Origin of the sequence: Bacillus proteolyticus (assembly GCF_001884065.1) — a bacterium.
Classification (GTDB): Bacteria; Bacillota; Bacilli; order Bacillales; family Bacillaceae_G; genus Bacillus_A; species Bacillus_A proteolyticus.
This window is the reverse complement of record NZ_MACH01000111.1, coordinates 1-45,793: the sequence shown is the minus strand read 5'-3', so window position 1 is coordinate 45,793 and position 45,793 is coordinate 1. Positions and strand designations below refer to the sequence as shown.

The window sequence follows — 45,793 nt, the reverse complement described above, 5'->3', positions numbered from 1 at the left end:
TTCGTCCGTTGTGCTGTAGGAGGTTAAACAGACGAAGGAGAACCTTTGATAGCTCTTGGGTGTTTTTGTGTAGTGCTTGATGAAACAGTAAAAAATAGTCCTTAATTATGTACATCGCTTTATATTCACTTAGCTCTTTCTGTTTCTTACGTAACAGGAGTTCTCTCATTTTAAACATAGTAGAAGAACATAATAAGATACTAATGAGTTGACCATAAAGATGACATTCTAACCGCTCTTGTTTAATAGATTTGCAACGATGAATTTGAAACCAAGATTTCCATATTTTAAATAACAGCTCAATTTGCCAACGTAGTGAATATAAATCATAGATTTTCTCTTTTGGTACCCATTCCGTAGGAATATTTGTCATATATACCGTAATTCCTTGTAAAAGTTTCGTACGCTCTGTATATGTAATCCCTTTTTTCTTTTCGCGAATCGCTCGATCGCGTAGGCGTTTCTGTTTTTGCTCCTCGGTACATCTATAAACCACAATGCGAATAGGCAGTTTGTCTTTACTCCCTACATATACATCATGTAATTCATACACTTGGCCAGGTTGTAATTGTTTCATGATGTCTTCCAAATGAATTTGTATATATACCGGTCTTAATTGAGCGGGTTTTGTTTTAAATACCACTGTTTCGAATTCTTTTCTATATATTTTAGTTGGTAACTTAAGACGTGATAAATAATATCCTTGCTTATCTTGAATAGACTTAAAGTCTTGTAAACGAAAATATCCTAAGTCACGAATATACAGTTCATTCTTTTGTGCCATGCCTGTTCGAGTCGCACTATATGCCTGATCACTTCGTTTTCCGGGTTCAATTGCCACATCAGAAAATTCTCCACTCAACAAGTCATACTCTAGTTGGATTTTCACACCAGCTGTATGACTACATCCTCCGGCACCAGGATAAGTAGCTGCGAATCGATCTGGAACTTGGAAGGTTGTAGAATCAAGGATGCGAATCCGCTCAAAATAAGCAGAAAGAGAATGAGAAATCTTAGATACTCCTCCAATTTTAGCTTGTAGAAGTGTAGTAAATACAGTTCGAAAGAAGGCTACAGAAGCCGAGTTAAATCGTCGATTAAGTCCCTCCGGACTTAATAAAACTCCTGTTGAAGTTTCTAATTGACTACAAAGTTGAGTAAGAGAGGTAGTAGCGACTTGTTGATTTAACCATACACACAAAGATAAGAAATGGTGCCCGTGGCACTTACGTTTTCGTTTCATCCCGCCTGCTTTTATAGCTAATTGATTAAGTGTAGCGGGAGACATATATCGATATAACTCTTCGGCAAATAAAGATAATTCTTGTTTTTGGTTCATATTCATAAAAAGCACGTCACCCTTTCTCATTAACATAAGAGAATAGTAACGTGCTTTTAACTTCAAAAATAGTCTAAATCCTTAAGTTGATGGATGTGTGGCGGTACCCCTACTTCAAAAGGTGCACCCTTTGATACGCAAATAATTCACATGAAATTATTTTAATTTTATATAAATTATTTAAAATATAACATTTACATATTAATGATACTCAATTAATTTTAAAGTATCCACAATGGTGATATTCAGTCTTTGTACAATTGGATTATTAAGTAATGTAGTGAAAATAATGAATGACACTGTGAAAATATATAACTATGTATTATTTGTATTTATCTTACCAGCAATAATTTATTATTTATAAGCTTCTTATCAAGAAAGAAAAAACACTGCTTAATGACAGTGTTTTTTCCTTTATAATCATATGGGGCAATATATTTTATTTAAACATAAAAGAGGCTATTATGATTAAAAAAATAGAATAGGCACAATTATATCGATTATAGTACCTGTTTTATCCATTGTGAATGTTGCATACAAAATTATTTTAACTGAATTTTTTGGATTCTCTATACTTTTACCTGTATCTCTTTGTCCAATTGGATTTATCCTAGCTATTTTTTCCTATCAAGTAGATAAAAATATCGGAGCGAAAATCGGGATAATATTAAATGTGGTAGGATTTTTGATTCCTTTTATTTGGGTGATTGGAAGAATTATGTAGTTGAAATGTATTCCGGACATATCTCCTATATCACTAAATCTATGAAAAAATAAAAAAGGAAGAGAATTTTTATAATTCTCTTCCTTTTTTATTTACGAGAAATTTCGTTTTCAATTGTTGTTTAGTATTTCGAAAAATGCTGTAGAATTTTTCTCTTTCATTATAACAGTATAAAAGTTGGTTTTAAGATGCAATATTGCATATAGAAATGTATTAATATCAATGTAAATGTTTACTAAAATGAAAACATAAAGCTACACCACATCTTAACGCATAAGTAGAGGAGGAACTAATATGGAAATGGAAATCGCAATGGCAATTTTGAAATTTGTAAGCGGGGTTTTATCATTCGTAACAGAACTTTTAAAAACAGTAATGTAAGTTCATTATTACGCTATTATTAGGAATAACTTTTCATACAAATGATCTGTATATCAAAGATGAATTGATGTGCAGATCATTTGTGTGAGCAAACTTTAAATAAGAAAAAGAATTCCAGAATCTTAAGGAATTCTTTTTTTATGCGTAATTATAAATTTAATACTTTTTACAAATGATCTTAATTTTATTAACTAAACAACAAAAACATACTACATATGCCTTATTGTTTAGTTCAATATTGTTTGAACAGTAAGTAACCTTTCTCTTAACTATTTTTTAAAAAATAGCATGACTTAATCATTTTCATTAAGAGGTACCGCCACATATCAATCAACTTAAAATATTTCTTTATATAAAGGTAACGTTTTTTAAGTAGTTTTTCATTACCTTTTACGGATATTTTAAATTAAATTCCACAGATGTAGATAATGTTATTTTTTCTAAAAAATGTTATCATTCTATTTGTCATAAAAAACTCACATTTAATGTGATTAAAAAATTGAGGGGTTGGACTAACATGATCAGTGACTTAAAAAAAGCTGCCTTATCTTCAATAAGGGGCCATTGGGGATTAGGAGTAGGAGTAACGCTTCTTTATTATGGAATTCCTGCAATTGGTATGTTTATGATTGGAGGTTCAATATTTATGCTGTTTAGCTTAATTATTGGAATGATAGATCCCGATAGTTTTGTAGAGTACTCGGTAACAGGAGAAGCAATAGTTGACTCATCAGCCGTCTTTTTTCTAGGACTTGCTACAGTAATGATGTGGACTATTATATTTATTATTTATATTGCTACACAAAGCATTATGGGTTACGGCTATAATAATTTCACTTTGCGTTTAGCAAAAAAAGAATCTACTACAATTAGTGATTTATTTGAAGGATTTAAGAAAAATAATTTATTTAGATCTTTGAAGTTAGGTATCTTGCAGACTATACTTATCCTTTTGTGGAGTTTATTATTAATTGTTCCAGGTATTATAAAATTTTTCTCTTATTCTATGGCGTACTATATTTTAATAGAAAATCCAGAATATACAGCAAGTGAAGCGATTAAAAAAAGTAAAGAAATGATGCAAGGACATAAATTAGATTTATTCATAACATGGTTGAGTTTTATCGGCTGGTTTATTTTAGGTTCTTTGGTAGGAATATTTACACTAAATATCCCATACCTTTGGATTAATCCGTATTACACTACAACAATATCGCACTTCTACTTAAATTTATCTAAAAGGGAAAATAATATGGAAGAACTAAGAGTTAACTAGAAGCATCTGTTAGTTTGAATTAATTTAGAATTAATAATAGCTTACATATCTTCTCTAATGGAGTAGCACCACATATCCATCAACTTAAGCATTTTGGTTATTCTTAAAGTTAAAGGCAAGTTAATGTTCTCTTATATTAATAAGAATATTAACTTGCTTTTTAGATTTCAGTATAAATTATTTATTGACATAAATTATTGTAGTTTAAAGATTAACCCTCCTTATGCAATATTACATATAAAAATCTTTATTGGGTCTGTTATAATTTTAAGAGTAAATTATTCATCCATTAATTTACTCTATCCATATCTATAGTTATGGAAACCCTAATTACATATAAAAAGAGAGAAGAACATTGGTGAGTTCTTCTCTCTTTTTATTTACTAAAGGTTACTATTCAAAGTGCTTATTGCAATTGCTTTAAGCTGAATTTTAAATTATAAATTCTGATTTTCATACTTCTTCACGAGTCGATAAAAAGAAAAAAGTATCTGCTCCTTCAAAAATAAGTTATAAAAGAGTTTTGTTTTCCTGTAACACATTATCTATCCTGCTATTCGCAATCAGTACGCTCCCGTACTGATTAAAGTTTCACTTTATAACCTGTTTACAATATTTACACGTACCACGCCTCCGATAATAGTAAGCAATCGTAGCACCAAACAGAGCCACTCCCCAAATTGGCCATAATAACTCTGGACCTTCCAATGCCCATCCCCTAAGATCTAGACCCCCTTTATTAATAAACCCCCGGATGTACATCAAACCTGCTGAAGTAATCATAATGGAAACCAGTGAAGCAGGAATAATCGCTAATGAAAGAGGTACACGCCTGCCAGCAATAAATGGAAACCAACGTGGAAAAATTTCTCCCCAAGGCTGAATAAGACCCAGCGTAAGAATCGCCCCTCCGAGCGCTACGGTAGCCAAAGACGCGCCCATTAACCAAATTCCGGGTGAATCACGTTCAAAGGAATCAAGTAATTCTTTGGTAGTTCCCAGTGGAATGCCTAGCGCCCAACACCATCTTGTTATGGAATAACAGATAGGAATTATAATGGCAATGCAAGTGCACCATTTCCCCCAAGATGCTGCTGAGGATTGTGATTCCCATTTAGAGGGATTACTATTTCGGCCACAATAAGGACAAGCATCTCGCGTTTGACGTTGATAGACTAAAGCAGTCGCACTCCATAGAAATGCGCCTAACATACTAATATATTGATTTACAATCGTCCAGTACATCATCTGTTCAAAAAATTTCACTCCATGTGGAAAATCAAATGGTGCTCCAATCAAAAAAATAAATCCATATGCTGCTGACGCCAAGACACGGTAGTCAATAACTGCAAATAATAGAATTGCTACTAACATATACACAAACATAAGTAATACTATTCGTAAAAGTCCCTTGCCCCAGCCACAAATCATCATGACAGCTACAATGACTCCCATTAATCCAAATCCAACCATTATAGGTGCACCAGTTTCAGGCCTCAGACCAGCTAGCATTGAGTATTCAGATTGTGGATCTCCGATTCCAAATGGAAAACCCTTTCCTTCCAAGGTCCAATACTGACCTAATATCAAATACATCAACGACCAAACAACCGCCGTATATCCAATCCATTTGGGCCAAAATGATAACCATCTAAAAGTATGAATTCCGGTTTCGCTTTTTTTCTCAGTATTTGACATCGCGAATGAACAACTCCTTTTAATAAAAAGTAATAATGCTAAAGCCTTCTACAATATTTACACTGTCCTCGCCTTCTTTGATAGTAAGCGATAGTCGCTAGCCCAAATGCTACTCCCCATGGAAGCCAAAATAGTAAAGCCCCTAATTCTCCCCATTTTTGGATAAGTGCCAATGTCAGAATGGCACCGCATATAGGTAATTCACTGATACTAATTTGATAGCAAAAAATCTCGCTTTTCATTCCTATCTTTCAATGCACCTTGTGAATAGTGATCATTCGGCCGTCGTATATGATTTAATTAAAAAAACATATTCTTCAACTCCCCAGTGTATATTGATGAATAAGTTCATATTATGATAAGAAAGTTAATTTGAAACGGACCTCCAGAACTGTTTATAAACAGTTCTGGAGGTCCATTTAGAAAAGAAATTCCATAATCACAGTTGTAAGGTAACAAACTGGAAATATTGAGCAATAAAAACACCAATTCCACATAATGGAATTGGTACGAAAAATCTTCTAATCTATATTAATTACTTTCTTTCTCTATAGAATTATACTTGTGTTACACAAACTCACTATTATGTTCATATTTATTTTTTAAAATAAACAGCACCAAAATTTTCATTAAATCTCTTACACCAAATAGAAACTGAACCATATACACTTACATCTACCCCTTCAGGAATTTCGTAGTTTTGGTCTCCTTTATTTCCCTTTAATTTTCCCAATTCAATATACTGATAGTTTTTCACGTCTTCATTATTTTTCAAACGATTCGTAGGAACTAATACGACTCGCACATCCGGCCCATTAGATGTTGCAAAATTAGAAAGCCTTAAAACACGTTTTCCATCTGCTAATTGATGAATTTTTGCCGTTCCAGTTGTTTCATGGACACCGTTTTGAAACTGTCCTTCACTTATTACTCGATCACTTTGTTGCTTTGCTTCAGTTGATTGTACCTCTGTTTGTGGCAATGCTTCATTCACGTGCTTATCAATAAATAATTTCTCTGGCCTGAACAATGACCATAAAATCCCCAATATAATTATCAAACAACCTATAAACCATACATATTTTCTTTTCATAAAGTAAAAAACCTCCTGTAACATACTGTGTAGTAGTATGTTAACAAGAAGGTCTTTCATTTTTCTAACGTAAATGTTACAAAAGTCTTTCAGCCGTCTTATTTTTTTCTGATGTGATGGGAAGAGTAAACCAAAATTCACTTCCCTGCTTACCATCTGCGCGATTCCTCACACCAATTTCCCCTTTATGCATTTCAATCAATGATTTTGCTATAGCTAATCCAAGACCGGATCCTCCAGATTGCGAACTTCTTGATCTATCTGTTCTAAAAAAACGTTCAAATACGCGTAATTGATCATTTGGAGAAATTCCCATCCCTTCATCTCGCAAAGTGAATTGGACCTGCTGAGTTTGTTTATTTTCCTCTACAGTCAATTCAATTGTTCCAGATACAGGAGAATATCGAATTGCATTATGTAATAAATTACCTATGACCCTTTCTATTTTACAAGGCATAATCAAAAGTCGAGGTAATGTATCTGGAACATCCAATTGCACATGGATTTGTTTGTCTCCTAATAAGACAGAATGTGACTCTAATACATCTAATAGGACTTTATCTAAATGTGTGAAACTTGGATGAAAATCTACTTGCTCAAACTCTAACTTTGAAAGATCAAATAAGTCGTTAATTAATCCACTTAACCTTTCTATTTCTTTTAATATCGTCGCTAAGTATTGCTTTCTCATTTCAGGATCTTCAATCAGGTTATCTTGTAATGCTTCTATCATCAATTGCATGCTAGCCATAGGAGTTCGTAAGTCGTGTGAGATATTGGTAATTAGCTCCTTACGGGATTTTTCCTGTTCCTCTAATTTAGTAAACCCTTCTTCTAATTTTTTTGCCATCTGTTGAAAGGCAGTTGCTAATTCTTTAAACTCCCGTGGTTCTTGCCCAATTATATACATCGTTTCAAAGTGTCTATCACTAAATTGTTTCGTCAATTTTATTAAATTTTGTATAGATCTCATGATAGGACGTGTCATTAACCAATAAATAAACGTTGAAATAATAAATGCCACAAATGCAATTACTGTTAATAGCCGCGTTTGTTCCGGTTCAAGTAACATTTTCGTCTCACTATACCATATAGCAATTACCATAATACTGGTACTTAATAAATTCATGAGTAACAATTGAATACGTAATCTCATGCTTCATTTCCCCCATTTGGCTCAAAGCGATATCCTATACCCCAAACCGTATGAATCCAGCGATTCTTTATTGTATGCTTCTCGAGCTTTTCACGTAAACGACTCACTAGCACGGTAACTGTGTTTGATGCCCCTTCATGCCCAAAATCCCAAATTAGTTCAAGAAGCTGCGAGCGAGAAAATACTTGTTTTGGATGCTTTGCCATGAGATAAAGTACCTCAAACTCTTTCACCGTTAACTCCACTTCCTTATCACAAACAAGTACATATCTTGTCTTTGGATATATTTTTAAATCTGGAAATTCTATTACTTCCAATAGAGATTCTTTTGCTTGTATCGGTACCTGGCTTCCTCTTCTAAGTATAATTTGGATCCTTAATACTAATTCACGAGGAGAAAATGGCTTTGTTAAATAATCATCTGCCCCCATTGTTAAGCCTAAAATTCGATCCCTTTCCTCTCCCTTAGCAGTTAACATAATAATAGGGACATTTGATTGTTGACGAATTTCCTCGCATAATTCCCATCCATCTTTTTTCGGCATCATCAAATCTAATATAATTAAATCTGGTTGCTGCGTAAGAAATACATCCCAACCTTCTTTGCCATTTACAGCGGTATATACTTCATATTCTTCTCTTTCTAAATACCGTTTGCAGACTTCTCGAATATTTGCTTCATCTTCTACGATTAAAATTCTTTTTTTCATTTACTATCCTCACTTCTTTTTCACCAATAACAAAAAAATTTATTTTTTCTATTATCCTATAAATATATCTTTATAGGTAAAGATGTAAAAACTGATCGCATCAATAAATCAGAATTCCAGATTTCGGCCTCTAAACGAACGAAAATCCAGAATAATATTTATGTAATTCAGATAGTAATCTTAACATTTGATTACTTATATGACTAGATAAGTAATTAAAATAGTAGTATCTAAATCATATAAATTAAAAGGAATGAGTCCGATTCAATATCGAACTCATTCCCTATTAGTAGCCTAAATTTTTGTATCTGACTTTTCGGATTCAGTTTATTACCGGTTCTTTTTTCAAACTTAGCAACAGAACTGTTACCTATTACTGAGCTCTTGATAGATTCCATGCTATAGTATCAGTTCCATTCTCTCCATTACCATATTTCATATAATCGATTAAATATCCCACCTTTAACTTGTTACCATTAGATAGTATGTTCCATTGCTTATGGTGTCCAGTGAAGTTCTTTGGATATGCATGATTAAATTTAAAAGTACTTGCGTTCTGTTTTTGATCTAAATGGATATAACTATCTTGAAGTTTTAAATATGCATAATCTGAATAAATAGGACTTTGGAATTTAATTAATACCTCTTCATCCTTTTTAATTGGTTTTCCAGGTTTAGGTTGACCTACTCTTTCAATAATTACATTCACTTTTTCATCGCTAGATTTCTCAGCCCAAAGATACTCCCATTTATTCCCGGCGTAATGACTTCCCCAATAAGCTGTATTTCCATATGAAGCTACAGTATAAGGAACTCCTTCTGTAACAAATTCACCTGAATTATCTACTACATAATCTTCGAATTCTTTATTAGCTTTAATCTCTGCATCAATCTTTTGTGTAGGCGTTAGATTGTGTGCGTCATTAATTTCAAATGTAACTTCTCTGTGCGCTGCAATTTCAGATTTAATAGGGTGTATATTTTCTCTAGACTCATATGTATATCCATTCTCACGTTTAACTAGTGTTACTGTTTTTGAGGGACCACTCCATTTTGTCCTATAAGTAGTAGAGATCTCGTTGCTCACCCCAAATAAACCAGGTAAGATTGATGCCCGAATCTTTTGCGTAACAGGATCATAACTACTTTCTACTAATGTTGGTTGCTGTAATTTTGCAAAAGCACCGTATACAGAGTCTTTATGTAAATAACTGCGATCTCCCTGCCCCGCTTTTAAAGCGTTCAATGCATCAGTTCCATTATTATCTGAAACCACTGATACTTGATTATTACTTTTAGCCTTGTTTACAATATGCTTTACTTTATTCGTATCTATATTAATATGTTGAAAAACTTCGTTATAGGATAAGGCTGGCTTATCAGCAAGGGATTTATCTTTAGGAGTATATATCCTAAACTTTGGTATATTTCCTATATCTGTTTCTAATTGTTCTGTAGCTGCATTTACTCTAGATTCATATCTCCCTGAATCTCCTAAATGCATTACTTCTTCACCTTTTTCGATGGATAAATCCATTGTACTTGTAGGTAAAACTTCAATCGAAAGAAGTTCCCCTTGTTCAACAGCTTTCAATTCATCCAATGATAAGACAATATTCGCATCTGCTTGTCCCTCTAAACTGTCAATTACTACTTCTGTTTTATTCCGTCCACCTTTTTCTGTACTTAAATAGTTTGCCTTATAACGATCTTGTGTTGCCTTTACAGTATTAATAATTTTGTTTCCTAAACGAATATTAAAATGAGGCGAAACATTTTCAGCGGATGCTGTGCCTACATTCTTATATTCCAAATGTACCCGTAATTTTGCTGCGTTCGCTGTATCCACAGTTGTTGCGGTAGACCAATCAAAATTATTTGTATAACTCTCCGTTTCAGTAGTTGTTTTTGAATATCCGTATCCCACGTTTGCTGAAACACTTCCGGAAGGAACAGGACCGGCTGCTGAGCCTTCTACACCACCTGATCCACTTAGACCTACATTAAATGAATGTTGTGTAGATACGCTTTTTTCCCATCCTCTGCTAACAGATCCGCCATTATTATCCGTAATGGTTGCAATAGGAATTACTTCAATTCTTTTGACACCAATTCGTAAATTTGGCATATTGGCAACTATCGGATTGAAATTAGTATCAGAATCATTATTATAATTCTCAACCTCATACATATCAGTAAAAGGATCACCATCCGTATTTGCATTCATAGGATTCGATATAAATTTTGGTTTCCCTTTATCCTTCTGGGGATCCCATGCTTTCGCTTCATTTTTTCCAGTTTGTGAATTGAATTCAATTTTATATCCATTAATCTCTAAGTCGTTAGAAATACCATCTTTGTCCCAATCGTTGTTTGCCATTTCAATGTTTTGTGTAATGAGCGAACCTATTTCCCCATCAGATCCGAGCGTGAAATTCTTATCTTCCTTTTTTGCATTTGTATTCTCTTTGAATATTTCAACTGTACTTCCTGGATTCGGTTGTTTCACATCTGCTAAAGCAGGAGATGCTAAAGTCAGTGCCATCGATACACTACCTAATACACTAAGTGCTGGCTTCAATTTTTTCATTGTTATTTCTCCTCCTTGGTTTCTAAGTGAGTTAGAACACCTACTAGTAAGATTAATTTCATCATATATAACAAATCTTTCATTTCTCTCTCATAACTGTTAAAAAAGTCTCTCGTAAATATTACAAAACACTTACAGAGCTTTGTAAGGCTATATAATCTGTATATAAAACATCAAAAAAGCAGTAAAATGAACAATCGATTACACTATATACAAAAATTAAGAAGTATAAAAAAGACACTCTTATGAGTGCCCTTTTTAGCAACTAAATTCGCTGCAGCTAGCTCCAACTATGATTAATAAGATAAAGGGCACAACCAGTAATGCGAATCCGCCACATGAACATTAAAGGAAAGGAACAGCTAGTATTGGAGATTGAACGAAAAGCAGTAGCGTGGTATCGAAGTTCAAAAGCGTAGATTAGATTATTTCACTCATACGGGCTTTAGTTAAAGAACAAATCATAATAAAAAGGCTGTTTGACGTATTAGTCATGTATAATATGTCAAACAGCTTATGTTCTTTTGTTTTTCTAAATTTATGTCTTGATAATGAGTTAAAGAACTTTTTTATTTGTGATCATTATGTTTTGTGAATTATAAAAGTAATCCTGTATCTTTTGCCTTTTGCACGGCTTCATCTCGATTTTTGACTCCTAGCTTCTCATAGAGATTAGAGGCGTAGTTTCTTACTGTTCCGTTTGACAAGTATAGCTTCGAAGCTATTGTTTTATAACGGCTGCCTTGTGATAATAGTTTCAGAACCTCTAGTTCGCGTTTCGTTAAACCAAACTCTTTGCAATCTGATTTTGATTGAAATGATTCTGTTTCTTCATTTTCTTCCCACATTCTATTAAACAAGTCATGGTTAATCATCGCGCCTCCCCGATAGACTAAACGAATTGATTCAGTTAATTCACGCGAATCTATGGATTTCAACAAATATCCATCTGCACCATTTCGTATGATTTCCTTTGCCTTTTCTGTATCCTGAAAGGTAGACAGAATGAGTACACGAATGTGCGGCCATTTTTCCTTAATCATTTTAGTCGCATGAATTCCATCCAGATTGGGCATCTCTAAATCCATTAATACAACATCTGGTTTTAGTCTTTCACACAATTCCACAGCCCGTTCTCCATCTTCAGCCATTCCCACTACTTGTAAATCCTCCTGTACATCCAAAATTGTATGAAGACTTTCTCGAATAAAAGAATGATCATCGACAATACACAGGCGGATTTGTTCATTAGACGGTTGTACTTGTTTCGGTAATACACATGAAATTAACGTCCCTTCCCCTTTTTGGGAGTAAACAACAACTCTTCCTTGTGACTGACTCACACGCTCCTTCATTGCAGTTAATCCAAAGCCATCCTTCCACTCCTCTACCCCACAGCCATTATCCTGTACATCCAATCTTATTTGTTGTGGTTCAAAGTGAAGTGACACAATAATTTCTGTAGAATGCCCATGGCGAACAGCATTTGTTAGTGATTCCTGCAAGCTTCGATATAGTGTCATTTTTGATTGCTTGGAGACCATACACTCTTCCCCTATTATTCGAGTACGTACATTTACTTTTGCATGTTTCTTAAATTCCTCTGTCAATTGTTGTAATGTGACAGCTAAGGGAAGCGATTCTTGTGATAAATCCATTTGATGCAAATACAGTCTTACTTCTTCCATGCTGTTACGGGCTAATTGTAATAATGAATCGAGCTGTTGCTCGCCTTCTTTAGACTTTAATTCCGTACGTAATGTTTCCATCCCCATCATAATTGAGGTATAGGAATGCCCCATCGTATCGTGTAAGTCTTTTGAGAGCCTATCACGTTCCTCAAGTAATGTTATTCGCTCGACTTGGGATATGTATTGTTCCAATACATGTTTCTGGTTCCGAATAGTTTCACTTTGACGGTAATTAATAACCAGTAAACGAAAAAAAGAACCCATAGCATAGGCTAAACCAATTTGTAGGATAATTCCCCATAAATCTGTTAATTTGGAAAATAACGCAATGAGCAACGGGAACAAAATAATTGTGATAGGACCTGACCAGCGGTAAGATTTATGAACACTATTTGCCGCAATCATAAAAGTTGGCATTAAAAAAGCAAGATACGCTGACGGAAATAATAAAGTTAAATAGAAACACACTCCGCCAAATAATATTATTTCAGTAAATAAATAATAGCGATAACTGAACATTAAACAGATCCAAGGTACTGAAAATGAAACGACTTCCCAAAGAATGATGATCCAAAGTGTTACTGTTAAATGGTCATGGTGTTGGATAGTCGTTAATATCAATGATAACCAAATGATAAAACGTATACAAAGTAATGCCCAATCATACCAGAACCATATTTTCAAAGTCTTAAACAAATTATCACTCCCTTATAGCTTTAAACATAGTACTTGTGTACATTCCAATAATTCGAACTAAACAGTTTCCAATACATATACGTACCCAGATGAGAATGCATCCGACAATCATGACTAAAAAAACTTTCGTCCATGAATTCATAGTAATTCCAAATAAGTATATATTAAAGTATCGAAAAAGTAAGGGTGTAACAATACATACTAGCGGCGTTACATACAGTAAAACAGCACATATAAGACTCATTATTCCAACAAAAAATTTTTGCATGAGCCAAAAAATAGCCCTCCAGTTGCTACTATTAAGAATTATTTCTTTCGCTTTAATCCATCTATCTCCTCCTCTTTTTCCCCTTAGTGGTAATGACTCTATTGATATATTCGTATAAACTTTCGTCTGAATACGTTCATACTGGACAAGTGTGTGAGTTGTTTGCAACACCCTCGCCAACAAAGGAATACCTACGAAGAAAACTGTCATTACAAGTGCAAATGTAATGCTGACCAGATAGAAGCAAAAGTAAAACAATCCGGATGCAAAGGTAAATAACAAGAAATAGAAATCTTGCAAAGTTTTTTGAGCTGATGCTTTCATCATTAAAATCGTTCCTCCTCATTCATCGCTAATACGTTAGTCGCCCTTTGATTCTACGTAGTTTACTGTCACATACGGTAGTGTCAAAGTGTCATAGTTTGTATGACATGACTATCATTATAGCCGTAACCTCCTCTACTTTTTCGCTCCATACATAAATATGACAGATAATCACTATCTACTATGACTTGCCGCTTGCTACACTCTGTTCATACGCTAACGAGCCACTAACTCGTTGTGCTAACAAAAAATTCCAATTAAATAAAGGAGCGTACAAAAATGAAACAAGCAATTAACAAACTGGGGATCGTTACAATTCTTCTTTCTTCTTCAACCATGATTTCTGCATGTTCCCAACTATCATTAGAAGTAGAAAAATCAAAACCAGCAGCATCCACGACTGATATCCAAATGACGAAAGGACCCAATAATAAAAAAGAAATAGAATCTTTTGCTGATCCGTTATTTGAGGAAAAAATGAAGAAGTATAATGTGAATGGTTCTAGTTTTGTCGTCGTTCATGATGGAAAGGTCGTTGTCAATAAAGGGTATGGATATGCTGATAAAGAAAAAAAAATCCCCGTTACTAAGGACACGGTCTTTCAAATCGCTTCAGTCTCGAAAACTTTTACTGCTTTGGCTGTGATGCAGCAAGTCGATAAAGGAAAGCTTAAACTAGATCAAGACGTACAAAAATATCTTGGTGGATTACAAATACCTAATAAGACAGGAAAACCCCTTACCTTGTTTGATATGCTCACTTATACCAGCGGGGTAGATTCTCCCAATCTCACAACGATAACTGGACCTGAATACGTTAATAATAGTATACCGATGAAAGAATTCTTCTCTAAACATATGCCAACGGTGGTGCGGACACCAGGTGAAGTTTATACGTATGACAACGTCGCATTTGCGCTCGCAGGGTTTGCAATAGAGAATGTTACTAGTACCCCCTTCACGAAGTATATGGAAAAGAATATTTTCAAACCATTAGATATGAAATCTACAAGTATGAGCTTAACTCCTGATCTTCTCAAAAGAATGGCTACACATTATGGTCCCACTGGCGATCCGATTCCAACAAGTAGGAACATAACGGATGCACCAGAAGGAGGCATTTTATCTACTGCGGAAGACATGTCAAAATACATGATTATGCAACTACAGAAAGGAAAGTTTAAAGACAAAGAAATTGTAAGTGAAAAAAGCATGGATATGATGCATGCCTATCAAGTTTTTGATGATAAGACGGTTCCTGTTGCGACAATTGGATTTGAAACGCCTTTCAATGAATTTGCTAACGGTCAACACGTTGTAATAAAAGGGGGAAGTATGCCTGGACATCAATCACTGATGATTTTAATGCCTGAACAAAAAACAGCATTCTTCATGTCTTACAATAATGATTCACCCATGAGCATAGACGTGTATGAAGCTCTCATGGATCATTATTTCCCTGCTAAGAAAGCGGAAAAAACTAAATATCTTTCGTTAGAGGAGAAAGAATCCCAGAAATATTTGGGTTTGTACCAAAACACACGTTTCGCTTCAATTCGCACCCACTTTACCTATGAAGATGGAAATTTGGTCATGGAAGGGGGATTATCCGGAAAACAAGTTCTCAAAATGATTCATCCGTTGTTATTTGAAGATTCGGAAGGCTACAAGGTTGCTTTCAAAAAAAATGCAGCTGGAGAAATCACATATTTTCACTACAGCTCTCCTAAAAGCCTAGATTTTATGGCTGATGCACAAAAAATTAACAACAAACCGTCCTTAGCGGATGTCCCGCAAATGAGTAACTATAGCAGTCATATCGATAATCTTTATGCTTTAAACATCATGGATGCTAAAGAAGGTAATTTATTCGATCCAATGGGTACTATGACACAAGGAGAGTTTGCGGATACGTTGTTACTTGCTCATGGATTTAACGGTTTTCCAGACGAATCCAAGGAGGCAAGGGAAAAAATTATGAATGGAATTCCAGAGTATAACCGTGCTACTCCGATTACCCGACAGGTCGCAGCAACCATGATTCAAAACGTTAAGCAAATTATAGACTTGAAACCGATTCAACCTGATAGAGCTATTAAAGTTAAATTACTTGATGCCGCAGATGACTGGGCAGTCCAATCGATTCAGGCACTTGCCTCCCAAGGAATTCTAGACCCTGATACTTCCATCAATGCTGACGGATCCTTTATGTTCCGTCCGAAAGATCTGTTACTGCGTCAAGAAGCAAGTGCCTTGCTTGATTTTGCCTTTGGCTATTATGCCCTACCTATTATTCTGAAGTAGGCATTCATACAAACATAAATTATGGCAAACGTTTAGGATGGGTGTTCCATCTGCATCAAGGTAAAGCTAAAAATAAATTTCGTTAATATAAAACCATTATGGGACAATAACTCATAAAAAAGCAGTAAAATAAAAAGCCGGTTTCTTAAGGTACAGGGAACCGGCTATTTTTTGTCTAAACATAAACTCTTCTTTTTGATATGGTTACCACACATACATCAACTTAGGAGTTTTGACTATCCCTTTTAAGAACCTAATATCTTCATGAAGTTCTTGAAAATCTCAAATCTAACTACCTTAAAGTCTTCGTTTCATCAAAAATTGCAAAGTTTATTACAAGCGGACCGAAAAATAACGAATTCTTGCGGTACTTCTGGTGGATCTCACCTAATCGAATTATAAATACGCCGTCGTAATGGTACTCTTACTTCTTATCTATTTAAATGTGATTTTATTCTGAATGCAGAAAGCAAGTGTTTCTCTCTTACACAAAAAATGGAAATCGCAGCAAAAAAAGCCGACACCCCCTTAAATAAAGGGCACGATGTCGACTTTAAACTTAACGGCCAAATTCTTTATTGAAAATTTTATCCCGACCCACCATAACTTCTGAACCTACTGTGTTTATGGAAGTTACTAAAATATGCTCCCCTCCAAGAGAGCCACCAACTCTCGATTCAAACCCAAAAGTACCGCCGGCATGCCCCCAATATGATTGCCCATCCGGTGTCTTTTCTTCATAAATTCCTAGTCCGACTTTACCAATAGGTGAATCTACTGTTGTGAGCATTTGGTCCATCATCTCTTGATTTAGAAGCTTTCCGCCCAACAGCGCACTGAAGAAAGTAGTTAAATCTTTGACAGATGAAACCATATTTCCCGCTGCATTTGCCCATGATTGATTTATTTCTGTCAAATCATACAAATGACCCGATCTGTCCATATTATATCCTGTAGCATGCTCCCCTGGTATATGAGGATTTGCTTCCATTACAAATGTCTCCTTTAGCCCAAGTGGTTCGATGAAGCGTTTTCTGATTTGTTCTGCATATGAATCTCCCGTTACTTTTTGAATAATTTGACCAGCTAGCACCGTATTGGTATTTGAATAGTCCCAGCCCTCTCCTGGTGTAAATACAGGCTGCTTGGCAAGTCCCAATCCGATTAGTTCATCAGCTGTATAGTAACGATATGGATTTTGAGGCAAGGTAATATCTCGCATATCCAAATCTGTATAGGATGCTATCCCGCTTGTATGATTTAGTAACTGACGAATCGTAATTTTGTTACCGTCATAACCATTACCCTTTACGACCCCCGGTAGCCATTTTTCAACAGAATCATCAAGGTTTAATTGTTTCTCCTCCGCCAACTGTAGTATAACTGAAGCTGTGAACGTCTTCGTGATGCTTCCGATACGAAATGAAAAGTTCGGTTCCACTGCGCGTGGTACCTCGTAACTCGCTACCCCTGTAGCATAAGACCAGTGCTTGCCGTCTTTTAATCCACCTGCTATGACACTTGGAATTTTTTTATTAGTTACTACCTGATCGATTACGTATTTGACTTCTTCTCGATGGTTCCTTTTCTTTTCTTTATCCGTAAGTCCCTTCTTAATTTTCCCTGTAAATTCTGACACTAAAATATTATTGATATGTTTTTCAGCTCCTAGTACATTGATGTTTATTGAAATGACATGTTGACCATCTTCCGTTCCACCTGCAAAGTTAGTAAATCCGGGAATGCCACCACCATGCCCCCATACTTCGGTACCGTCCGGCAATTTTGTTGCATGTACGCCAAGCCCATACTTTCCTAATGGTGAATCAGCTGTACTAGTCATCATTTCCTTTTTCATCTCTGGTGTCAACAACTTTCCACCTAATAATGCGCGGAAAAACGTCGTCAAGTCTTCTCCTGTCGAGATCATTTCACCGCCTGCATTAGCAAATGAAGGATTAAGCACTGTAATATCTACTAATTTATCACCCGTATTCAAGTAGCCTCGAGCATTTTTTTTCGGGATATCCATCGAGCTTCCAGGAAGGACTGTATCTTTAAGTCCGAGTGGCTCTATAATTCGTTTCTTAATCTGTTCGGCATATGTCTCCCCAGTAACCTTCTGGATAATAAGCCCCACAATAACTGTATTTGTGCTCGAGTATGCCCACCCCTTTACTGGCTCTAATTCCAAAGCGCGAGCAATTAACTGCTCAGGTGTATAATTTTCACTTGGATTTTCAAGTAATTTATTCTTAAGCTCTGGAGTCAAGAAGTCCGGAATTCCGCTCGTGTGATTTAGTAATTGTCGGATTGTAATTTTGTTTCCATCATATCCGTTCTCCTTTAAGAGTCCCGGCATCCATTTCTCTACCGTATCATCGAGACTTAGCTTCTTCTCTTCAACAAGCTGTAATATAACTGTCGCGACAAACGTCTTCGTTGTACTTCCGATCCTGAAGGCAGAGTCAGCATCCACCTTATGATTTCTCTCAATGTTTGCTTCACCAGAAGCATATGACCAATTTACATCTCCATTTTTCACGGCAACAATAACACCTGGAGTATTATCAGTATTAGCCGCTTTATCAACGGTCTGCTGGGTGTGAGTCTTTTTATACACTGCGTTTACATTTCCATTAGTAGGTAATACTAACGTTCCAGTCAGTATAGTCGCTGTTAAAGCAATTGTTGTTCCTTTTTTAGTGATGAATGACTTCATAGCACATCTCTCCTATTATTTTAAAATTTTCTGTTGCTTCACTCCCTCACCTTAACTTCAAATTTGTTAAATAACATAGTGATAAAACAACTAAATGTTTCATGACACCATGCGTAAATATGTCATATAAATCGTATGATAATCTGTCACCTATATCATGTGACAGATTTAACAGCTATTCTCTGACTTTCCTTCCTCTTTTTATTGACGTATTTAAAGTTATGTTACATGATAAATCTGAATCCTTAGTAAATTAACCTCAAAATAATATAAGTAGGTGTGCATAATCTATGTTCTCAGTAATAAAAAAATGGTTTTGGTATGATTGGATATTTGTAACCGTTCGAACATTTTGGCTGTTCGTAATTATAAGTGCTGATTTTATATATCCATCATTAATCAATGCGTCATTTTGGATTGTACTTTCTCTTGCTATAGTTGTTTACCTTGCTCCATTAATCGTCCGATATAAGAAAGAAGATTGGTATCTTGCAATCGATGTCACAGCAGCAGGCTTATTTTATCTTTATTTAGCTTATGTAGCACCGGGAATGCTCTGGTCTTTCGTTTTACTCGTAATGATTATTGGTTTAGCAAACATTCATAAAAACTATGTGTGGACAGGTATCCTCTGTGGAATCGTATTCCCGGCATTAAACAGTTGGATCGCTAATCAGCTCCCATATGAGTCTATCTTTAGCTGCAGCCTTGGTTTTCTCATTGGGATGGCATTTAATATTTTAATTCAGTACCATAAGCAAGCCCAAATTATACAAGAGCAGAAGCTGCTACTGGAGCAACATATTAAGCGGATTGAGGAACTTACGCTAATAGAAGAACGCAACCGACTGTCACATGAGCTGCATGACACAATCGGCCATACTCTTACCTCCCTCATCGTGGGTGTCGAATCACTGCGAACCTCAGTGCCAGATTCGCAGTTTGAGAGGATTGATTCACTCGTCGGTATTGCCCAAAACAGTCTGGATGATATTCGAAAACATCTTCATCAGCTCTCGCATAATCCATTACATCATTTGTTAAGTGAATCATTGAGAGAATTAACCGAGCAATTTATGAGATCGACAGGTACAACGATTACATTCCGTGTGATTGGCAATGAAACCCTAGTAATACAAAAAATAAACTTTTGCCTATACCGTTGTCTTCAAGAGTCACTTACAAACGCGGTTCGACACGGCAAGGCGAGCTCGATAGCCGTTCAACTCCACTTTGATAGGAAACAGCTTCGGTTACAGATTGAAGATAACGGCATCGGAATGAAAGAAATTCAATTTGGATTTGGTCTCAATGGTATAAAGGAACGGCTTGAATACTATCACGGCACATTGTCAGTCTATTCTGAAGCTGAGCAAGGAACATTTGTCATATGTAATATTCCGTTGCAGACAGAGCCTACACATGATAAAATCCGCCTGTTAATCGTTGATGATCAGGCACTTATTACCGACAGTTTGGAGCAATTTGTAGATCAGCATGCTGATTTTACCATCGTTGGTAAGGCAAATAACGGGCGCGAAGCATTAGAATATTGTGAGCAGTTCCCTCCTGATATCGTACTAATGGATATTCACATGCCGGGAATGGACGGACTTGAGGCTTTAGTTGAGATGAAACAGAGCTGGCCTGATATTAGGATTGTGCTCATGACAACGTTTGAGGATTCCTTGCAGGCAGCAACTGCATTGGAGCATGGAGCCGAAGGCTACGTGCTAAAGTCAATTCATCCACGTGAAATGATAGAGATTTTGAAACTTATTTATAATGGAGGAACCTGGATTAATCAATCTGTCGCTACACGAGTCTTCGAAGAAATGAAGCGTCAACGCGAGCAACTGGAAAAGGTCAGCTCAAGTAAGGAAAACTACCCGTATGGACTTACGAAACGCGAGATGGAAATTTTAGGACATCTGTCGGACGGGCTTCGCTACAAAACAATTGCTTCTAAGCTGTTTTTATCGGAGGGAACGATACGCAATTACTGCTCGAATCTTTACTCGAAGCTCGGCGTCAACAATCGCGAAGAAGCAATCAAAATGGCGCGAACAAAGAATATATTATAGAAGCTGTAGGATTTTCCAATGGTACTCAAGTTGTATATTCTTTTGATATATTTACGCCTGCTTCGCCAATTAATGAGCCTATCTTCCCGAAGAAAAAACTTATGGAAGTTCGGGCGGAAGACGATAATATTTCATTAAGCAGTACAAATCCCCTTACATTATCTGTAAGGGGATTTGTACGATAGCTATTAGTAATTGGAGTGTTACTATATGCAAACCATGAATATTTACCTTTATGTTTTTAATACAATGTCAGACTAGGAATATGGATATTAAAATGCTGATTGAAACTCGAGAAGAGATTAAATACTTACTTTCACATATGAAATCAGGCTCGATACTCCCGCATGTAGAATGTATTTATTTTAAAAATAATGTAAAGCCATTAACTTTTCACTCAGATTATGAATGTAAACAGAAATTAGTTAAAATAGCTCCAGACGCTTATATGAGACAAGAAGAACTTTTATTGATGTAGTTGAGATGGACTCACTTTTTGAATTTGAACAAGTATATCAAACGATTTACCTAATGATATATCAACTGTTTTTGGTATTTCTGGGCCTTCGGTAGTTATTCCAGGGAAAATTGGATGTTGTTCGTTTAACCAGGTTTTTGTCACTCCGTTTGCCTTACGTAAATCAATAAAAAATTGATCATTTTTGACTTGTCCAAAGATGTAATTATAACTGTTTGGATCATCTGATTTTAATTTTCCATATGGACCAAATTCGCGGTTACTATTATATACATTATATCGTCCTTCATAAACAGATGTTCCAATAGATACATACCGTTTCCCATAATATTCTGCCAAATGCTGCCCAGCTACTTTAGGGTATATAAAAGGAATCATATTTGTTTTCGAAACGTGTCCATTATGTCCCCATACAATGGTTTTTCCTAAATGTTCTTCTGTCCACTTCGCATTTTCATACATTGCAATATCATGTTTCAAAAATATATCTGATGGTTTATCAGGAGGTGACGCTAACATTGTAGTAAACTGCTCAATAATACGGGCATTTTGTTTTATCCATGCGAACTCTTTGGATTTTCCATTTAGATTACTTTTATTTTGTTCTAATAAAGCACTAATTTGTTTAGCATCTGAAATAAACTTTTCTTTCTTTTCTTTCGTAAGGCCGCCAAAGGTATCCATATCCTTTGTTACAGGAATAAGGCCTTTTATCTTCTCTTCTAAACTAGGCACAAGCTCTGAATTGTTTCTTTTTACATATTCTATTATATTGTTATAAACATTTTCGTTTACTGATTGTATATCCATCCCAATGACACGCACTTTAGATTTATGTTTTGGATTAGCGTTATATTCCTTGATCCAATTAAGCAGATTTAATATTTCTTTCGTGTTAAATTCAGGTGTTAAATGTTGGCTTGGGTTTCCTTTACCAGTAAGAACATATCGATCAAGTTCCAAAGCCCTGTCCCATCCCTCTTCTAATACTAAGTTGATAAAACCCTTTTCAGATACTAAATAATTAACAATGCGGTGTTTCATTGTAAAAACCTCATGAGCCCCATGCGTAGCTTCACCTAAACCTACGATTGAAGCTGATCCTACCATATCCTTAAGTGGTTTCAAATCATTAAGAGGTGCAGTTGGATTAGTTGTTATTAAAGGCTTTGCATGTGCTTCTAACCATTCTACTATTTGATTTGTATTATAAGGAGCTGTAACAGAAACTTCTGTTTTCAAGTCTGCAAAAGTACTTCCTACAAAATTTGTCAGTGATATAGCAAAAGCACCAATTGCAATAATCATTTTCTTTTTCATAAAAACCTCCTAAAATACTTATTTATTAGTTTCTTGACATGCTCTACGAACTTCCATTTAAATCATTAACTCTCTTCTTACTGGTAAGATAAATTTATTCTAGCTCCTAAAACTCACTTATTTCTTAATAGATTCTTAAGAAACCCTTAATTCACTCATACCAATATAAAAAACCAAATAACCTTCCATCAAAAAATAAAAGAAGCAGGTTATTTGGTTATTCATTTTGCAAGTTTATAAAAATTGCAACGCGACCTCTTGAAAGAAATGAACTGCGTTGCAGTAGGAGTTATATCCACAGCTGTAATTTTACAAGTTGAAATAGCGAATCTTTATAATTTTTGTGTCCGTTAAACTATACTGATGAGATGATCCAAGCTTCCTTCTGATAACTTGGCTTGCATATGCGGTTTGATTTGCACTATTGGATGCCAGCTTTAAATATATATACCTCATACGCCCAGTTGGTACACCCAGGTCAATCATGGCATACCACAAATTAATCCATGTATATCCGTTATTTTCACTTGTGCTATTGAACCTGAATCAATTGCAAGATGCTAAACGTACTATTGTATCAGCCCAGGAAGAAATGGCGGCAGCGAGGTTAAAAAAGAATTATTGTTGGATGTTTTGGAAATGCATATCATTTTTAATTAATACAAGTAAAAGAGACCTTATGAGGTCTCTTTTGTTATAGAGTATTCGACTCAGTATTTTCATTCTACTGATACATACAAAAGAAGATGTATAAAGGATTATTAATTTCCTTTATAATTATAACAAACAAAAATTAGATTATTTAAGGATGGCTGATAATTTGAAAACAAAAGCTAACTATCGAACTTGGATACGAATATACAAACTACTTATTTTTTGGTTTTTTTCACTCATTCTTCTTTCGGTAATATTATTACCAATTAATTTATATCTGCGAGTCCTATCAGGGATTTTAGCATTGCCTTTTATTTATATAGCGTTTATACTTTCCTATTCTGTTTACCAATTCTCGGCATTTGGAGGGAATTATCAGTCAAAGATACATGATTTAATTGTTGCGAAGGTAAATTGGGATGGAAAAGGAAAAATACTAGATATAGGGACAGGTAGTGGTTCACTGATTATTAAACTGGCAAGGACTTTTCCTGAATCCTTTTTAACTGGAATTGATTATTGGGGTGGGAATTGGGAATATTCGAAAGCTCAATGCCAACAGAATGCTAAAATAGAAGGAGTCTCTGATAGAATTGATTTTCTGAAAGCAAGTGCTGCAGAACTCCCTTTTACCGATGATGAATTTGATATAATTGTAAGTTGCCTAACATTTCATGAAGTACAAGATAAAGAAAATAAAACTGAAGTAATTAAAGAGGCATTAAGAGTGCTAAAACCTGGTGGTAAATTTATCTTCTTAGATTTGTTTATGGATGAAAAAATATTTGAGGATGAAAGAGGCCTCTTAAATGAATTAAAGAAACATGGTGTATCTGAATTGAATAGCTACAAGCTTGCTGAAAAAATAAAGTTGCCAAAGCTTTTATTGAACAAAAAAGTACTAGGAAATGCAATGATTTTAAATGGAAGGAAATAAGCGTATACTAATTTATCCTTATAATCTCGCATTTACTCACATACCCAGAAGTAAATCAAGATTTAGCTGAAAGAGTAAGTAGCTTAGGGATTATTTATTCATCAATGTATAACAAAGAAAGGCATCATTGATAGGGAAAAGATAATAACATGAATATTGATTCGCACACAAAGGTAATTGTAGAAGAAATACAAGATTCCAAGTTAAAAAATATAGATGCCGTTTTAATTCGATCTGATGGCCACATATCTTGTATTGAATATACCAATAGAGGTAACTGTAAAGATTCCGAAACAAATAATCATTAATTGTACTAGTGAAACAAAATAATTAAAATTTAATAGGGTTACCGCCATATTGCTATCAACTAAAAAAAACAAAATTCCCCCTAAAATGAAAAATGAGCTGCCTTCTCAAAATAACTAACTATAGAGAAAGAAAATTTTCATTTAGGGGGTACTTTAGAATCTTAGCTTAATAGCGATGTATAGTGATCACTATAAGGGAATATCTTACTTTTGAAATGTACAAATTGGGAGAGTAACTTCAACTGTTGTTCCTTTATTTACTTCACTATCAATAAATACTTTTCCCTGATGCGTTTCGATAATTTTATAACAGACCATTAATCCTAAGCCAATCCCCTCTTCTTTAATACTGTAAAAAGGTTCTCCTAGATATGGTATACGTTCTTTTGGAATCCCACATCCTTGATCGATAAAGCGAATGCTTATTTGATCATTATCAAGTTTATCAATTTGAATCAATATTTCTCCCCCTGTTGACATGGATTCAATTGCATTTTTTAAAACATTAACAAATACTTGTTTTAATTGATTTTCCTCACATGGAATCAATGGAATACCAGGTGTAAAATCGATTCTAATTTGTATATTATTCATCATTGCTTGAGGTTGCATTAGCATTAAAACTTGATTCATTAGCACACTAATATCATTAGGTTGTATCTTTACCACCTGTGGTTTGGCTACCGCCATAAATTCATTTGTAATACTTTCTATACGCTCAATCTCTGATGATACTATATTTATATACCCCTGATTATTCTCATTTTCCGTTGATTTTAGTAATTGCATAAACCCTTTCACTGCTGTTAACGGATTATTGATTTCATGAGCCATTGCAGTCGCTAATTGTCCTACGATAGCAAGTTTTTCAGATTTTCGTAGTAATTCTTCTGTTTTTAGCCGTTCAGTGATATCACGAGAAATACTTAGGAAAACTTCTTTACCATTTAAGTTAAAAACACGGACACTAAACTCAGTTGTTATTATTTTTCCTGTTGGAAAAGCATATTCATCTTGCAAAATGAAGGAAGTTTGTCCCTCTCTAATTTTATCTAACAACCTTACAATCATTGGTGAATCTTGTGGTACAGCATTTGGAAACGGTAACGAGAGCAGTTCTTCTCTACTATATCCAAACCTTTTACAACCAACAGGGTTTACCTCAATAAATCGACTTGGAACACGATCCTCATTCAGCTCTACTACATATACTGCGTCAGTTGCTTGTTCGATTAGTGCACGGTACTTCATTTCACTATCTCTTAATTGTTGGTGTAATCGATGCCGTTCTCTTTCTGCTTGTTTTCTTTCAGAGATGTCTCTACATATTGCTGATAAAGCTATCACATTTCCTCTTACATCTAGTATAGGAGAAACCGTCAGACTGACATCAAGAAGACTTCCATCGTTACGTTGTCTAACAGTTTCTAATCTAGTAACTACGGATTCCTTTGTTAGAATTTTCTGAATGTTTCTGAGTGATTCATCCATTAAGAAATCTGGTACACAAGGTAATCTCTTACCTATAATTTCTTGTGATGACCACCCAAATATATTTTCATAAGCTTTATTGGCTTGTAAAATATGCCCTTCTCGATCAGATATGGTAATAGCATCTACATTATGCTTTATAAATGATTCTAGTAATTCTTTGGTAGCTCTTAATTCTGATTCTACCTTTTTCCTTTCGGTTATATCGACTGTAGAACCAACAACTTCAATAACTTGTCCATTCCGTTTAATCGGCCTAAGCGCAATAAGAATAATTGTTTTATCATTTGGCCAGGGTAATTCAAATATAATTTCTTTCCCTTCCCATGCCTGAAGATAATACTTCATCAATTGTGGAACTAAATGTGGAGGAACAATAGAAGCATCAATAGTGCGTAGGCTTTTTCCTACCACCTGTTCAGAATAGAATCCGTTTTGATAATAGAACTGTCCATCACATAAAGTGTGTATAAAGTGCTTACCCACTTTTTTAAATTTAAAAATCCCCCCTTGAAGCTCATGTACGGTATCTGTGAGTTCTTGCTTCGATTTTTTTAATTCCCGATTCATTTTAGATAAGTCCTGTGTTAAATAATACAATTTCTGGTAAGCTTCCATAAGAAATAGCCCAATTAAAAGTCCTAAAGATATATATAATAAGCCTTCAGTGTAAAGCAATGTAGTATTAAAGAATACACCAACTAACCACTTTATTCCGGCAAAAACAGAAAAATATAAAGATGCACTTTTAAAAGGATGAAGGTTTTTAAAATATGTTTTAAAAGTAGTAAATAGGATACCCATACCTAAATAAGCGATCACAGGTGGTTCCCAATACCCACCAATGTAAAAGATACGCATTATAATAATGCAACTTAACGTAATCCAACCAGCAGTACGACCAAAGTAAATAAAAGATAGAATAAGAGGAACAACTCGAAGATCGTAGGAAAATCCCATGTACGGAAAAGAAAAGAACATCAAAGTAATTGCGATAATCCCTCCATAGAATTTTTCGAAATACCGCCTGGAATGAATTGTAAATACTTGAATAAATATTGCTGCGCTAACTAATAAAGAAAAAATAGATAGATTGATGAAATAGTCTTTAATAATCATGTAATGTCCCTCCTTGCATTAAGTGTATTCGACAAAAAAGCAAAAATTCCTACAAAAAATATAAACGGTTCAGGTGCAAAAAATTCAAAATACATGTAAGTAATCTCTAAATCTTGGACATACTGATACTGTTACTCTAAAAAGATGCGCAATCGGCATAAATATTAAAGAATTTGTACTTCTTACAAAGATATTCTTCTTAAAGGATATCGACATGAGATTAACATTTCACAAAAAGTATCAAAATGCAGACCCAAACTGAGATTGATATATCAACAGACATTAACATGTTAACCTTCGAAAGAATAAAAATGTTAACTTTATGTCAACTCCCCTTGATAATAAGGATAATAAGAAACTAATACTACATGGATAAACCATAAGTTTATTAGAACAAGAATTGAAATATATAATTTATAGCGGTTAAAAACATCAATAAATACAATGATTCCCTATTAAAATAGAAAGAATGTTTCCCTATATTTTAATAAAGTAATATATTTAGCGTAAATAGTTTTTTGTAACATGTAACTTAGAGATTCTCAATCCACTATTAGATATCCAATTAAAGATTTAATACTTCTTACAAAGATATTCTTCCCGCAGATTATTGATATGAGATTGACATTTCGTGAAGCTGGATTAAAATACATAGCAGGAATGAGATTGACATATCAATAGGTATTAACATGTTAGCTAACAATAAATAAGAATGTTAATCTCATGTTGACTATACTTAGCAATAATGATTACTTTGTAATATACGGCTTAGAGGCCTCAAATCTATTCTTGGGCGAATAATTAAAGGGTCATTATTTTAAATGTAGAAATCCTTTCTGTAAGTATTAACATGAGATTGACATTGTGCATAATTGGATCAAAATACTCGCCGTTAATGAGGTTAACTTGTCAATAAACATTAACATGTTAATCCTCAGAACGATAATATTGTTAATCTCATATCAACTATTCTTGATTATTGTGATAACAAGACATTGACAAAACATCGATAGGTATATGTCCTTATTAATAAAAGCGTTAATAAACCAAGATTCACATCAGTCTTTATTGCTTATAATTAGAGACTGAATAGATCCTTCTATAAAAACTTTTTTCTTTATCGCAAACACTTAGAAATTAAGCATTACAGCTATTCAACAACAAAGCGAATGGGACCTTGTAGTGTTTTAAACTTCTAATAGCCAATAACTCGTCTAACTATTAGAATTTAACGCTTATATGAACCTATAATAGTTGTTATCTAAAATTACTTTACTAGTCTTGGAATCAGTTAAAAAGAGATACTGCACTCTATTAGTCAAACAGGTATCTGTTATATATTCTCAAGTGTTATCTATGGAAAAGGCTCATACTACAATTATTAATAATATGGACCCTTTTAATCATATTTATACCTATTTTTTTGAAAGTTTGATGCTATATCCTCATAATTTATTTACAAATCGGTTATATTTACTTATCATTAATGTTATGTGAATAAAACTGTCAATCTCATAGCAACCATTTATAAGGATATGGGTGACAAAGGTACCTCATTAATCCTATATAACATTGATGCATTTCAAGTCCCGGTTAACAAAACATCGATATTTGGTGAGGATAGATAGCGATCTGTTAATGTTCTGTTAACACTTTGAGGATAACATGTTAATCTTATCTTTCATGTTAATTTCAGATAAGAAAGGGATTCCTATTAGTACCGTCGAAAAACACTTAACATATCAATCTCATATTTCATGTTAATGTCATTTATCAGCGAAATTATATACTGCTAAGGAGGTAATACTATGATTAAGCAGGAAAATCACTCAGAACAAACCATGGTAGATGATGAGAACTCATTACACGAAGACGCTTTTGAAAAGGCCTGGCGAATAACAGAGTTTTCTAAGTTAGTAGGTAGACACCATAATACTGTTTATAATTGGTTTAATACGTTAGAAGAGAAGGGATTGCACGGGACTCTTAGAACCAATAATACAAATGAAAAGCTCTATAATTCATTAGATTTAAATATAGCTCTTTTCATAAAGCAGAAAAGGGATGAAAAGTGGTCTTTAGATGCCATAATCGAACTTTTACCGCATCAATTCGAACTAAGGCCCGTATCTCCTGAAAACCACTCTAACGAAATATTATCTCAATTTGATTTTCAGGACGCAGCTGAGACAATCGAAAAATTGGTGGAACAAAAGGTTCAAGCACATTTACAAAACATCGAAATACAATTTCAAGAGAAATTTGAAAATGTATTAAAAGCATTACCCCAGCCTGAAGATCCAATTGCTATGAAAGAACGTCAAAGACAAGAAAGACTGGATAACATAATAATTGAACATAGAGCTCGTAAAGAATTAAGAAGACAAGCTGAAAAACTCTGGAATGAAAAACCTGAGGAAGAGCGCATGAAAAAAGTTGGTTGGTTTAAAAAAGAGGAAGATTTAGCAAAAAAACACCTATTTATAGAGAATTATTTAAACGAAAATATGATAGAGTATATGAAATCTATTATGACATCCGAATAAAAAAGAGGCCCGGGATATTTCCAGGCCTCTTTTTTATTATTTTGATGTACCAAACATTTTGTCTGGATCCATAAATGCAGCTAATTCTTCATCATTCTCAGCATCTGCTGATGGTTCCTCATCACTTGTTCCCATATCGATGTAATCACCGAAATTAATACTGAAATCATCGTCTTGATCTTGCATTTCAATTGTACTAATTTGGGATTTTTTAAACTGAATTTGATTTTGCTTCTCTTTAAATTCATTGAATTCTTCAACTAAACCCTTAGACAAACGGGACGGTAATGCATCAGTTTTATAGAAGGTATACACACTGCCCATAAAATCATTTTTACTAATTAAATACCCATTAAATACCGTACCGTTGATTGGTAATGTATTCGTAACTTCTACTTTTGCATCATCCATAAATGAATCATCAATATTCTTTTGTTCGTCTAGAATTGCAAGCATTCCAAAATGATGCACCTTAGAGGCCTCCAACTCACCATCATCGTTCTTTTTCACTAATTCTATAGGATGGTGGAAAGAGCTTCCTTTCAACGATTCTGAGAACATATCTACTATTTCTTTACTATTTTCAATTTGATTCATATTGCGAGAAATTTTATTAATAACTAGACAACCAGTTTTCTCTAATAAAATACGTTTAAAGTCCTGTGAATCTAAAATAACAGATGTTCCTGCGCCATTAGAAGCTGTATTTAATTCATGGATGATTTCACCAATGCGCTGATTTGCATAGTCTCGAGAATTAGCAATACCTTTTTTCTCATTTTCGTTTAATCCCTTAAATTCATCATAGAAATGTTGGTTATCTGCGAAAACAACGAATGCAACACCTTTTGCTGGGTCATTTGCTAACTTCCAAATCTCTTGAGAGAATTTATTTACCTGTCTTAGTACATCAGGCCCATCAGCTCTTACAGGAAGTGTTACAACAATACCCATTTTAATAAAATCTTTACGTTCAATTGCATTATTGAATGCAATTTTTGCATACCTTTGTTGATTTGCTATTAATTCCTCTCTAGGAATTTTCATTGCCATACTTTTAAGTTCTTCAGCGATTATAGGTTTATTATGAAAAGCCGAGAATTCTTCAATTGCTTTAATGATTGTAGAAGTACCTGTTCCACCGCCTAAACCAGCAAAAAATAATACCAATTCATCTGTTGGTCTTACACGCTCTGTGATGAATTCTTTTAACTTTTCTTTCGCTTCATCATTTGATTCTAGTACTTTTACAGCACGTTCTGGATTCTTCCCTAGTCCGCCTAATTTGAGTGATACTTGATTACTTGTAGGCACATTTTTTAATTCGGCTAAATCACCATCGTTACTATTTAGGGCAAGGCAGTTGTACACAGATGTTCCATCCGTATGCTTATATTCAGCAAATTTATCTACCATTCTAGTTCCAGCCTGACCAAAACCAACCATTGTCATTTTTACTGCTACTTCGTTTTTCAGAAAGTTCTTCGCCATTATTTTATCTCTCCTTTTTCTTATCAATTGGTTTGTTTACGTCTTCCTAGTTCAATTAACACCTGTTGTCCTCTAATTGTTGAGATTAAAAATTTATAAGGATGCATAATCTTTTCAGTTATTAATGACATTGAAGATAATGTACTAACACTTACTTCAGCTGATCTTCTTGATATATTGGTTCGTTCAACCTCTAATGAGTACGATTTTCCCTTTAATTTCTTAACTCTCCTATCAATTACAACATTGCCTACTATTTCATTTATTGAGATGCCTCTCATATATTTCGTCTCTTGGTATTGTTTATTTACCTCAGATCCTATGTAATGAAATACATTATAAAGTATTTCGTCCTCTTCAAGAATGTCTGCAAACATATTCACAACTTCATCAGGAAATTTAATTACTTTATACTTTTCGCTCAATACCTCGTTCAAGTTGCCTCCCCCTTAAAACGTTGGTTAATTATTCCTACGAATATATTACATTAATATAAGACGTATATCAAGTGATTATATATAGAACTTACATATAAAGCGTATAAGTATTAAAGTTAGTTGAAATGTTGATATATAAACATGAATATATACGACGTGCATACACGCTGTATATAATATATATCAATTTCTGGTTTCATGTAATTAACAACACCTTCTATAAAACTATAAATTTAATATTTAATTTGACATTCTTCTGAATAATCCTTTATAAAAAATATCAAATTACAAACATTTCATGTTAAAACACTTCACAAAGCATCCATACGCTCTATGCATAGACTTTATATATACACTGTATATATAAACCCTTTAAAATAAAGGTTTTGTGGCTGCTATATCAATTTCATATCAACATATTTAACATACTTCTTTTCTATACACCTTATATGTAAAACCTATATATAAGGCGTATATATACAGTGTGTATAAAACATACAAAAATCATTGCTCTTTTCATATCATTTGGTTTGATATGAACATTTTAGTTTAATAAAGAGACCTTCGTATTCAACTAGATTTATTAACGATTTTTCTTCTATTTAAAACCATTGATAAAGGAGATCTGTCAATGTCATGTTATAAATTCTCCTCTCAGTTATTAACTCACATAATTGCAAGTTCAATATCTCAAGTATTAGGCTCTACACATTCACTTGTTAATCTCATATGTACACCATCTTTATAATTAACATATAGAGTCAATGTTAATAAATTTAACTAAATTTATTATATTTTTGTGTAAGTATAGATTTACTAATTGAATTATACATATTACTGTAAGCTACCAACTTAACAAAGCAATAGATACATTAAATGACGATTAGTTCTGTTCAAGAAATTGGACCTGTTGTATATTCTGGCAAGAAAGGGGAAGGGGGGATTGCTGACAAGGTGGAAAGTGACTCAGGATACATCAGAAAGTGAAGAAATGTTAAATGGACTAATTTTGCACATTGGAACCTGTGAATCTAGCAATGATTATTAAGTTTTAGTTTGAAGAGTTAAAAGTGGATTTTATCCAATTTTCAGTTAACGTAGAGAGTATACGTTCTCAAAAAGCTGTTGAACGAATAGGAGCAACAAAAGAGGGAACTTTTCGTAAACATAGAGTAAAGGCAGACGGAACCATTCAAGACAATATATTTTACAGTATTATTAGTGATGAATGGGAGTCAGTAAAAGAAAGATTTATTTATTAGAGAAAGCATACTGTTAGTCTCACCTCTTCTTTTTTAACGAATTCTGTCATTGTACAAGGGAAAGATGATAAAGAAAGGGATGTGTTGCACCATTTGGTTAAAAAGGTATCTAGATGAAAGAGATGATGAGGGGCTGTATTCGTCGTGCTTTCACGCCTGAATATTCCGAGTTTCTCCGCAATAACATTGTCAGGTGCCATAGCTTTACGCGGAAATTTTCTTTTGGTACAAAGATTCTCCTGGAACGAGTCGCTAAAGAAATCACTGGGGCAAACACGATACAGATTGTAGATAGCATCGGCGAAACACTTCGTGAAAAATGAAGCAATGCTAAGAGAAATAGAGAAAAAAGCGGGTGCATTTTTCGGTAAGGAAAACTTTCAAACAAGCCTTATCCAATCTATTACCATACTTACTGCTCAATAGGAAAAAATGCCTGTCACTCCCTGAGAAATGTCGAAGCTGTAAAATTCATTCGACATTTCCAGGATGATGACAATGGATTATTTTTTATAATTCTATTTTCTGGTCAACACGTTTTTCTAGATTTTTAGCAGTTTTACTTTGGGCAACATCCTTTTGGTCTTTAAAGGTGCCCATGAGAAAATCATAGGCTGGGTTCGTGACACCATACCAGTAATTTTCATTTTTGAAGTGATGCCATAAATGAACCTTTTTCATCCATCGCCCCCATGGTGATATTGGTTGAAGGGGGCGATGCGCGATATAATGCTTCCACTCATAAAATAATAAAAAGAGCATAATACCTGCAATAAATGCGTCTGTCATGACAAAGCTGGATGAAAGAAAATAAAAAATTGCTCCTGAAATTGCAATGTTTGGCACACTATACCATAAGGGTAAAAATAATAAATGTAATTCATTCGGATTTGTATGGTGGTCATAATGTAGGCGCTTAAGCATTTTTAATAAAAATGCATTCTTTGGTGGCTTTAGATGAAAAATAAACCTGTGAGTAGCGTACTCAGCTAAAGAATACATAATCATTCCCAAAATAAAAGCACCCCAAATTCTGATAGAGGTTAAATGTAAAATCATAAATCCAAAGCTAGTGAGGAAAAGACAGCTCATAATCAAAATATCAGGATAGGAAAAATATTCTTTAAAATATTTTAGTTTCATTTATCACGCCTCCAGCTTTCTTTATTTTTTTCTATCTTTCCAGAGAGCCAAGCTTTTCTCCAATGTTGTCTTACACAATCTTTCCGCTTCAATTGCATCTCCCTTTAATGCAGCTTTTAATAAGTCGTGATAATAGTTGAAGGATAACTCACGATGATCTTTTACAGAAAAATACCTTTTTGCCATATCTACATAAATGGAATCGAAGCTATTTAAAATGAGTAGAAAGATCGGATTGGCAGCAAGCACAGCACACCTTTTTTGCAAATCCCAATCAAATGCTGCATAGCTTTCTGCACTATCTTCAAGTTGCTCAAGATTAGCAAGGAGAGCAACCACTTTAGGTTGATTAAACGTAACAGCATTACGAATATAAGTCGGAGTCAACGAACTTCTAAATTCTAATAAATACATAATAAATTCATCTGTAATGGTATGATGATTCTCAACAATATTTATAAGTGTCGTTAGATTACCATTGCTCCAATAATCATTAATAATCGATGGCATTCCTTTTCTCCCGGTTATCCATCCACTCCTTTCTAAACGTTGAAGCGCCTCCCGAATAGTTGGGCGACCAACACCAAATTCTTTCGCAAGCTCTCTTTCCGGCGGTAAAGTACTTCCTACAGAATAAACACCAGCCAATATGGATCTAATTAATTCATTTTCAATTTTATCTGAGGAGCGTTCCTTTTCTTTCAAACCATCGTCCCCTTTATTTTTTGGTAATACATGTTAAAGATATTGGTAATACCAAAAATTATATAACTCATTTGAATTTTCTGTCAATAAGATTCAATAAAAAAGAGGAAACCATTTTCAAAGTGGTTTCCTCTTTTTTCGCTTACATAGACTCGATTATCATTTGTCTTTCATACCATTTTGTTAACTTATCATTAACACTGTTTGAAATCCGTTTCATTTTCTTATTACAGAATCTCGATAGTGTAGCAGGGGATAAGCCTAACTCATCTGCTATTTCGCGCATTGTTCTATTTTGATGCATATGTTGGTGCATAATTTTCTCTCTAATTAGCTCCTCAGTACTTACTGTAGTATGAGTTACTGTATTTGTAATTAAATTATTTTCTTGTATATCCGAAGTAGCAGTTACCTTTTTCTTTACCGAACCCCCAATATTATCCAATAATTCTTTTGGTGGTAAGATGATGATTCCTAATTTTGAGTAATAATTCTTAAACCAGTTCCGTTCTCCAATTCTTGATTCATCAATTTCCTCGGCGTACTCCCAATGTGAAATAACTTTTTCTTTTTCTAAATCTATTAACACATTTTCTAATTGCTCACGAATACGGTGAGGGCGTCCCTTAGCTATATTAATCCCCATAACAGACAATAGTCCTTTTTCTCCATCAATTGAATATGGTCTTTTTAAATTACTGTACTGTTGTCGAATTCTCCATTGCCAAGATAAATAGCGAATTAGTCGCTTATGGAATTTGTGTCGATAACTATTATACTCCAATGCTTTTTTAGATAATAACGCTGTTGTGCTACTAGATCCGTATAAATACATCGACAAAAAGCTACCTGGCTTTATTCTACAAGATTCAATACCTACGTAATCATTGGTATTTTTATCTCTCCAAAGAACTACAGAATCTAAAACGAAAAGTCTTTTAATTATTTCACGTTTCATTTCAAATTGCTCACCAGTTTCTGCACGATCATTTAAAACCACGACTTCATTATCGTCATTTAAATAAATAAAGATACTCGCCAAAGCAGCTATACGTTGTGCAATTTTAATTTTATCTTCTGCACGATAATACTCTATACCATTTGCTGATGCTTTTGGAATATTACACATATCTAGTACATTTTCATAGCTGAAATCAATAAAATCATCTGGCGATTTCGCTTGATTCAACCACTGTATTGTAATTGTATCTAAACAGTCTGCGGTAAGATCATCCATGTTACTAATAACACCATCGACTAGTATTGACCATCTTTCTGCTTCATTGGTGTTTACTAGCCTTAAATCTTCATCCTTGTGTGATGATAGCTGAGCAACTCCGCTTGTATTTTTAGTTTCTAATGGTAAAACAGGTACTGCTCCTACTTCATCTTCTTCAAAGTGATTCTTGGCTATACCATCTCGTAGTTGATAATATACCGCATCATTACTTACAGGATAGTAATCCTCTTGTAGATCAATTGAATGCTCTTTTAACTTTTCAACGTCTGTATTAGATATTATAGCCGTTTCAACTTCTTCAGACGTACCTCCAAATTCTTGCTCTATTATTTTATCGAGTACATTTCGAATCTCAATTTTATATTTATCTAGATTTGCATATATGTGCAATAATGAAATCCCTTGTTCTTGTTTCTGACCTAACCAAGAGACAAGTGCTGAAAATGAAGGGGATATATTAGCTGAAGTTACTACTTTGTCATGATTTCCTTGTACTTCCTCATAATATCTATTCCACTTTTCCCATAGCTGCGTGTTCTTTTCATACATTGGAGCAGCAAGTAAAAGGGCATCGCTAAACAACACTAATACTTTCTCCATATTAAAAACCTCCTTACTAAATTCCCACCAATTAGAAATATAAATTATAGAACTTGAGACGTTATAGCTATATGGTGGCAACATAGCATATAAGTTGAAACCTTATCAGAATAATCTATATCGAGAAATGATTTATCGAACAGTATTCGTCCTATCAAGTAAACATTCTTGTACTTGTATTATATAAGACTGTACTTATTTGTAAAATTACTACTTTACACCACAATCTCCATGCGGGAAACCCATTTGGCATTAAATAGTGTAAATCATACTTTTAAAGTGAAACGTATTTGTCCCTTTTCTTACAAATGAAATGAAATATTATGACTGTATGATAACAATTACTTTCTGATCAAGAAACATCGATGAAATGTCGGTTTCATCTAAAAAATTCTGAAAGTCACTCTATACAATGATACAAATACCTCTACTTTTATGAAACACCATAGCTGCATTGTGGCAAGTTCTATTAAAAACTTGAAACGGTTTAGCTTTATGGTGGCAAGTATATTCTCAACAAAAAATGCTAATGGATTGTCGGGTTTTATCTAACAAGAATTAACGGTATTTCATACTTCGATACGAATACCTTTACTTTTATGAAACATCATAGCTACATTGTGGCAAGTTCTATTAAAAACTTGAAACGGTTTAGCTTTATGGTGGCAAGTATATTCTCAACAAGAACTGCCAATGGATTGTCGGGTTTCATTTAACAAGAATTAACGGTATTTCATACTTCGATACGAATACCTCTACTTTTTTGAAACCCTATAGCTACATTGTGGCAAGTTCTATTGAAAACTTGAAACGGTTTAGCTTTATGGTGGCAATATGTTCTGAACAAGAAATGCTAATGGATTGTTGAATTTCATTTAACAAGAATTAACGTTATTCCATATAGCGACACGAATACCTTTACTTTTATGAAACGGCATAGCTACATTGTGGCAGGTACTATTGAAAACTTGAAACGTTATAGCTATATGGTGGCAACAACTCTTTAAATATGAAACATTAACGCACTAAAATCTGTTCATATAAAAAAAATATTTTTTATTTAAATTAGTGCTAAACATTGATATAAAGCCATTCTTTAAAAAAACTAAAAAACCCCAATGAAATGATATAGCTATATGATGGCAACAACTTTTTTTAAAAAAAACCTATGAACCCATATGTAACAAGGGTTTAGGTACATTTCAAGCGCAATGAAACATTGATTTCAAACATGAAACGGCATAGTTATATGATGGCAACAATCTAAAAAAAACATGAAACGTGTATAGCTATATGATGGCAATAGTCCCTTGACGTAAATTAACATGAAAACGCCATACCACAACATTTATGAATGAATTCTACACATTATTTAGTCATTTCAAAACTTGAAACGTTATAGCTATATGGTGGCAACAACTTTTAACCCGAAGCACTAGAAAACCTATTATATCAAGGTTTAGGTGCTGTTTCATTCATTTCAGATACGTTTCATATTCAAAATACCTTATAGCTTTATGGTGGCCAAAAGTTTTTTTTTGTGAAACGTTGAATCCCTTGTGCCTCTAAGGCTGAGGCTGCGTTTCACATTTTTGATTTTCCTCTTAAAGGGACACATTTCACTAAGATTCGATTTGATATAATCAAAGTTGAATTTTTATATCCTATTTAGGTGAAAACTGAAACTCATAATAAGAGGAGGTGAAAAAGATGGCTAAACCTTTCGTTATAAAGAACAAACGTAGTTTAAATGGTGAAACAACAACTCCAGTATTAGTAACAATTAAAGCATGGCAAAAATTAGTGGAAGCTTTAGAAGGCAAATACTATAGCTTTAAAGATACATATCTAGAAGATATCGTAAATTCAATGTCTTACGAGGAACGAATTGCAGATGAAGAAGGGTTTGTTGAAAAAGCCAAACCATCTTTTTCACTTCAAATGAAAAATCTCTTCACTAAAGCAAATGGTAGAAAGCATAAGCTATATGGTATTACTAATGCAGATCTAGAAGTATTTCTATTTCTACATAAAAAATGTAATACCTATGGTGAACTTTCTCATGTTTCCATTCACATGCTTTGGGAGGACTACAAAAACTATAAAGAAGCATTTTCACATATTCATCATTCACAATTCTATGTTGCGTTGAAAAAGCTTAGCTTGCACAACATCATTGAAATTGAGAATGAGTACAGTGGTAAATATAAAATTACATTAACTGATTTTATGAACAAGGAAACGAATAAAGCGAATCCTTACACGTTTATCAGCCCAATTGTATTTACAAAAGAATTCTTCGATTTATCCATTGCTGCTAAAAAGCTATTTATTGATATCGCAATGCAGCAAAAACGAGAAACTACTTTGAAACGTTCACTATACAAATTTGATGAACAAGGACAACAGACTCATTTTGGCGGTATGTATCGCTTCTTACATAAGAAATACCCACATCAGATACGTTCTGTAATGGCTGAATTAACAACTAAATCTACTGCTACTGGATCTTCTTTGTTTAAAATTTGCAAATTAGAAAAAGGGAAAAAGAATAAAAAGCAGTATACAACACTGTATTTATCTGTACACCCTGATTTCTTGTGTAATAAGGAAGTAGGAGAAGAGTATCGCGATCCATTTACACCAAGACTTACATATAAACGTAAAGCTAAGTTCATTGAAGGATCGTTAGTTGAAATGAATATTGCAGAATTTACAAAAGATATAAACCAATTTGTAAATGTCTTAAAACATTCCTGTCATCGTCAAATCCGACAAGTAATTCGTGGATTACGCGAAATGATTGATAGACAAGAGGGTTTCCCTAAAAATCTTGTTTATACACTAAGCAAATTATTAAAGCAGTCTTCTCAATATCGCGTATTAGATACCGCTGCTAAAACAGGTATTTATTCTCTGATTACACACAATGTACCGAAAGAAAAGCAAGAAGATGCGGTATTTAAATTTGGTACTCACTTTGCTATATATTCATTACAAAATGTTAAGAAGTTATTCTGTAAAGCGCATGACCTTCTTCATTCTACATATGCGGTTCCTGTGACTGAAGAAGCATACCATCGTAATTATATGCAGTATCAAGAAGAAACACTATTTAGGAAATATGCTTTTGAGCAAGGCGTAAATGTTAACGCGTATGTTGCATTAGAAATTAAAATTCGTGAATTATTAAAATCTCATGGCCATAAAAAACATCATATTCCAAGTGATATTCGCGAACTGTTCATTGAAAAAATAGATAGATTGCCTAAGGAAAAAATCCGCGTAATTGAAGTTCCTAAAGACTTTAATTTAATCGATTTTCTTCATTCCTTAGAAGCTTATTACCGTAAAAATAGTGAAACACCATGCACGGTAGATCAGTTGCTTCCTGCAATGTAAGATTACATGCTCTCCTTTTTTGAAAAATCAAAGAAGGAGGGCTATTCGTGCTGAAATTAGAAATTATATTCGTACTATCCAAACATAAAAGAGAGAGATTCTTAAATTTGAGTTAGAATACCTCTCTTTTTTTATACACTTCTATACAAAATTCCTAAAATATAATCAGTAATTCACAATTTCACTTTACTTTTTTCTGAACATTCGTTCTCTTACTGGCATTTAATCTACTAAAAATCGTAAATATATATATTAATTCAGTGGATATCTTAATAATATTGTCCAAATGTGTACAATAAAATAGCTCAAAGCTTTATATATAAACGTTTTATATATAAAGCTACTTAAAATCAGAATGTTTTTTGTTAATAATGTTGATTTACTGAATTATGTCTATAACTTACTTCTAAATGTTAATAAAATGTGGGTTATTTTATAGCGTATGTGGAAATCATGTTATTAATTTAAGCTAGACTACCATTAATCTTATATACACTTCTACGTATCAAAATGATACTGATTATATGTAGGTTAAGTAATTCAACTTTATGATATTTTGTATATTTAGAGCGACGTAAAACGTAATAAATACATTTCCAATAAGTGTTTTTTTCGATTTTTTATGGTTCTATAACTTTGCAGACACTGTTATTACTGAGTTTGTAAGCCTTTTTTCATAAGTATAATAGTTTTATCTTTATATTCTTTTTATATAAAAGCTATATATTATATTAGGTTTTAACGTACTATCCGAAAAATGCGCATCTCTTGATTATCTAAAAGGTAATAGTCTTTCACTAAGGAAAAAATAAATTTAAATACTTGAAGATACTGATGGTATTGTTTTAGAAAAGATGTGTAATCAGTATGAAAAGGAAAATTAGTTCAAATAGAAACATTATCAGTATGAACTAAAGGGAAGAGATGTATTAATTGCTCAGACAATAATTATACGCTGAGTTTATCCATATAGGCCTAAATTAGAAGAGACAATACAATATCATCTTAAATGAACAAACAACTCATGAGGAGTCGATAAAACCTATATTAGAGTAAAAAGAAAACTTATTTTCTCGAACAAGTCTGTCTAAGATCAAAAACATTTTATGAATAAAGTGTTTGGTTTAGCTTCATAAGCTAGAAATGTAGAAAAAACTTCTACTCTATGTTTTTATAATTTAATTTTGTATCAGAACCATCCAAAAATAAATTGTAAAAATTATGGAAACCATTTGAAGTTTACAAGATTCCCTTTGTATATTGAAAATATGCCAAGCTTTCTAAAGAAATGACAAAAAATATAGAATACTATATTTTATAAATCTTGTTTTAGAAATTAAAATAAATAAAAACATTAGAATTAATTTTTGACCTTTCATACTTACTACAGCAAGCTATTCAAGCTTACAATTTCGGGACTGGATTTTTTGACTTTATTGGTGCAAATGGTGGCAAGTATACGAAAGAATTAGCAATCAAATTTTCGCAACAACAGTATCAAAAAGTAAAACATACTGGTATGTATCATTGTCTTAGACCAGAAGCCGTACCGTATCAAGTGTGCTACGGCGATATTTTGTACGTTGGCGTAGTTTTAAAATATTATCAGCCGGGTTCTGTCGTTTCTGGTGAAGGAGGAAATGCAGGAAGTGGAGGAAGTAGCGGTTCAAAAGTTTCCGATGTAGGTCGCCAATGGATAGGGCGTTCTACGTATGTATTTGGTGGAGGACGTAACACAAATGACATTGCAAGAGGGATTTTTTGATTGTTCAAGTTTTGTGCGCTGGGCGTTCGAACAAGTAGGGATGTATACCAGTCCGATGGGAGCTGTAAGTACTGAAACATTAAATAAAATCGGTACAAAAGTATCGGTAAATGATATGAAACCGAGTAACGTTATTTTCTTTGATACCTACAAACATGACGGACACGTTGGCATTGTAATTGATAAAAATACTTTCATTGGATGCCAAACGAATAAAGGTGTTTCCATTGAAGATCTAAATAATCCGTATTGAAAAAAGTCTTTTCTGGTCATGTAAGAAGGTTCTAAAAACCTAAAGAATAGGAGACTGAAAGAATGAAAGATAAACGCAAATCTTTGTTTATTGTGTTTGTCATTTTAGTTGTAGGTGTGATAGTTTTTAATATCTATTTGAGCAAAAAATCAATGAGTGATGGCAAAGAAAAACAGTTAAAACTTTCAAATGAATTACTAACAAAACAAAATGAAGACTTAAAAAGACGACTTAATAAGGTGCTTCCCTCCGCACAAGAACAACAGAGAAGAGCGTATTTATCGACAGCCGAAACGTTTATTCAATTATCCTTTCATCGAGAAAAAGAGGGTTACAATGAGCGGAAAGAAAAAGCAAAATCTATTATGAGTGAAGAACTTTTACAACATTTCTATCCCACTGATAAATACGAATTAGGAGATACCTATAAGACGAAACCAATCGAAATGAAGTTTTATTTACAAGAAAATGAACCCGATCAAAAGGAAGTAAATGTGTTAGCTGAATTTATAAATGTCACGACTGATTCAACACAAAATCGAGAAGAAAAAGTCAACAATGTGTTGCGAATCATCATAAAAAAGGAAAAGGAAACATGGCGAGTTACAAGTGTAGAAGAGCTCAATATGAAAGTTTTATAACAAAAAAGGTGAGGTGAGGGTGTGATAGGTGCAATCAGTAAGAAGAGTGAAAGAATTAATTTGAGAAGAAATAAGTCGTGGATCTACCTAGCAATTATCAGCTTTCTATTCTTGGGTTTTTTCGCTTTCTTGACATCTAAAATTTACATGCCGAACGATGAAAAACTATTCCATACGGAAACACACAAAGTAATCAAGTTGTCGGGAATGGGGAAATTGATTGTAGAACAGAGGGAGTACAATCCACATAAAAACTTCATAGAAATTCGATTTCGGATAGAAGGAAACTGGCTTTACGTTTAAGGCACAAGAAAAAGGAAAGCCAGGTGTTCAATTACCTGTCAAAGTGTTGTATGAAGAGAACGGAAATTACGTGATAGAAGTCAAAGAATTATCTCCAAATTGGGGAGCTTTAGCTTTAGATATTTACAATAAAAACAGTGAAAAGGAACAAATGGATATTCGTAAATTCACACAAGATGTTAACGAATACGAAGAAGAAAATACAAGTACAAAGAGTCCTAATAAACTTGTTCAGACGATTTTTACCGATCAAAGAAAAACAAAAGCGAATGATGAATTGTTAGCTGAAGATAAAAAACATATGAGTTAGATTTTATAGAAAGAGATAAAAAAGATATTGAAACAAAGATCGAAAATTATGGAAAAGCAATTAAGCTTGAAGAAGAAAATGCGAAGACAGTTTATGAGAACGTAAAAGAACTAAAAGATGAAATGAAGTACCAAACTGAAGCGGAAAAAACGGAAACCCAATCGAAAATATCATCTTTAGAATCCAAAATAAAATCATCAGAAAAGAACATTGAATTGTTTAAAGGAGAACAAAAAATTGCACGAGATAAGATCAAAAAATTAGAGCAAAAGGCACTAGAAATTAATAAAAACTGAAAAAAGTCATGTCGTGAGTGAGTCCACATCACGAAAAAATGAGTCGTGAGTGAGTCTACATCAGAAGATTTTGTGTCGTGAGTGAGTCTACACCTAGAAGGTTTTCTTGTTCCCATCGTTTTGCTAGGCTCCGCCTAGCCCCACACCCTCGGTGGGGGCAAAAACCCCTTATGCTCTTCTCACTATTTTTGGTTCTCTACCCACAATTGCAGAAAGGAGCGGAAATTGTGAATCTAAAAATAAGAGATATAGATCCGGTTGCAATCAAAAAATTTGACGAAATGGCAAAGGAAAAAGGAGTTTCAGGACAAAAACTTTTAAAAGGGATTACTTGAAATGGCGGCTTATTTGCCGGAACAAACGAAAAAGGAAATGGAATTAGAAAATATCATTCAGAAGAACATCCATATGATGAGTGATTGTTATAGCGAAATGAAAAAAATGAATGAGTTTATTCAAATGATGATGCAGGGTGATGAAAATGAGTAATGGGGTTCCTGTACAATCTTCCAGCACACCGGGTGTTGTTTTAAAAACAAAATTTGTGTTACCAAGTTCGGATGCGTTTCAGAACTATATTGAGTATGTAGATCGAGAAGAAGCAAAAAGTGAAGTGAAACTGAATCAGAAAATGTTTGAAACGTATCAAGAATATATGGGGAATCCAGAAAAGACATCCGTACTGTTTACAAAACACTCAAATCGTTTATCAGAAGGTGAGAAAAAAGCCTTAAAGGAAGTGTTTAAAATCGCTCATGAAAATGGAAGTATCATGTGGCAAGATGTCATTTCTTTTCTTAATCCTTGGCTAGAGGAGCAAGGCATATATGATGAGAAAACTAAAACATTGGATGAAAAAAAGTTAATGGATGTGACACGGCTTGCGATGAAGGAAATGCAAAAAAAGGAGGGGTTACAAAATAGTTCTACCTGGTCGGCAGCCATTCATTTTAATGCGGATAACATTCATATTCATGTGGCAACTGTTGAACTATTTCCAACGAGAGAACGTGGCAAAAGAAAACCAAAAACATTGGATGCAATGAAAGGAAAAGTCGTAAACAATTTGTTAGATCGTAAGCAGGAACAGAAACAAATTAATGATCTGATTCGAAAAAATATGGTGGGAAGTAAAAAAGAAGATTCCATTTTTGATTGGCGCAATCAACATTTGAAACCATTGATTTTACAAGTCTATAAACAGTTACCAAGTGATAAAAGACAGTAGCAGTATAGCTACAATACCATTCAGCCATTAAAGCCGGAAATGGTAGCTATACTGTTTTAAAAAATCAAATTTGCCCCTAGTAGTGAGGTAAGCTGAAAAATAGTCTTATTGAAATGAATTATTTCTCTTTCTTGAAGATATGCACCCTTAAATTTTTCTTCTTATTGAACAATCTGGCCCTTTAGTGGAGTAACTTTATTGCTGCTCAACAGTTCCTTAATCCGCCTTTCAGTTCAGAGCTTCTTTTCACTATAAAAACATCCCTTTAGATAAACAGATCCAAATGGACAAAACATTTCTCCTTTTTTATAAACACCGTGACTTTATTTAAAAGCGACATTAAAAATATTCTTCAAATCCTGGAGGCATAAGTTTGCCACAAACAAAAAGAATCATAAAATATCTGAAAAACAAATTATCAACCTTTTGAACTACCCCCACTTTCACTTCGTTTAGAAAAGGGGGATTCCTAAGTAAAGAGTTCTATCGAACTCTAATTTATTAGGCTATCTCCACAGTCCTTGCGGTTAGAAGCCTTATCGCTTCATTCTTTAGATTGATACTTGCGTTAATATCCCTATCATGGTGTGTAAGGCAAGAAGGGCAGTCCCATTTACGTAGGTTTAGATTTTTAACGTCTTTGTTTTGATATCCACAACAAGAACATAATTGGCTTGAAGCAAATGTTTTCGATACAACAATGACTTGTTTGCCGTACCATTTTGCTTTGTATTCCAACATAGTTCGAAACTGCGACCATGATACTTCACTAATTGCTTTTGCTAAATTATGATTCTTTAACATATTT

27 protein-coding genes and 8 pseudogenes are annotated in these 45,793 nt (G+C 33.9%); 16 read left to right on the top strand and 19 right to left on the bottom strand.

All coding sequences use genetic code 11. The annotated features are described in order from the left end of the window. On the bottom strand, positions 1-1,345 hold a 1,345-nt coding region (locus tag BAQ49_RS19105), incomplete at its 3' end, for an IS4 family transposase (RefSeq protein ID WP_116733484.1). A gap of 475 nt (positions 1,346-1,820) precedes the next feature. Here BAQ49_RS19105 and BAQ49_RS34150 point away from each other — a divergent pair. Beyond that, positions 1,821-2,063 carry a YnaG family membrane protein gene (locus BAQ49_RS34150; protein WP_071746658.1) on the top strand — a complete coding sequence of 81 codons (243 nt, stop codon included), beginning with the start codon at positions 1,821-1,823 and terminating at the stop codon, positions 2,061-2,063. Between the two features lie 898 nt (positions 2,064-2,961). Next, positions 2,962-3,720, top strand: coding sequence for a DUF975 family protein (locus BAQ49_RS19095; protein WP_071746657.1), 759 nt, complete (start codon positions 2,962-2,964; stop codon positions 3,718-3,720). Between the two features lie 591 nt (positions 3,721-4,311). On the opposite strand, the gene BAQ49_RS19090 is transcribed toward BAQ49_RS19095, so the two are convergent. From BAQ49_RS19090 to BAQ49_RS19050, 9 genes and pseudogenes are all read right to left on the bottom strand, one after another. After that, positions 4,312-5,418, bottom strand: coding sequence for a hypothetical protein (locus BAQ49_RS19090; protein ID WP_071746656.1), 1,107 nt, complete (start codon positions 5,416-5,418; stop codon positions 4,312-4,314). Positions 5,419-5,456: 38 nt separating this feature from the next. After that, on the bottom strand, positions 5,457-5,660 hold the full coding sequence (locus tag BAQ49_RS19085; RefSeq protein ID WP_071746655.1) for a hypothetical protein: 204 nt from the start codon (positions 5,658-5,660) through the stop codon (positions 5,457-5,459). A gap of 353 nt (positions 5,661-6,013) precedes the next feature. Further along, positions 6,014-6,511, bottom strand: coding sequence for a DM13 domain-containing protein (locus tag BAQ49_RS19080; RefSeq protein ID WP_071746654.1), 498 nt, complete (start codon positions 6,509-6,511; stop codon positions 6,014-6,016). Between the two features lie 76 nt (positions 6,512-6,587). Beyond that, on the bottom strand, positions 6,588-7,667 hold the full coding sequence (locus BAQ49_RS19075; RefSeq protein ID WP_071746653.1) for a sensor histidine kinase: 1,080 nt from the start codon (positions 7,665-7,667) through the stop codon (positions 6,588-6,590). Further along, positions 7,664-8,377: a response regulator transcription factor gene (locus tag BAQ49_RS19070; RefSeq protein ID WP_071746652.1), complete on the bottom strand. Its 714-nt coding sequence runs from the start codon at positions 8,375-8,377 to the stop codon at positions 7,664-7,666. Before BAQ49_RS19070 ends, BAQ49_RS19075 begins: the two co-directional genes overlap by 4 nt. Before the next feature lie 373 nt (positions 8,378-8,750). Beyond that, positions 8,751-10,967 (bottom strand): binary toxin-like calcium binding domain-containing protein, encoded by a 2,217-nt coding sequence (locus BAQ49_RS19065; RefSeq protein WP_071746651.1) that lies wholly within the window; start codon positions 10,965-10,967, stop codon positions 8,751-8,753. A gap of 258 nt (positions 10,968-11,225) precedes the next feature. Beyond that, a pseudogene (locus tag BAQ49_RS19060) lies at positions 11,226-11,312 on the bottom strand (YjcZ family sporulation protein); the annotation flags it as partial. A 251-nt stretch (positions 11,313-11,563) separates the two neighbouring features. After that, positions 11,564-13,354: a helix-turn-helix transcriptional regulator gene (locus tag BAQ49_RS19055; RefSeq protein ID WP_071746650.1), complete on the bottom strand. Its 1,791-nt coding sequence runs from the start codon at positions 13,352-13,354 to the stop codon at positions 11,564-11,566. A 4-nt stretch (positions 13,355-13,358) separates the two neighbouring features. Next, positions 13,359-13,949 (bottom strand): sensor domain-containing protein, encoded by a 591-nt coding sequence (locus tag BAQ49_RS19050; protein ID WP_071746649.1) that lies wholly within the window; start codon positions 13,947-13,949, stop codon positions 13,359-13,361. A gap of 276 nt (positions 13,950-14,225) precedes the next feature. Here BAQ49_RS19050 and BAQ49_RS19045 point away from each other — a divergent pair, with 276 nt between their 5' ends. Continuing rightward, entirely contained in the window at positions 14,226-16,250 is a 2,025-nt protein-coding gene (locus BAQ49_RS19045; protein WP_071746648.1) for a serine hydrolase domain-containing protein, read from the top strand. Positions 16,251-16,809: 559 nt separating this feature from the next. Here the strand turns inward: BAQ49_RS19045 and BAQ49_RS19040 are convergent. Further along, positions 16,810-18,972, bottom strand: a complete 2,163-nt coding sequence (locus BAQ49_RS19040) for a serine hydrolase domain-containing protein (RefSeq protein ID WP_071746647.1) — start codon at positions 18,970-18,972, stop codon at positions 16,810-16,812. A gap of 290 nt (positions 18,973-19,262) precedes the next feature. Between BAQ49_RS19040 and BAQ49_RS19035 the strand changes: the two genes are divergently transcribed. Both BAQ49_RS19035 and BAQ49_RS33685 read left to right on the top strand, forming a co-directional pair. Continuing rightward, on the top strand, positions 19,263-21,056 hold the full coding sequence (locus BAQ49_RS19035) for a hybrid sensor histidine kinase/response regulator transcription factor (RefSeq protein ID WP_071746646.1): 1,794 nt from the start codon (positions 19,263-19,265) through the stop codon (positions 21,054-21,056). A gap of 283 nt (positions 21,057-21,339) precedes the next feature. Further along, positions 21,340-21,534, top strand: a pseudogene (locus BAQ49_RS33685) (helix-turn-helix domain-containing protein); the annotation flags it as partial. Here the strand turns inward: BAQ49_RS33685 and BAQ49_RS19025 are convergent. Next, a complete protein-coding gene (locus tag BAQ49_RS19025) occupies positions 21,523-22,854 on the bottom strand; it encodes an erythromycin esterase family protein (RefSeq protein WP_071746645.1) in 1,332 nt (443 codons plus the stop codon). The pseudogene BAQ49_RS33685 and the gene BAQ49_RS19025 sit on opposite strands and share 12 nt — an antisense overlap. A gap of 541 nt (positions 22,855-23,395) precedes the next feature. Between BAQ49_RS19025 and BAQ49_RS34340 the strand changes: the two are divergent. From BAQ49_RS34340 to BAQ49_RS33680, 3 genes and pseudogenes are all read left to right on the top strand, one after another. After that, a pseudogene (locus tag BAQ49_RS34340) lies at positions 23,396-23,494 on the top strand (DUF3967 domain-containing protein); the annotation flags it as partial. A 168-nt stretch (positions 23,495-23,662) separates the two neighbouring features. Next, on the top strand, positions 23,663-24,445 hold the full coding sequence (locus BAQ49_RS19020; RefSeq protein ID WP_071746644.1) for a class I SAM-dependent methyltransferase: 783 nt from the start codon (positions 23,663-23,665) through the stop codon (positions 24,443-24,445). Positions 24,446-24,465: 20 nt separating this feature from the next. Beyond that, positions 24,466-24,753: pseudogene (locus tag BAQ49_RS33680) on the top strand (FAD-binding monooxygenase); the annotation flags it as partial. 204 nt (positions 24,754-24,957) lie between these two features. Here BAQ49_RS33680 and BAQ49_RS19015 read toward each other — a convergent pair. Next, positions 24,958-27,363: a PAS domain S-box protein gene (locus tag BAQ49_RS19015; RefSeq protein WP_071746643.1), complete on the bottom strand. Its 2,406-nt coding sequence runs from the start codon at positions 27,361-27,363 to the stop codon at positions 24,958-24,960. A gap of 1,808 nt (positions 27,364-29,171) precedes the next feature. Here BAQ49_RS19015 and BAQ49_RS19005 point away from each other — a divergent pair. After that, positions 29,172-29,909 carry a terminase gpP N-terminus-related DNA-binding protein gene (locus tag BAQ49_RS19005; RefSeq protein ID WP_002150985.1) on the top strand — a complete coding sequence of 246 codons (738 nt, stop codon included), beginning with the start codon at positions 29,172-29,174 and terminating at the stop codon, positions 29,907-29,909. Between the two features lie 36 nt (positions 29,910-29,945). Here BAQ49_RS19005 and BAQ49_RS19000 read toward each other — a convergent pair whose 3' ends face one another. Next, positions 29,946-31,400 carry an FtsZ/tubulin family protein gene (locus BAQ49_RS19000; RefSeq protein ID WP_071746642.1) on the bottom strand — a complete coding sequence of 485 codons (1,455 nt, stop codon included), beginning with the start codon at positions 31,398-31,400 and terminating at the stop codon, positions 29,946-29,948. A 23-nt stretch (positions 31,401-31,423) separates the two neighbouring features. Beyond that, positions 31,424-31,837: a hypothetical protein gene (locus tag BAQ49_RS18995; RefSeq protein WP_071746641.1), complete on the bottom strand. Its 414-nt coding sequence runs from the start codon at positions 31,835-31,837 to the stop codon at positions 31,424-31,426. Positions 31,838-32,907: 1,070 nt separating this feature from the next. On the opposite strand from BAQ49_RS18995, the gene BAQ49_RS18990 reads away from it, so the two are divergent. Continuing rightward, a complete protein-coding gene (locus tag BAQ49_RS18990; protein ID WP_242477419.1) occupies positions 32,908-33,099 on the top strand; it encodes a GNAT family N-acetyltransferase in 192 nt (63 codons plus the stop codon). A gap of 510 nt (positions 33,100-33,609) precedes the next feature. Here the strand turns inward: BAQ49_RS18990 and BAQ49_RS18980 are convergent. From BAQ49_RS18980 to BAQ49_RS18970, 3 genes are all read right to left on the bottom strand, one after another. Then, on the bottom strand, positions 33,610-34,242 hold the full coding sequence (locus BAQ49_RS18980; RefSeq protein ID WP_071746639.1) for a sterol desaturase family protein: 633 nt from the start codon (positions 34,240-34,242) through the stop codon (positions 33,610-33,612). Positions 34,243-34,263: 21 nt separating this feature from the next. Then, on the bottom strand, positions 34,264-34,947 hold the full coding sequence (locus tag BAQ49_RS18975) for a GntR family transcriptional regulator (RefSeq protein ID WP_071746638.1): 684 nt from the start codon (positions 34,945-34,947) through the stop codon (positions 34,264-34,266). 142 nt (positions 34,948-35,089) lie between these two features. Further along, positions 35,090-36,787: a helix-turn-helix domain-containing protein gene (locus tag BAQ49_RS18970; RefSeq protein WP_071746637.1), complete on the bottom strand. Its 1,698-nt coding sequence runs from the start codon at positions 36,785-36,787 to the stop codon at positions 35,090-35,092. Positions 36,788-38,497: 1,710 nt separating this feature from the next. Here BAQ49_RS18970 and BAQ49_RS18965 point away from each other — a divergent pair. The 6 genes and pseudogenes from BAQ49_RS18965 to mobP2 all read left to right on the top strand — a co-directional run. Continuing rightward, positions 38,498-40,189, top strand: a complete 1,692-nt coding sequence (locus BAQ49_RS18965) for a hypothetical protein (protein WP_071746636.1) — start codon at positions 38,498-38,500, stop codon at positions 40,187-40,189. A gap of 1,384 nt (positions 40,190-41,573) precedes the next feature. Continuing rightward, positions 41,574-42,242: pseudogene (locus BAQ49_RS18960) on the top strand (C40 family peptidase); the annotation flags it as partial. A 27-nt stretch (positions 42,243-42,269) separates the two neighbouring features. Further along, on the top strand, positions 42,270-42,848 hold the full coding sequence (locus BAQ49_RS18955; RefSeq protein ID WP_071746635.1) for a YddI family membrane protein: 579 nt from the start codon (positions 42,270-42,272) through the stop codon (positions 42,846-42,848). Positions 42,849-42,869: 21 nt separating this feature from the next. Further along, positions 42,870-43,757 (top strand): annotated as a pseudogene (locus tag BAQ49_RS33675) (hypothetical protein). Between the two features lie 227 nt (positions 43,758-43,984). Beyond that, positions 43,985-44,246, top strand: a pseudogene (locus tag BAQ49_RS18945) (hypothetical protein). Beyond that, positions 44,239-44,982 (top strand): annotated as a pseudogene (gene mobP2 / locus BAQ49_RS18940) (MobP2 family relaxase); the annotation flags it as partial. The pseudogenes BAQ49_RS18945 and mobP2, both read left to right, overlap by 8 nt. A gap of 504 nt (positions 44,983-45,486) precedes the next feature. Here the strand turns inward: mobP2 and BAQ49_RS18935 are convergent. Continuing rightward, on the bottom strand, positions 45,487-45,793 hold a 307-nt coding region (locus BAQ49_RS18935), incomplete at its 5' end, for an RNA-guided endonuclease TnpB family protein (RefSeq protein ID WP_131802728.1).

Excerpts from the sequence above, each read along its gene's own strand:
- BAQ49_RS19015 (WP_071746643.1), bottom strand. The coding sequence starts at position 27,363 with ATGATTATTAAAGACTATTTCATCAATCTATCTATTTTTTCTTTATTA.
- BAQ49_RS19090 (WP_071746656.1), bottom strand. The coding sequence starts at position 5,418 with ATGTCAAATACTGAGAAAAAAAGCGAAACCGGAATTCATACTTTTAGA.
- BAQ49_RS19085 (WP_071746655.1), bottom strand. The coding sequence starts at position 5,660 with ATGAAAAGCGAGATTTTTTGCTATCAAATTAGTATCAGTGAATTACCT.
- BAQ49_RS19080 (WP_071746654.1), bottom strand. The coding sequence starts at position 6,511 with ATGAAAAGAAAATATGTATGGTTTATAGGTTGTTTGATAATTATATTG.
- BAQ49_RS19095 (WP_071746657.1), top strand. The coding sequence starts at position 2,962 with ATGATCAGTGACTTAAAAAAAGCTGCCTTATCTTCAATAAGGGGCCAT.
- BAQ49_RS19075 (WP_071746653.1), bottom strand. The coding sequence starts at position 7,667 with ATGAGATTACGTATTCAATTGTTACTCATGAATTTATTAAGTACCAGT.
- BAQ49_RS19035 (WP_071746646.1), top strand. The coding sequence starts at position 19,263 with ATGTTCTCAGTAATAAAAAAATGGTTTTGGTATGATTGGATATTTGTA.
- BAQ49_RS19005 (WP_002150985.1), top strand. The coding sequence starts at position 29,172 with ATGATTAAGCAGGAAAATCACTCAGAACAAACCATGGTAGATGATGAG.
- BAQ49_RS19025 (WP_071746645.1), bottom strand. The coding sequence starts at position 22,854 with ATGAAAAAGAAAATGATTATTGCAATTGGTGCTTTTGCTATATCACTG.
- BAQ49_RS19050 (WP_071746649.1), bottom strand. The coding sequence starts at position 13,949 with ATGATGAAAGCATCAGCTCAAAAAACTTTGCAAGATTTCTATTTCTTG.
- BAQ49_RS18955 (WP_071746635.1), top strand. The coding sequence starts at position 42,270 with ATGAAAGATAAACGCAAATCTTTGTTTATTGTGTTTGTCATTTTAGTT.
- BAQ49_RS19045 (WP_071746648.1), top strand. The coding sequence starts at position 14,226 with ATGAAACAAGCAATTAACAAACTGGGGATCGTTACAATTCTTCTTTCT.
- BAQ49_RS18965 (WP_071746636.1), top strand. The coding sequence starts at position 38,498 with ATGGCTAAACCTTTCGTTATAAAGAACAAACGTAGTTTAAATGGTGAA.
- BAQ49_RS18980 (WP_071746639.1), bottom strand. The coding sequence starts at position 34,242 with ATGAAACTAAAATATTTTAAAGAATATTTTTCCTATCCTGATATTTTG.
- BAQ49_RS19065 (WP_071746651.1), bottom strand. The coding sequence starts at position 10,967 with ATGAAAAAATTGAAGCCAGCACTTAGTGTATTAGGTAGTGTATCGATG.
- BAQ49_RS18970 (WP_071746637.1), bottom strand. The coding sequence starts at position 36,787 with ATGGAGAAAGTATTAGTGTTGTTTAGCGATGCCCTTTTACTTGCTGCT.
- BAQ49_RS19000 (WP_071746642.1), bottom strand. The coding sequence starts at position 31,400 with ATGGCGAAGAACTTTCTGAAAAACGAAGTAGCAGTAAAAATGACAATG.
- BAQ49_RS19070 (WP_071746652.1), bottom strand. The coding sequence starts at position 8,377 with ATGAAAAAAAGAATTTTAATCGTAGAAGATGAAGCAAATATTCGAGAA.
- BAQ49_RS19040 (WP_071746647.1), bottom strand. The coding sequence starts at position 18,972 with ATGAAGTCATTCATCACTAAAAAAGGAACAACAATTGCTTTAACAGCG.
- BAQ49_RS19020 (WP_071746644.1), top strand. The coding sequence starts at position 23,663 with ATGGCTGATAATTTGAAAACAAAAGCTAACTATCGAACTTGGATACGA.